The organism is Massilia sp. S19_KUP03_FR1, from assembly GCF_036688685.1.
Lineage (GTDB): Bacteria > Pseudomonadota > Gammaproteobacteria > Burkholderiales > Burkholderiaceae_D > JALYUM01.
In genome coordinates, this window is sequence record NZ_JAQQPS010000024.1 from 1 (window position 1) to 56821 (window position 56821).

Below are 56821 nucleotides of genomic sequence, written 5' to 3' on the forward strand. Positions count from 1 at the left end.
GATCACATAGCAGCGCCGCCCGCCGCCGTTGAAGAAGGCGGCCACCGCCGCCGGCAGGTGGGCGCGCAGCGGCGCCGCGCCGTCCGGCGCGCTCGCCAGTTCTACCGCGCCGCCGAATACCGCCGCGTACTGGGCCGGCTCTTCCAGCGCGACCGGGCGGTCCAGCGGACCCCGTTCGGCAAAACCGACCATCACCGGCACGTCCATCGGGGGCGCAGCCTGGCCTGCCGCGGGCGGCACGTCGACGATGCTGATTCCGGGCAGGCGGCGCACGCTCATTCCATCTCGAGGCGTTCGTAGGAGATGGTCAGCTCCTCCATCGCGACGTCGGTGCCCTTGGCGTTCAGGGGGCCCGACTGGTGCTTCATGATGCGCGCATTGATCAGGCGCCAGGTCTGGACCGTGGTCGTGCGGTTCTCGCTTTTGAGTTCGATCGTCACGTTGCGCAGGCCGCTGTTTTCGCCCTGGCGCACATCATCGAGCCATTTATACAGGTCGAGCGAGCCGATCACGCCGCGCTTCATGGTCACGTCGGTGGCCTTGTTCAGGCCGGCCGTCTTGATGACGTTGTTGAAGGCGTAATTGCCGGGGCGGTATTCGGTGATCGTCACTTCCATGCCGATGCCGCTGATTTCCTGGAAGCCCGCTTGCGGCGTATTGGTGACGCCGTCGCCCAGGTTGACCAGGAAATTAAACTGCACATACGGTCTTTCGCGCGGGGTTGCCATGTCGGTCTCCTTGCTGCCGGTTCAATGAGGGGTCAGGTCTTCGCGTCGGCGGTCCACTGGCCGATGCGGAAGATCACGAATTCGGCCGGTTTCAGCGGCGCGATGCCGATCAGGCAAACCAGGCGCCCGTTGTCGAGGTCGTTTTGGGTCATGGTCGAGCGGTCGCAGCGCACGAAGAACGCCTTTTCCGGCTTGTCGCCCAGCAGCGCGCCGCCGGCCCATTCATTGATCAGGAAGTCGCGGATGGTGGCGCGCACATTGGCCCACAGCGCTTCGCCGTTCGGCTCGAACACGGCCCACTGGGTGCCCTTGTCGATCGACCGTTCAACATAGGCGAAGTAGCGTCGTACATTGACGTATTTCCATTCCGGGTCGGAGCTGATGGTGCGCGCGCCCCAGAGCCGGAAGCCGCGCCCCTCGAAGAAGCGGAACACGTTGATGCCCTCGGGATTGAGCACCTCCTGCTGGGCCGAGCTGACCAGGGTCTCGAAGCCGATTGCGCCGCGTACCACCTCGTTGGCGGGCGCCTTGTAGACCGCGCGCTCGGTATCGTTGCGGGCGTAGATACCGCACACAAAGCCCGACGGCGGCAGGTTCAGGGACTGCCGCGTGACCGGGTCGAACACCGTCACCCAGGGGTAGTACAGGGCCGCATGCTTGCTGTCGAGCTTGGCTTTCAGTTTGCGCACCTCGGCGATGGTCAGGGACTCGGGTGCGTCGAGCACGGCGATGCGGTAGCGCATGCGCTCGGCGTGCGAAATCAGCAGATTGAGGATCGCGTTGACGTCGCTGGTGCGCGCGTCGTACTGCCAGGTCGAACCGGGCGCGGCGACGATGGAAATGTCTTCGATCGCTTCGAGTTGCTTCAGGCCGGTGGTGTAGTCCTGCTCCGGATCGGCCCGGCCCTCGTACTCGGCGCGCCCCGGTAGCAGGCCGTCGTTGCCGCCGGCCAGCCACGCGATGCCGTCGATGCCGCGTTCGAGCTTCTTGCGCAGCGCGCCGAGTTCGTCGGTGAAGTGGGCGTCTTCCCATTCGGCCGGCGTGAGCGCGAAGTCGATCCCGGGCAGGCCGTCGAGCGCTTTGAGCAGGTCGGTGCCGCTACCGATGTCGCCGGTCTGATCGTTGAGCAGCACGATCGGCAGGCCGGCGCTGGCCGCGCCATTCAGGCTGAACAGGTCGAAGATCGAATCGGGCACCCCGGCCGTCTTGTGGTCGGGCGCCAGCGGCAGTGCGCTCCAGGTGCCCAGGCTGCGCGCACCGTCGTCGCTGATCACATCGATCGACAAGGTCAGCGGCCGGATCGCGTCGCCCGAACCGGGGGTGGGGTCGAGATTGAAGTCTGCCAGCGTGAGTTTTGCTGCCGGGTCGGACGGCAGCGGCGGATTGCCTGGTCGAATGCCGCCGAGCACAAACAGCCAGCTGTCGTCGGGCTGGCGTCTGGCCACGTAGATGGGCAGCTGGTCCACCTTGCGCGGCCCCGGCAGTGCCGGCGGGACCGCCGGCGGCGGGGCGGGCGGGACCGCGCCACCGAACGCCGCTTTTGAACTGATCCACACCACTGCGCCGTCTGCCAACGCAGTCACGGTGGGAATAAACGTTTTCACCTTGGACGGGTCGGGCAGGGCGCCCAGCGCATTCGGGCCGAGCCGCAGGCCGAAGCGCACGCGCAGATTGCCGGCCGCGCCGGGGTAGCGCGCGATGACGCGCATGGCGTCGGGTGCAGCGCCCACCAGCGCGCGGCCGTGGCCGTCGGCATGCGGCGCAGCGCCAAACGGATCCTGCAGCTGGCTTGGGTAGCTGCCGCTGAGTGGACGAAACGCGCGGCTGAGATAGGCGCGCTTGCCGCCTTCCTCGAAAAAGCTGCGCACACCGTGCCACAGGAAGTTCGGACCGGTCAGGTCGCCAGTGGCGCCGAAGGCCAGTTGCGCGCCGTCGCCGAAACTGCGCTCGAACTCGGTCAGGCTGGTGATGATGTCGGACGCCTCGGTCACCGGGCCGAAGCGGCATGGCCCAATAAAACCGGTGGTGGTGGTGCTGACGCCTTCGATCGATTTCGAGCGGAAGGATACTTCTTCGATGAAGACCCCTGGAGCCAGGTATTCGGGCATCGCAATCTCCTTGCAGGTCAAAGCGGCGCGAGCCGCAGTTCCGAACGGTTGGAGGGCAGGCCCTCGGTATGCGGCACGACGGGTCGGCCGGGTTCGACACGCAGCGGCCCCAGCACGTTGGGCGCGCCAAGATTGGCCAGCGCGCGCACTTCGGCTTGCGCTTGCCACAGATGCAACAAGGGGGCGGCGCCGGCCGCTTCCAGGCCGACCGCTGCGTCATGAAAGACTTGCAGCGTCACCGAGGCGCCGGGTGTCGCGGACGGTGGGTCGCCCGGCGCCGCGCGGTCGGGCAGCGGAAAGGGCAGATGCAGCGCGAAGCGGCCGGCCGCGTCGCTCATGCCCTCGGTCTGGCGTCCCGCGGCGTCCGTGACGCGCAGGCGCGCCCAGGCGGCCGCCTTGCCATCGACGCCGATCAGCAGGCCGACCAGGGCGGCCGAACCGGTCGGCGCGGCCCGCTGCGGCGCCGACAGCAGGGTGATGCTGGCCAGTGCCGCGCCGTGGTGGTCGGGCAGCGGGGGCGAGTCGAGGCGCAGCGCGAGAAAGCGCTCGCCCTCGTCCTCAACCAGGATTTCGGCCTGCGCCGGCGGTGGCACGGCGTTCCATGGCGCGCGCAGGCCGGGCCAGTGCTGCACGCCCGATGGCGAGGCGGCCGCGCGCGCCAGTTCGATGCCGTCGCGCTTGCGGCGCAGCGTGCAGCGCAAGCCGTCCTGCACCGTCTGGCCCGACCAGGCATCGCGGCAGCGCAGGCCAAGGCCGGCCGCGAGCAGCACGGTTTCCAGCATCAGTTCGCGCATCACGCGTCTCCCGGGCGGCGCATGTCGAGCACGCGTTCGGTGACCAGCGCACCTTCGGTTTCGGTCTGGTCGGAGTCGATCAGCACCATGCGGGCGACATAGGTCATGCCGGCCTGGAAACCGGACTTGATGCGGTCCCAGAGCGCCAGGTAGTCGGCAGTCGGGAGCGGGTCCGCGATCAGCTCGACCGATTCCTCGGCCGCGAACACGGTCACGTCGCCCTTGGCATAGCGGTTGATGGTTTCGCCGGTCAGGGGCGCGAGTGTATTCATGAAGCCGAGCACCCAGCCGAGCATCTGGGCCTGCTTGTCGGCGCTCTTGGCGATCGGCAGCAACAGGAAGTACAGGTCGAGCGCCACCGAAGGCTTGTAGAGCTTGCCGTCGCGGGCGCGCCGTGGCGGCAACATGCGTGGCATGCCGCCGATGCCGACGCGCCACACGCACAGATAGAAACCTTCCTGGGGTGGCGTGGCGTTGATCAGCGCGTTGAGCGAGGCGAACGAGAAGGCCGTCTGCGGCTCCAGTTGCAGCGCCGCCAGCGGACAGGCCAGGCGCATCATTTCCAGCACGCTTTCGCCGAGTGCGCGGATGGCGTCATATTGGGCCATGGCAGGCAAGAATGGCGAGCGGGTGTGGATGGAAGCGTGCTGCAATGGACATCTGGTATCCCCGTCGTTGCGACTGTGCGGTTGCCAATGTTTATCTATGTGCAAGGAGTGTGCCAGGACGCGCGCCGGGCGGGGCGACGCGCAGCGGCCTGGCAGGTGGGCATTTTTGTCATACCGTGCAGGGCGCGGCCGGCGTGCCAGCGCCTTGACGGCAGCAGGACAAAATTATCCTGCCCGGTGCGGGGAAATGTCCTGGCGCGGTGGGCGCATCACGCGCGCGAGCGGAACTGGTCCGGGTCGATCCGGTGCTTCCGGATCAGCTCGAAGAAGGCACGGCGATCTTTTCCCGCCGCCTGGGCGGCGCGCGAAATGTTGCCTTCACAAACACCGAGCAGGTGCTGGATATAGTCGATTTCGAACGCGACCACCACGCGCGACTTGGCCGAGCAAAACGATTCCTCGGCAGCGCGTGCGGGCGCGGCACTGGTGGCCAGTTGCAGGTCGTCGGGCTGGACCATGCTGGTCTTGCCCATCAGGACCGCGCGCTCGATCACGTGGCGCAATTCCCGCACATTGCCTGGCCAGGCGTGCGCCAGCAACTGCCTCAGTGCCTGCGCTGCCAGGCCGCGCACGTCACGCCCGGCGCGGGCGCCGAAATGGTCGATGAAATGCAGGGCCAGCGTCTGGATGTCTGCGCGCCGCTCGCGCAGGGGCGGCAGGGTGACCGTCAGGACGCTGAGCCGGAACAGCAGGTCGCTGCGGAAGGCACCGCGTTCGGCCAGGGCCGGCAAGTCCTGGTTGCTGGCGGCGATCACGCGCACGTCCGCGCGCACCACCTTGTCGCTGCCGAGGGCGCGGTATTCGCGCTCCTGCAGAAAGCGCAGCAATTTCGATTGCGCGGACAGTGGCAGCGCATCGATCTCGTCGAGAAACAAGGTGCCGCCCTCGGCTTCGCGCACCAGGCCCGCGCGCGCAGCGTGGGCCTGGGTGTAGGCACCGCGTACATGGCCGAACAGTTCACTTTCGAGCAACTCGACCGGGATCGCGCCGCAATTGACGGCAACCCAGGGCCGCGCCGCGCGCGCCGACTGGCCATGCACGGCGCGGGCGTAGACCTCCTTGCCGGTGCCGGTCTCGCCCATGATCAGCAGCCCGGCATCGTAAGCGGCGATCTTCGGCAGCAGCGCGAGTACCTGCATGAAGGCGGGGCTCGCACCGAGCAGCTCCTTGTGCGCAGGCACGGCGGCCTCGGGCGCGGCAGCGCCGCCGGCCGGCGCCATCAGGCCCAGCGCGCGGCGCACGCGGATGATCAGCGACTGGCTGTCGAACGGCATGGTCACGAAATCGCAGGCGCCCGCGTTGAGTAAGCTGGACAATTGTTCTTGCGACAGGTCGCAGGCCAGCGGAATCACGTTGCATCCCGGATGGTCGCAGTGCATGCGGGCGATGTCGGCGGCGATGCGGGCGCAGTGCTGCGGGTCGACCACGGGAATGAGCACGTCGCAGCCGCTCTCGAGTGGAAGCGGGTCGGCCTGCAGTTCGACCCGCGCGGCGCCGATCGCGCCCAACACCTGGCAGGCCATCTTTGCCTGGGGCAGGTGCGCATGGTTGGCCGTCACGATGCATGAAAACAGGTTCATGTGGGTCCCATTTCTTGGTGCCACGAGCGAGAAGATTCGAAACGCTTCCTGATCCTGAAGAAATAGTACCACGACATTTTGGCTATAAAAGCAAGTAATCTGTATTGACAATCTTGCGCCCTGGCCGGACGCGAATCCGGGCATTTTTTTCCAGCCGACATGCCGATTCCGGAAGTTGTTTGTTATGATCCGTGAATAATCCGGTTTGGATGACATCATGACCCTGCACACGCAATTCGATCGCCGGTCCCCAGAGCGACGCAGCGATGGCGTAACATCGAAAATCCTGCACGCGGTGTTCGCGATGCGGCGCGGCTTCGGCAATGCCGCCGCGAAAAATCTGCTGTTACGTAACGGTCACGACGACGCTTTCATCGAACAGGTGCTGGCCATTCCCGAGGATCGGCGCGACCAGCGCCGCCGCACTGAAGCCGCCCCGGCCGAGCGCGCCGCAACGCCAGCCGAACCTGCCGCCGTGACGCTGGACGCGGCCGGCATGGCCGTATTGCACCGGCTGCGCTTTGAAGCGGACTCCGGCATGCACCGGATGACGATTCTCGACTGCCCCGCAGAATTGCAACGATTCGGCTTGATGCAGCAGGACCGTGACGGCACGCCGACGATCACGGCCAAGGGACGCCTGGCGCTCAAGCATTTTGCCTGCGTGCGCGCGCTCGACAGCCTGGCGCGCGGCACCGACGCCATTCCCATGAGCGAAGAGATCAGCGCCTGGCTGGAAGCGAATGCCTTTTTGCTGCGTCAAGGCAAGGCTTACGGCGTGACCGAACTCGGTAAAAGCTGGCTGGCGTTCAACGCCACGCTGGCCCAACGCCAGCCCTGAGGATAAGGCGGCCCGGCGCGTCTATTTTACTTCGACGCCTTTCCAGAAAGCCACATACCCGCGCACATTACTGGCCGCCGACGATGGGTCCGGATAAAACCACGCCGCGTCCTTGTTCAATTTCCCATCCACCTCGATGTCGTAGTAGCTCGCCGTGCCTTTCCAGGGGCACACCGTGTGCTTGTCTGATTTTTTGAAAAAATCAAGGTGCAGCGTCGACGGCGGAAAATAGTGGTTTCCTTCAACCACCACCGTGTCGTTCGAGTCGGCCAGCACTTCACCGTTCCAGATTGCTTTCATGTTTACTCCCTGGTTGCTGTCGTGGCCCGTTCAAGCGAACGGGTGTCACGTTCCATTCTAACCGTCGGTTTGCCGTGGCGCGCCACGCGATGTTTGCGGCCAAGGCGAGTTGCGGGTCAAAGGCGGCCCGAGGCGCGCGCCGAAAACAAGGGATAATGGCGGCTGTTAATCAAGCACTGAATTGGAATGCGCATGGAAATCAAGGTCAACTTTCTCGACAAGCTACGTCTGGAAGCCAAATTCGACGACTTTACGGTCATATCGGACCAGCCGATCCGCTATAAGGGCGACGGCTCGGCGCCCGGTCCGTTCGATTATTTTTTGGCCTCCTCGGCCCTGTGCGCCGCCTATTTCGTCAAGCTGTACTGCAATACCCGGAATATCCCGACCGACAACATCCGCCTTTCGCAGAACAATATCGTCGACCCGGAAAACCGCTACCAGCAGATTTTCAAGATCCAGGTGGAGCTCCCGGCCGATATTTCCGACAAGGACCGCCAGGGTATCCTGCGCTCGATCGACCGCTGTACCGTCAAAAAAGTGGTGCAGGCCGGCCCCGAATTCGTCATCGAAGAAGTGGCCAACCTGGATGAAGATGCGCAGGCGCTGCTGACCATGCAGCCGGCCGGCAGCGCGCCAACCTATATCGCCGGCAAGGACCTGCCGCTGGAGCAGACCATCGCGAACATGGCCGGCATGCTGGCCAGCTGGGGCGTGAAAATCGAGATCGCGTCGTGGCGCAATATCGTGCCGAACGTCTGGTCGCTGCATATCCGCGATGCCCATTCGCCCATGTGTTTTACGAACGGCAAGGGCGCGACCAAGGAAAGCGCGCTGGCGTCGGCCCTGGGCGAATATATCGAGCGCCTCAACAACAACCATTTTTATGCCGGCGCCTATTGGGGCAAGGATATTGCCAACGCGGCCTTCGTGCATTATCCCGAAGAACGCTGGTTCCAGCCCGGCCAGGACGATGCCGTGCCCGAGGGTCTGCTCGACGCCTGGTGCCTGGACGTGTACGACCCGGACGGTGAGCTGCGCGGCTCGAACCTGGTCGACACCAATTCCGGCAACGTGAAACGAGGCATCGTGGCCTTGCCTTACGTGCGCCATGCAGACGGGCAGACCGTGTATTTCCCGTCCAACCTGATTGAAAACCTGTACGCCAGCAATGGCATGAGCGCCGGCAATACGCTGGCCGAGGCGCAGGTGCAATGCCTGTCCGAGATTTTCGAACGGGCCGTCAAGCGCGAGATCCTCGAAGGTGAAATGGCGCTGCCCGATGTGCCCGCTGCGGTGCTGGCGAAATACCCCGGCATCGTGGCCGGCATCGAGGCCCTCGAAGCGCAGGGCTTTCCCGTGCTGGTCAAGGATGCCTCGCTGGGCGGAAAATACCCGGTCATGTGCGTGACCCTGATGAATCCGCGCACCGGCGGGGTGTTTGCCTCGTTCGGCGCGCATCCGAGCTTTGAAGTGGCGCTCGAGCGCAGCCTCACCGAATTGCTGCAGGGGCGCAGTTTCGAAGGTCTGAACGATTTGCCGCAGCCGACCTTTGCCAGTGAAGCCGTGACCGAGCCGTATAACTTCGTCGAGCACTTCATCGATTCGAGCGGCGTGGTGTCGTGGCGCTTTTTCAGCGCGCGCGCCGATGCCGAATTCGTCGAATGGGATTTCTCCGGCAAGGGCGAAAATTCGACTGCCGAGGAAGCGGCAACCCTGTTCGGCATGCTCGACGACATGGGCAAGCAAGTCTACACGGCCGTGTACGACCAGCTCGGCGCAGTCGCCTGCCGCATCCTGGTGCCCGGTTATTCGGAGGTGTACCCGATCGAAGACCTGGTCTGGGATAACACGAACAAATCGCTGCTGTTCCGCGAAGACATCCTGAACCTGCACCGGCTCGACAAAGCGGCGCTGAAGCAATTGCTGTGGCGCCTGGAAAACAACGAGCTGGACGAATACGGCGACATCGCCACGCTGATCGGCATCGAGTTCGACGACAACACCGACTGGGGCCAGCTGACCGTGCTCGAATTGCGCTTGCTGATCAATCTGGCCCTGCACCAGCTCGAAGAAGCACATGAGCTGGTCGGCGCCTTCCTGCAGTACAACGACAATGCGCTCGAACGCCGGCTGTTCTACCAGGCGCTGAACGTGGTGCTGGAGGTGACGCTGGGCAGCGACCTGGAACTGGCCGATTACGTGCACAATTTCCGCCGGATGTATGGCGACAGCCGGATGGACGCGGCGCTTGGGTCCGTGGACGGCAGCGTGCGCTTCTTCGGCTTGACGCCGACCAGCATGGGACTCGAGGGGCTCGAGCGCCATCACCGCCTGATCGACAGCTACAAGAAACTGCACACCGCGCGGGCCTACGCCGCGCGCACCTGACCGGCGTAGCTGGCGGCATCATGGCGCCGCCAGCGCATCGTCATCGGGGCCTTGCGCTACCACCCGCTTCCTGAGGCCATCGATGCCTGCGCCCGTTTAACCTCGGGTTAATACAAGCATTGCATACTTGATCACGCTGCGTCATCGCTTCGATGACGGGTCAACAGGAAAGCGGGATCGAGCATGATGAACTGGCGTAACAGCAGTACCCGGTATGGATGGCTGCCGACCGCATTGCACTGGCTGATGCTGCTGCTCCTGGTAGCGGTGTTTTGCACGATGGAACTGCGCGGTTATTTCCCCAAAGGCAGTGCCGGGCGCGCCGCGATGAAGAGCTGGCACTACACCCTGGGGATCTCGGTGCTGGTGCTGGCAGTGGTGCGCCTGGGAGTCAGTTTTGTTGGACCGCTGCCGGCCATTTCACCCGCGCCCGCCGGATGGCAACTGGCGGCAGCGCGCGCGATGAAATGGGCGCTGTACGGGTTCATGCTGGGCATGCCACTGCTGGGGTGGGCCACCCGCAGCGCCCAGGGCGCGGCGGTGGTCGTGTTCGGTGTGACATTGCCGTCACTGTTCGGCGCGAGCGAACAACTGGCCGAGGCGATCCAGGAACTGCACGAAGCCGGCGCCACCATAGGCTACGTCCTGATCGGCCTGCATGCGGCGGCCGCCCTGTATCACCATTACCTCGTGCGCGACGACACCTTGCGCCGCATGCTGCCCAAATAAGCATGCGCGCCGCTGGCGTCTTCAAACAGTTCGTTGACGAAGGCGCCATCGCGCTTTGCGTACCCGGCCGACGCAAACCTGGGCGCGCCGTGTGAGCACATCACACCGCCCGGAACTGCCCCGCGTCGTAAGCGGCGGCATAGGTGGCCCAGTCGTCCATGACCTGCGCGGCCATGCCGGCGGCCGCCTGCGCCACCTGGCGCTGCCATTTTGTCTTGCTGGCGAAGGCGATCAATGCATCGGCCGTCGCCGCGCCGCGCCAGCCGCCGGAGCGCAACTGGGCCCACGCGGTGCAGCGGCCCAGCATGTCGATGGCGCCATCGAATAAATCGTGCTGTTTGCCGAATTCGTCGAACGGCAGCTGGTCTTCGCTCGGCTGCAGGGCGCGCAGGACAAACGGCTGGCCCAGGTGCGTCAGCGGATGCAGCCAGGCCGCCGTAACGGCCTGCATGTGGTGCTGGACGCCGGCGATGCGCTCGGCGTCGCTGCCCCACACCGGTTGCAGCGCCGCGAACAGCGCGCCCAGCGGGGAGGGCGGGGCCCGTTTCAGGTCGATCAGGTAATTGCCGTCGGGCGAACCGTTTCCTTCGACCAGGACGACGTAGCGCGGCAGGCCCAGGCTGCCGGTGCCGGCGATGCGGCGCGCCACATCGAGGACACGAAAGAAATCCGGCTGCCCGATGCTGGCCGCAAAGCCGTCGATGGTGGCCGCGACCAGCGCGCGCTCGGCCTCGGGCACGGGCAGCGCCTTGCTGCCGTCGACCAGCAGGCGGCGCTGCTTTTTCGCTTCCACCGTGCGGCTGTCCAGGAAGGCCGGGCGCTTGCGGTCGCGCAGCTGCGCGAGCAATTGCTGCACCACGCCCTGCGCCGAGTCGCGCTCGATCCAGCCGGCCTTGCCATCGGCCAGGGTGGCCGCGTACGTCGCGATCAAGGCTTCCACCAGCGTGGCGACGCGTTGCTCCGACTGGCCAAGCTCGGTCAGGCCGACCCGCAGGCTGGCCGCGAGGCGCACCAGTTCCCAGCTGGCCGGCGCCAGGGCAGCGCCATCGAAGTCGTTCAGGTCGAAATACACCAGGCCGTTGTCGCCCCGGTAGCTGCCGAAGTTTTGCAGGTGCAGGTCGCCGCAGCACCAGACCGCGGGCGCGGCCACGTCGTAGCCGGATGCGGCCAGGCGATCGTAAAACAGGCCATTCGTGCCGCGCATGAAGGTGAAAGGGGCACTGCGCAGCGCGCGGTATTTGCGCTCCAGGAGTTCCGGATCGCGGCCGGCGTTGGCTTTCTGGATGCGCTTGATAATATTCATTGGATGGGCGGCTGTGTTGGACACGGCATCATAGCGCGATTGCGTGGCCCTATAATCGGCAGCACGACATCCACATGAAAGGACATCCGATGCAGATCACTTTTACAGGGCGCAAGGTACTGATCACGGGTCCGACCGCCGGGATCGGCTTTGCGACCGCCCAGGCATTTGTCGCGGCCGGCGCCGCCGTCGTCGTGAATGGCCGCAGCCATGCCGGTGTCGACGCGGCGCTGGCCAGACTGGGCGGCGCGCAACTGGTGGCCGCGCATTCCGCCGTCGATGTCCTGATCAACAACCTGGGCGTGTTCGGTCCGCAGGATTTTTTCGAGACGCCCGACAGCGAATGGGAACGTTTTTTTCAGACCAACGTGATGTCGGGCGTGCGCCTGGCCAAGGCCTACGCGCCAGGCATGGTGGCACAGGGCTGGGGCCGGATCGTGTTCGTTTCGTCCGAATTGGCCGTGAACAGTCTGGCCGACATGATCCACGATGGTTTTTCGAAAAGCTCACCGGCCAGAGCCTGGAACAGGTCGCGGCCGACTTCGTGACGACGCAGCGCGCCAGCTCCATCCTGCGCCGCGCCGCGCCGCGCCGCGCGGGTCGACGAGGTGGCCAACATGATCGTCTACGTTGCGGGTCGATGGCGGCGTGGTGGACACCATCTTCTGAGCGGGCCCGCAGGCCATCGCTCGCATGCAGGTGTTGTAGAATGTGCAAGATCAATGATAAAAGGAAGGCCTTGGCGCTGGTGTCGACATCCATGAATTTTTCCTTTTACGTTCGCATGGTGTATTTCGTTTGCCTGGCCGGCGCCAGCGTCAACCATGCCCGCGCGAATATTGCGCATGGCCTGCTGTGGGATTATGGTGGGGTACCCCTGGTCTCCAGCATTTTTTGGACCGCACTCACGTTTCTCGATCCACTCGCGGCCATCCTTCTGCTGGTGCGCCCGCGCTGGGGTGTTGGCATGACGGTGGCCATCATTGTGGTGGATGTACTGCACAATAGCTGGCTCAATGACTACCTCGATGTGCCGCCGTCTGCCGCTTATTACGCCCAGGTGGCGTTTCTGATATTGGTTGCATCCACCGCAAAAATTGCCTGGGCCAAGGGCACGCCGCAAGCGCAGCCTGGCACCTGAGCCGTGCCAGCGCACCAACCGGAGCAGCACATCGTTTCCAGCCTTCTTTTGCGTAGTCGATTGCAATGGTACGCGCGCAGCACCGCGCGCTTGCTGCTGCGCCGCTGGCAGGCATTGCTGCTCGCATGCGGCGTGCTGGCAGCGGCCAATTCCTCCATTCTCGGCAATGCCAGGGCGCTCGGCTATCCGCTGCTGGTCATGTTCGAACCAGGACATGGCGCGCTCTGGCGTGGTGCTTATCTGTTACTGCTGCTGGCAGTGGCCGCAGCCTGGGTGCTGATGCAGCGCGATCAGATCGAGGGCGGCGGCTTCATGCAGTTCGCCCGCACGTTGCCATTTTCCCGGCGTCATCTGCGCCGGGTCGATATCGTGGTACTGGTGCTGGCCGATACGCCGCTGTTGCTGGTCGTGTGCTGCGCCGGGGTGGCATCGTTGCAGCGCGGCAGCACCGGTGCGGAGCTGGTATTGCTGATCGACGTTGCATTGCTTGGCTTGCTGACCCAGTTGTGCGCGCTCGAGCGTCGGCTGGATGCGGCGCTGGCGCCGGCGCTGGCGGGCCTGGCGCTGGGCGCGGCCAGCACCAGCAGCCTGGCACTGCCGGCAGGTTTGCTGGCAGGCGCGCTCGCCAGCCTTTTGCTGGGCGCGGCGATCCCGCGCGCGCGCATGCGCTGGCAGCGCGCCGGCATCCTGACGCCGCTGGCGCGCGCTGGCGCATCGCTTGCGCAGCGCCTGCCTCCGGCCGGGATGCTGTCCGTGCGCATCTTGTGCCGCGCACTGCGCGCCGAGGCCGCCGGCAAAGCGATTGCAGCGGCAAGCATCGCCGCTGCAGCGCTTGGACTGATGCGGATTTTCGACTACGATGCCCGGGCGTTCCCGCTGGCCCTGCTGGCCCAGGGCGTGGTCGCCCTGTGCGTGAGCGGCTTGTATCGTGGCATGCACATCGTGCACACCAGCAGTGCCGCTTATTGCGCAGCCTTGCCGCTTAAAAAGCAATGGTGGCGCTGGTACGATATCGCCACCCTGCTTGGCTTTGCCCTGCCATTCCTTGCGCTGCTGGGCGGGGCGCCGGTGTTGCATGGCGCCGTCGCGCCGGCGCATGCCGCCGCCGGCGTGGCGTCGTTTGCACTGCTGCTGGTCATGCTGCGCACCGTGCAACTTGCCAGCGAACGCCAGGCCGTGGTGCTGGTCGCGATCGTGACCGGCTGCTGGATCGCCGCCACGATTGCTTGCTTGACTTAGGAGGAAGATCCTTGCTGTATTTTGACCAGGTATGCAAAGCGTATGGGGACAAACAGGTGCTCGACCGGGTCAGCGCGCGCCTGCCTTCCGGCGTGTTCGCGCTACGCGGCCCCAACGGTATCGGCAAGTCGACCTTGCTGGCGGTGCTGTCCGGTGCGGTCGAGGCCGACAGCGGTGCGATCTGGATCGACCAGCAGCCCTTGCACACCGCGCCCGCAGCGGCCAGGGCCCGCCTGGGATATGCGCCCGACGAGTGCCCCGTGTATCCCTTCATGACGGGGCGCGAGCTGCTGGCGTTGGTCGCATCGGCCAAGCGCTGCGCGCTGACGGCGCAGGTAACGGCAATCGTGGCGCGTTTCGGCCTTGAGCGCTATCTGGATACCCGTTGCGGCCAGATGTCGCTCGGCACCCAGAAAAAACTGATGCTGGCGGCGGCCTGGATCGGCACGCCTGCCGTATTGTTGTTCGATGAACCGTCGAATGGACTCGATATGGACGCCCGCGCAGTACTGATCGACCTGCTGGCGGCAGGGCGCGCCAGCACGGTGGCGCTGATCTCGACCCACGACCATGAATTTTCCGATGCGATCGGTGCGACCCGCATCGAACTGGCTGACCTGGGTGCAGCGCACACCCCATGACGCCCACGCGATCCAGCCAGCCTGTCATCACGTCGATGACCAGCGACAGGATGCGCACACCGTGGGCCACAGGGTCGCATCCCAACCTTTAGATTAGCCATAGCTTCACGTCGCTATCATGGTCACTTCTGCAATGTTGTTGTGGCCGGCGCACTGGGGTCGGCATGGACAAGGATGGTGACATGAAGTCGTTGCAACCTGGTTTGCTGTGCATGATGCTCGCCTGCGGACGTCTCTGCGCTGCGCAGTCCGCCGCAGTCCCCCCGCCAACAGACGCACCCATGCAGGTGGTCCATGTCGATGGCCTGCGCGATGCCGACGAGCATGCGTACCGGCGCCTGATCAAGGGCATGGACGCGTTTGAAAAATACCATGCCCTCGCGCCCGCTGCTAGCCTGCGCTACCGGCTCTATCCGCGCCTGCCCGGCGTCAAGGCGGACGGCACCACGCTGACGATTCAGGGCTACAAGGTCAAGTTGCCGGTCGCGCTCGGGAGCGATTTGACCTTTGCCTTGCCGCGCGATGCGCAGGCGCTCGACGACAACGCCCAGGTCAGCACGAACCGCAAGTCGCGTAGTTTTGCCTGGCACCCTGAGGTGCGCAGCCCGGGCCTACCCGCCAATGCACGCCGCCTGGGCGACTTGCGCCTGGAATGCGAGATCGACCGGGCTGCGAAGCTGTTCGTGGGCCTGAGGTTGCCCACGTATTATGTGGTGGACGCTGCCGTCGATATCTGCACTACCTTGCCCGGCGGCGTCTGGATCTACTATGCCGATCGCGCCGTGTTCAGTGTGACCCTGGTGCACGGCAACCGTCGCGAAGCCCTGTTTTCCCGTCTTATGTACGGCAATCCCGCCAAGTGGATCCAGACATTCTATGATTTTTATCCGGTGCTGACCGATCGCACCTACATGCTCAGGATCGCCGACACCAGCTGGCCGGACGACACCCTGGTCGAACTTGACTACATGGACGATGCCGCTGTCGCCGACGCCTCGGCCACCCAGGCCATGCAAACCAGCCAACCATCGGGGACACCGTGATGACGCGTTCGATGCTGTTTCGTTTTATTCGACTGGCCCTGTCCGGCAGTCTCATCTTCGGCATGAGCGCTTGCGCCTCGCTTGGCCGGGACCCAGCCAGACCGCTTACGCACGAGGGGGTGCGGAAGGTGCTGACCATCGGCAGCAGTACCAAGGCCGATGTCAGCAAGCTCATGGGCGAGGCCAAGGTCAATACCTTCGACAGTGGCTACGAGGTATGGGCCTACGACTACAAGGCGGACGTACCGATGTTCGTGGGATTTCTGCCGGTGGTGGGCACGATCGCCAGCGTGGTCGACGCAAGCACCCGCGACCGCGAGCTGGCAATCTTGTTTGACAAGGACGGCATTGTCAGAAAATACCAGCTGCGCGAAGCGCCATCGCAGGCGGAGCGCTTGCTGGCGCCACACTGAAGACAGGTGCAAGCATGGCAAGGTGGCGTCAGCGCGGCGCCATCGCCTGCCGGGTGACGACATCGATGTGATTGGCTATAACTTCAGCGGATGGACAAGGATGGTGACATGAAGTCGTTGAAACCTGGTTTGCTGTGCATGCTGGTCGCTTGCGGACGTCTCTGCGTTGCGCAGTCCGCCGCAATCCCTCCGCCAACAGACGCACCTATGCAAGTGGTGCATGTCGATGGCCTGCGCGATGTCGACGAGCATGCGTACCAGCGCCTGATCAAGGGCATGGACGCGTTTGAAAAATACCATGCCCTCGCGCCCGCTGCGAGCCTGCGCTACCGTCTCTATCCGCGCTTGCCCGGTGTCAAGGCGGACGGCACCACGCTGACGATTCAGGGTGACAAGGTCAAGCTGCCAGTCGCACTCGGGAGCGATTTGCGCTTCACCTTGCCGCGCGATGCGCAGGCGCTCGACGACAACGCCCAGGTCAGCACGAACCGCAAGGCGCGTAGTTTTGCCTGGCACCCGGACGTGCGCAGCCCGGGCCTGCCTGCCAATGCGCGCCGCCTGGGCGACTTGCGCCTGGAATGCGAAATCGACCGCGCCGCAAAGCTGTTCGTGGGCCTGAAGACGCCGCTGTATTACGTATTCGACGCTAGCGTCAATCTCTGCACCACCTTGCCCGGCGGCTTCTGGACCTACTATGGCGATCGCGCCGTGTTCAATGTGACCCTGGTGCACGGCAACCGTCGCGAAGCCCTGTTCTCCCGTCTTATGTACGGCAATCCCGCGAGGTTAATCCAGACGCACTATGATTTTTTCCCCGTGCTGACCGATCGAACCTATATGCTCAGGATCGCCGACAGCAGCTGGCCGGACGACACCCTCGTCGAACTTGACTACATGGATGATGCCGCTGTCGCCGATGCCTCGGCCACCCAGACCATGCAAGCGAGCCAACCCTCGGGGACACCGTGATGACGCGTTCGATGCGATTTCGCTGTCTTCGACTGGCCCTGGCCTGCAGTCTCATCGTCGGCATGGGCGCTTGCGCCTCGCTTGGCAGGGACGCAGCCAGGCCGCTCACGCACGAGGGCGTGCGCCAGGTGTTGGCCATCGGCAGCAGTACCAAGGCCGATGTCAGCAAGCGCATGGACGAGGCCAACATCAATACCTTCGACACTGGCGACGAGGTGTGGGCCTACGATTACAAGGCGGGCGTACCGCTATTCGTGGGATTTCTGCCGATGGCAGGTGCGATCGCCAGCGTGGTCGACGCAAGCACCCGCGGCCGCGAGCTGGCAATCCTGTTTGACAAGGACGGCATTGTCAGAAAATACCGGTTGCGCGAAGCGCCATCGCTGGCGCAACACTGAAGGCAGGTGCAGCATGGCAAGCTGGCGCCAGCGCGGCGCCTCACGCCACGTAAAACAGCACGGTAATATAGTGGCAGATACTGCCGCCCAGAACGAACAAATGCCAGATCCCGTGCCCATGGCGCACCTTGTGGTCGGTCGCATAAAACGCGATGCCCACCGTATAGAACAGGCCACCCGCCGCCAGCCAGGCGAAGCCGTGCCAGCCCAGTGCGGCAATCAGGGGCACGATGCCGACCACCGCCAGCCAGCCCATCAACACGTAGATGACCAGCGACAGGATGCGCGCGCCGCGGGCGTACCAGATCTCCTGCACGATGCCGAACAGGGCCAGAGACCACACCACGCCGAACAGCGACCAGCCCCAGGCCCCGCGCAGCGTGACGAGCGTAAACGGCGTGTAGCTGCCGGCAATGAGCAGGTAAATGGCGCAATGGTCCATCTTGCGCAGCACGTCCTTGGCCGTGCCGCGCACGCTGTGGTAGAGGCTCGATGTGGTGTACAGCGTCAGTAACATGGCCGCGTAGATGCTGAAGCTGACTATTTTCCATGGGTCGCCAGCGCGCTCGGCCACGGCGATCAGCAGCACCCCGCTGACCGCGGCCAGGGCCGCGCCCACCAGATGGGTGATGCTGTTGAAACGCTCGCCGTAATACATGTCGCACCGTTTCTCGAAAAATGCCTCCAGGTCAGGCGTATCCCGTCACGGTAACAGAATTGTCTGCGCGCGTGAGGATCAGACCCGGTTGTTCGAACTGCGCACCCGCAGCGCGCCGGCCAGTGCGAAACCGGCCAACAAGAGCGCCAGCGAAGCCGGTTCCGGCACCTGCGCGGCGCTGTCGAAGGTGAGGTCGTCCATCACGTACGACGCTTGTGCGCTGCTCAATACAACCAGCGTGTCAATCGCGCTGTTCCAGCCGGCATCCAGGAACGCGGGTGCGCTTGACAGTTGCAGCATCGACGAGCTGGCGACCAGCTGGCCGGCCAAGTACAAGTCGAAGCGCACGCTGTTGTCGGCGTCGCCGGCGAACCAGGCGCCGTCGAACACGGTCGGCGCCAGGAAGCGGATGGTGCTGGCAATCGGCCCGCCGTCGATCCAGTCGGTGGTCACGCGGCCGGTGCCGGAATGGGCGGTGAACGGCGCCTGCTCGCTGGTGAAGACGGACAGGCCGGCACCGGACCAGTCCAGGCCACCGTAGTTGCCGGGCACAAGCGCGTAACTGTCGGGGCCGACGAGATCGTCGAAATGGAGGACGGTGGCCGAGGCGAAGGGTGCGCACAGAGCGAAGGCGAGGCTGGCGCCGACCTTGCGGATAAGCGGATGCATAGGATTCCTTTTAGATGAATGATCAGATCAGGCCCAGGGCCGGGTCGCTGATGGTGTGGCGCCCGGTTTCGACGCGGCCGGCGAAGCGGCGCAGGTAGTCGGGCTGGCTCGATACCGTGGCGCTCAAGTCGTACCAATAGGCATTGCCGGCCAGCGGGATGCGCACCGTCAGCTCACTGCGCGGCGCCAGCGTATGGAGCTGCTTGAGGGGCGCATAGGCGTTGGCCAGCAGGTTGAAGGTGCAGGGCGCCGCGCCCAGGTTCAGCAGGCGCAGCACCAGTTCACCGGTGCCGGCGTCGCAGCGCACGTGCACGTCCGGACGGGGCTGGCCGGCCGCGACCGCGCGCAGGGCACTGCCCGTGAAATGACGGTGGTAGCCGTTCGGCCCCAGCACCCACAGGTCGTACCCGCCGCCGACTGCCGGCGCCCAGCTGTCGACCAGCGATTTGCCCGCTTCGACGGTGTAGCGGCGTGGTACGGCGGCCAGGTCCTTGCGGTCGTACACGTGGAACACGGCGCCCTGGCGGCCGGTATTCGAGAAGGTCAGCGCCACCCGCACAGCAGCCATGGTGGCGCCGGGCTGGACGTCGCAGGTGGTTGCCAGTTCATACGGCAGAGCGCGCGACGGGCGCGTGCCGACCGCCTGCACGGGCAGTTGCGGCGTTGCGGGTGGCACAATTTGCGCCAGCGCTTGCTGTGCGGCGCGCAGCGCGTCGGCCTGGCTTTTGCTGGTGCGGCCGGCCAGCACCGGCAAGGCCTCGGTGTTCGGCGTGACGAAATTGAACGCGCTGGTCAGGTCGCCGCAGACGGCGCGCCGGAACGGGCTGATATTCGGTTCCCTGACACCGAAGCGCGCTTCCAGGAAGCGCAGCACCGAGGTGTGGTCGAACACCTGCGAGTTGACCCAGCCGCCGCGGCTCCACGGCGAAATCACAAACAGCGGCACGCGCGGGCCGGGCCCGTACACGCGCCCGTCCGCAGCCGGCTGGCGGGTGCTGCCCGCCGGGCGGCCGTGGGTGTAGTACTCGGCGCCCAGATCGGCCTGCGCCAGCGTGGTCTGGCCGGCGTAGCCGCCCTTGCCGTCGGGCGAAGGCGCGCTGGGCGAGGGTACGTGATCAAAGTAGCCGTCGTTTTCGTCGTAGTTGACGATCAGAACGGTCTTGCTCCAGACCTCGGGGTTGGCCGTCAGTGCATCGAGGATCTGCTGGACGAACCACGCGCCCTGCACCGGGCTGGACGGGTCGGGATGTTCGCAGTAGATCGACGGCGCGTTGATCCACGACACCTGCGCCAGCTTGCCCTCGCGGATGTCGCGCCTGAAGGCGTCCAGGTACTGTTCGGGCTGGGTGCCGGGCAGGGTGTTGGCGATGCCCTTGTAGAGCGGGTTGTTGGCGTTGTCGCTGGCCGCGTCATACGCGTGGTAGGGCACGGCCTGGCCGGTGCTGGTATAGGGCCGGCCGGGCGAACCGCCACTGGAGACGGGGTAGCCGGACGCGATATTCGCGCGCCGGAACTGGCGGAACGCGCCCAGCATGTTGTCGCCCCATTCGTCGGGCATGTTCTGGTAGCTGATCCAGCGCACGCCGGCCGCCTCGAGCCGCTCGGCATAGGTGGTCCAGGTGTAGCCGGTATTCACGCCAGCGGCGGTGCCGTCGATGGCGTCCCACTCGTTGGTGACGAAAGCGGTGCCTGTGGGCACCGCGCCGTTGGTGCCGGTCAGGAAGAACGAACGGTTGGCGTCGGTGCCGGTGTGCATCGCGCAGTGATACGCGTCGCACACCGTGAAGGCATTTGCCAGCGCGAAGTGAAACGGAATTTCGTTCTGCTTGAAGTAGCCCATCGAGATGCTGGTCTTGTAGCGCGGCCACTGGTGCATGCGGCCGTTGTCCCAGGCATTCTGGCTGTCGTTCCAGTCATGCGGCGTGCCGTTGGCGCGCTGCGCGTTGCCCACGCTGGCGTCGAGGTGGAAGGGCATCATCAGGTTCCCGTTGGCCATGCGCTGCTGCCAGACATTGCGCCCGTCCGGCAGCGGGATCGGGAAGCGGTCGCCGAAGCCGCGCACGCCGGGGAGGGTGCCGAAATAATGGTCGAACGCGCGGTTCTCCTGCATCAGGATGACCACATGTTCGACGTCCTTGATGGTGCCGGTCGCGTTGTTGGCCGGGATCGCCAGGGCGCGCTGTATGGATGGCGGAAAGCTTGCAAACGTGGCGGCGGCGATGCCCGTACGGGCGCTGCTGCGCAGGAAACTGCGGCGTGAAGTCATGACGTTTTTCCGAAGACGTTGGGGGACGCGCACAGGCAACGCGCGTTGCTTGATGGTTGTCTTGCCGATACGACTGCTGACGTCGCCAATGTAAGGCGCGTGCATGACGGCAAGATGACAGAGGACCATGGACGACCTTGCCCACGCGTCTCTTTCCCGGTGGTGATTGCGGAACAAGCTGTTTTATAATTACAAGTTCGCAACTTTTTTCCATTCCTTCACGAAGCCAGAGCTGGCTGTTGGCGCAGATAGACATCACCCTATGACACACATGAAAACAACGATGATTTTTCGCAAAGCTGCGCTTTTCAGCACGGTCGTATCCCTGTTACTGGTCTGCACGGTTGTCCAGGCTGAAACAAGCACGGCACCGGCACTTGCACCGGATATCGCCAGGGATTTCGTTCGTGCCCACACGCTGCTCGATGTGGGCGGCGGCAGAAAGATGCATTTGTATTGCCGTGGCGAAGGGGCGCTAACGGTGATGTTTGACGCGGGTCTGAGCGATTGGTCCAGCATCTGGGCGCTGGTTCAGCCGCGCATTGCAAGCCGCACGCGCGCCTGCACTTATGACCGTGCCGGGATGGGGTATAGCGATCCGTCGAATCGACCAAGTACACCGTTCAACATCGTTGAAGATTTGCGTCATTTGATCAAAGCGGCAGGCATTCCGGGCCCGGTCTTCCTGGTAGGGCATTCGCTGGGTGGCTTCAATATGAAGCTGTTTGCCGCCAGCTATCCCGCCGAAGTGGCAGGCCTGGTCCTGGTTGACCCAACGGAAGAGTTGGAAGAGGCGCGGGCGCGCCAGCTGGTGACGGCGAAATTCGGCGCCGCAACATTTAAAAAAATGTATTCGGAAGAAAATGGCGTTTCAGCCTGGCTCGCGCATTTCCAGCAATGCACGGACGCGGCCAGAAAGCAGGATCTGGATCCGCTCTCGGATCTGTATAAACAGTGCACCGATCCTGTCCATCCGCCCCTGGGATCCCTGATCGCCCAACACCGCGCAACGGTACAGGTGCGCTATGCCTACCAGGCCGCCCAGGCTTCAGAAGCGCGCAATTGCGTGATCGCGCCCAACCCGGATCTCGATGCGCAATACGCCAGGATATTTGGCAAGAAAAACGCGCTTGGCAATCTACCGTTGATCGTGTTGAGTCACAGCATTAAGGACAAGACATCGCCCTTTCCGGACGAGGATCAGGTTGTCTTGCTGGCCTTGCATGAGCAGACCACGGCGTCGTCTACGCGCGGACGACATCGTGTGGTGCCGGACACGCGTCACAACATCGAAGTCGATGATCCCCAATCCATCGTGCTGGCAATTAATGATGTTCTGGACATGCTTGGCGTAGCGCCATAACGTACAGAAATAGCACCGTAAGGTGCGTGCGCTGTGGATCAGACTGTATGAGACCTGGATAGCGGTTGGTGACCGTCTGATTCCGGTCACGGCACCCCGGTCCATCGCATCCCGGTCGATTTCATTCGCCGACATCCCGATGCCACTGTCGGGATGCAACACCAGGACGCACGAGAAGCCGGGATGCGAGCCGTCCTCTAAGATCACATGCGTCGCATGGCGATCCGTTCGCGTACCAGTGTTTCAAACGGCAGGCCTTGCACGGGTTCCAGGATCTAGCCGGCCAGATGCGCCGCGCCGCGTCGAAGCCGGCGCGCGTCGACGCGGCGACCAGCACGCGCAGCCGGTCGGGACACGACACCGCGCTTGGAAAATCAGGCGCAGCCTCGGGGCTGTTCGGCAGCAAGCCGGAGACGTGGCCAGAGGGGGTGACAACAGCAAGGCGGTTGTCCGCCGACGTGATCGGCGTGATGTTTGTATCGCATCCATTGAGCAGCCCTGCGTGACGTGGTGGTGGACTGGGCAATGTACCAAATTGACCATAACGAAAATCAATATTGCGATCGTCGGCAGGCTGGTGTGCCAGACGGTCGCAAACCAGCATTGGATTCCCCCGCATGTTCTTGCAACATTGCAGCCATCGTCTGGTAACACCAGCGCTATCGATCAAGACGCGACTGACCTGGAGCCGCGATGGACTGCAGCTCAACGGGAGCTAATCGGGTACCAGGAGATCAAAGACGTCTTGCCGGTTGGCAACCAGGCGCAAGGTCGCCGCTTCGCATTCCACCAGTTCCATTTTTTGCCGCAGCAACGCCATGCCGTGTTCCAGTTCAATCACCCGTAAGCTTTCCAGGTCCATGCCGATCTGGTGCACACCAGTTGCCGGTAGCGTCACCTGGTCGGGGCGGTATGGTATGCCGTTATGGCGATTACCCAACAGCACCATGCCTTGCACCCGGCCGCGCACCGTCATCGGGAAAGCCAGCTCGCACGGCAGAATTGCCCGCTCGGCGAGGTCGGCGACGCGATGGCTGTGGCGCAAATCGATCGCGACATCGTGGTCGACGCCGACGCTGGCGGGCGCATCCGCCAGCGTGGAGTACGTCATTGCATAGTTGCCGCTGGCGTCGACTGCATAGATCGCCACGCCAATGGCACCAGAAAACGCCGTCACGGCCTGGACGAATTTTTCCTGCAAGGCTGCGGTTTCCGAGATATGGGCCGCAATGTCGAGAAACCGACGCAAGTTCTCCGCCGCCTGATAAGCGATCATGCAAGGGTGTACCTGCGTCGGCCGCCAGAATTATTTTTGCGTTTCCTGGCTGGCTGCAAAGCGACCGCGACGATCGTGATGTGCACACCGCGCAAGGCCAACGCCCGCGTCCCAAGCAGGCTCGGTTCCGTGTTGTTGCACCCGGAGGAGACTGGGTCGGCTTCAAGATCCGACAGATGCAATGCCGCTCAGGAACCGTTCAAAGCCCGCTTGGAAAAGGCATGTGTGAGCGCCGTTCATTCACCCACGCCTCGGATGAGGACTTGATCTTCGGCAGCGCAGCGACGATGGCCGGATCCGTGCTAAGGCTCAATTTCGAGAGCTTGCCCCATGCCCGTAGCTGCGGCTCGTCGCCCACGAACACCAGTACGAATGGCGACTGGACGACGGTATCGATCACGTTCACGACGCATTCACCGGGCTTTCTGCAATAAGTACTGCTGGTGCTGCGCCCGGGTTCGGACAATTCGTAATGACGAAACAAATAGCGGGTGCCTTGCACCTCCACATTTTCTGACCGCCACATCTTGCTGTCATCAAAAATCTTGTCAGTCGCGCTGACCGAGATCCCCTTTTCCAGTCGCGCAACCTGGACGCGGCCGATCGAGGTGCCGGCGGCGCAACCGGCGAGGCTGAGCGCCAGTGCAATCATGGCAAATGACGTGTTGTAGCGCATGGGTGCTTGTCGATACCTTGGTGAGTTCAGCTCGCATCTGACCAGGACGGTCGCTCGACGGCGCTGCTTTTTGCCATTCGAAATTGATTGCCTGAGTGAATCTTTTTAGCAGGGTAGGGTGAAATCGTGCGGATAGCAAGCCGCCAGGACCGTCTGTTGGGAAAGTGGCACAGTGCGCAGCCAGGGGATGGCTGAGGATCGGTCCCTGTGGTGTCAGGCCTTTGTCAGCACCGCCCCGCCTGGCGATGCTGCGCAAGCGCCGTATCGGGAAATGGCTGCCGCATCACTCGAGAGCGGCAGACCATGCTTTGCGATCATGAAGAGGACAAGTTCAATCCGGTCATCTTGACAACAACGAAGGTGAACAGCCCGATGGCCAGGGCCGCCAGCACGGCCACTGCAGCTACCTTGGCGCCTGCGCGCAGCACGGCGCGCCGCCCGTTCAGTTTCTTGCCCTGGTCGTAGTGCCACTTGATGGCGAAGAACATGCCCGTGCCAAGCACAAGCGCCTTGAACGCCACGAAGATTACGGGGATCCATTCCATCATTTTGCGTATTTCCAATCCATTACTTGAGACTACCCATCGTGAGGATCACTACCTCAACATGCTGCTTGAGCAGCTTCATTTTTGTTCTGACCATCGCCCTGCCATCTGTTTCAAGCTGTCACGCATGCTTGGCGCGTGTTGCTGCAGGTTCTGATGCATACTACTTTAAAGCAATCTCCATACATTGAGACAAAATGTCCCAGTTGAAAACCATACAAGATGATCCTGTGCCTGTCTGGTTGCCGCGCCTGGTCGGCAACAAAGGGCCACGTTTCCTGCAAATTGCGGACGCCTTGCAGGCTGCGCTGGTGGACGGATCGCTGGCGCCGGGTGACCGTCTGCCGCCGCAGCGCCAGTTGGCAGCGCAGCTGGGCGTCGACCTGACCACGGTCACGCGCGCCTACGACGAAGCCAGGCGGCGCAACTTGCTGGAGGGCCGCGGCGCGCGCGGCACATATGTCGCGGCCCCGAAAGTCGTGTTGAATCCCATCCTCGACCTGAGCATGAATACCCCGCCACCGCCAGATGGGGTGGACTTCGACGACCTGTTGAAACAAGGTCTGTCGCAAGTACTGATGAGGGCAGACAATGCCTTGCTGATGACCTACCACCTGGCCGGGGGCAGCGAGGCCGACCGCAAGGCGGGCGCCAGATGGCTCGCGCCCATGTTTGGTAATCTGGATGCCCGCCAGATCGTGGTCTGCCCGGGTGCGCAAGCGGCGATCGCCGCATTGATCCTTGCGCTGACGCAGCCTGGCGATGTAATCCTGGTCGAGCCCATGAGTTATCCCGGCTTGCTCACTGCAGCGGCCCAATTCGGCCGCCACGTCATTGCCGTGGACGCGGACCAGCACGGGATGGTGCCGGAGATGCTAGAAGCCGCTTGCCGCCAGCACAAGCGGGCGCTGGTCTATCTGAATCCGACATTACAGAACCCGACCGCCATCACCATGCCGGAACACCGGCGCAAGGAACTGGCCGGCATCGCGCAGCGCTGCAAGGTCGGCATCATCGAGGACGATCCCTACTGGCTCCTGGCCGATGCAGCGCCACCGCCTGTGGCCAGTTTCGCGCCGCAGCAGGTATATTACATTTCCACCCTGTCGAAATGCCTGACGCCCGGGTTGCGGGTCGCGTTCGTGCTGCTGCGTGATGCGCAGCTGCGCGAGCGTTTCCTGGTCGCGCTGCGATCGTTTGCACTGATGGTCGCGCCCCTGACCGCCGCGCTGGCCACCCAGTGGATCGTCGACGGTTCGGCGCAGGGCTTGATGGAAGGCATACGCACGGAGGCGCGCCTGCGCCACCGCATGGCGCGCACTATTCTGGCGGGGCGCTACAGCGGCGCGGGAGATGGCCTGCATGTCTGGCTCGCCTTGCCGTCGTATTGGCACGCCACAGAGCTGGCCCGGGTTGCCGGGGGCGAGGGCATCGCCGTCACGTCGGCGCAGGCATTCGCCACCGGCAGCGCATCCGTGAATGCCATCCGCATCTCTTTGGGCAACATCAAGGACCGGGCGCGCTTGCAGGTGGGTCTGCAACGGCTGTCTCATGTGCTGGCGCAGCGACCGGAGTCGTTCAGCGCAGCGGTGGTGTGACTGGCCAGAATCCGCTCTGCTTCATGGCTTGATTGGCGCGAAATCCAGCGCATTAGCCCCACGGCATTTCGCCTTTGGCGACTTTGGCGCCAATCTGCAATGCAATGCCCATCCCCAAATCCGGATAAAGCGTCGTCATGGCGGCGATCAGTTCGGCACTATTGGCAGTCTTCGCCAACGCCTCGTCGAATGCGAGCAGGTAATCACGGGTAAATTTCACGGCCGAGATATCGGTGGCGGCCGCGGGCGTCATGTGGCCAGGAATAACGCTGATCGGTTTACGTGCCGCCATGGCATCCAGATTCTTGATCCAGCTCGCACGCGCGGCCACCGTCGCTGTGTCGGCTGTCCACACGTGGGTGCCGGAGAACACCAGCACGCCGCCCAGCACCATTTTCAGCGAAGGCGACCACAGATAGCGACGATTCGCCATGCCAGTCGCATCCACGATGTCGATGGTGTGATTTTCTAGATGCAAGCTGGGGCCATCGAACGCTTCCGGGATGACGATGTCAGCCAGCGTTTGCGGACCGTTTTCTTTCAGCTGCGGCCCCCAGGTCGCCAGCTTTTTGTCAACGCTGGCCTTGATCGCGGCGATGGTCGCTGAGGCGGCGACAATCCGCGCTTGCGGGAACGCCGCCTTGAGCGGGCGCAGTCCAAAGTAATAATCCGGATCGCTTTGGCTGATGTAGATCATGGTCAGTTTTTTGCCGGTTTTTTTGATGGCGGCGATCAGCGTTTGCGCATCTGCAAAAGTGAATCCAGCGTCAATCAGTATGGCCTCCGTGGCGCCACTGATCAGCACGGGCGCGCGGAAGAAGCCATTTTCACCGGCAGGGAAATGGGCCTGACGCAGGCCAGCGTTAGCAGCAAGGGCAAACTTGCTGCCCATCATGGCCGTGGTCACGCCAGTCGCGGCGGCGGTTTTCAACAGGTCGCGTCTTGTCATCATGTTCTTCTCACTTTCAATCGGATTAAAAATTGCACTACCGGGTACATGGCTGCGTCGCGCAAGCGCGCCGCAACTGCGCTGATAACGCGTTCGGCTCGGCGTAGCGCCCCGGCGACCGTCGTATTCATCAAACATGCCATGCCGGAGTCAACATGGCGTCGATCTTAACGCCATTTAATTGAACTTTAAATACATACGTGATATACAAGCCGTATGCTAAATCCATACAATCAAAATGAGGTAGGCCTCGGTGAGTTGAGTAATCTGCGGCGCCTGGCGTATTTCGCCGCCGTGGTCGAAACGGGATCGTTCACCGCCGCCGCCGAGCGCCTTGGCATCACCAAGGCCGTGGTGAGCCAGCAGGTGGCGCGATTGGAGCAGGAATTTCGTACCTCCCTGCTGGTGCGCACCACGCGCAAAGTGCAGCCCACCGAGGTCGGGCAGGCGTTTTATTTGCGCTGTGCGCGCATCCTCGGTGAAGCGGAAGCGGCGTTCGGTGAACTCGCTGACGCGGTCGCGGATCCGGTTGGCACGCTCAGGCTGACTGCGCCGTTTGATTACGGCATCAATGTCGTCGTGCCAGCCATCGCATCCTTTACCAAGCGCTACACTGACTGCAAGGTCGATGCGGTGTTTAGTGATCAAACACTGGACCTGATGTCAGGCAGCATCGAACTGGCGATTCGTGTTGGATGGTTGGCGGACAGTAATTTGCAGTCGCGCCAAATCGGCACGTTTCGTCAATTGCTCGTAGCGCCGCCAGGGTTGCGCTCCCAGCTTGAAAAATTGACCAGCCCGGCGCAGCTGGCCGATCTGCCATTCGTCGCCAATACTGCCTTGCGAGAGCCGTTGCGATGGGAGTTCACACGTCACGAGACGGAGCGTTCAAGCTTGACCGGGCAGGCCGCCATTTTTCTCGACACCACCCTGGCGGTACGCGAAGCTGTCCGGCAAGGCGCCGGGCTATCGGTGCTGCCTGATTACGCACTCGCCGACGATCTGGCAAGCGGACGTTTGCTGCATGTGTTGCCGCAATGGCAGTTACCAGCAGGCGGCATCCATGTCGTTTTCCCATCTGCGCGCTTTCGCCCGGTCAAGGTGCGCGCCTTCGTGGACGTGTTGGCGAGTCATGAAAAAGCGCGTTATGCGAATGCCGCAACAACTTAAAACATCACCGTAGCAACAGCACCGTCTCTGCTTCTTGCGCCAGCGCGCAGGTGCACCGCCGCTCCTGGATTAACGCTACATCCGGATGAAGTTGTGGGTGGACAACGGTCCGAACGGCAAGGAGGTGAGCGGTCCGCCAACATCGAGTGCACCGAGGTCGACCGCGATAAAACCGGCCGCTTCCATGATCGCGCGCACCTCGGCCTTGGCCGCGGCGTCGTCACCGGCGTAGAACAAGACCCGCTTGCCACCGGCCACATCCGGCTCGTTGAGCACATTCACGTCGTTGTGGTTAAAGGCTTTCACGACGCGCGCGCCCGGCACGTACTGGCCGATGATCTGGCTCGAGTGCTTTCCACCGAGGTCGACAGCCTTGATGCCGTACGCTGCCAGCGGGTTGCTCGCGTCCTGCGCATCCGGTGACGTGGCCGGGTCGAAGAACGCCACCGGGTTGGTGCCGTCAATCACGATGCGACCGTCCCACGCCGGCAGGCTGCCCAGCACTTTTTCCGCGTCGACCCAGCGCACCGCGACCAGCACGATGTCGGCGCTGGCCGCCTCTTCGACGGAGCCTGCCTTGATCGTGGGACGCAACTCGTTGACCAGGTCGGCCAGCGAGGCCGGTCCGCGGCTGTTCGAGATGGTGGCCGAGAGGCCTGCTTTGGCGAGAAGGCGGGCGAAGCTGGCGCCCAGCGCGCCAGAACCAATGATGCCGATAGTCATGATGTTTCCATTAGGATGAGGTGGATGGCTTGTCTGCCTGGGGCCATTCCAGGATCTTGTCGTTTCTAGTGTTAGTAACAGTGGACTATAATCAGTTTCAATTATTACTTGAAGGTAAAGCCATGGAGACGCTGGCCAATCTGGAATCCTTCGTCCGCAGCGCCGAGAGCGGCAGCTTTTCTGCGGCCGCGCGCCGACTCGGCCTGACACCGGCGGCGGTTAGTCGGAATGTGGCGTTTCTTGAGCGCAACTTGGGCGTGCGATTGTTTGCGCGCAGCACCCGTGGCCTGACGCTCACGGAAGCGGGTGAACGGTTTCGAGGCTCTGTACAGAGCGGTCTCGACGGGATCCAGGAGGCCATTGCCGACATCAAGGTCAATGCCGGGCAGCCGGCCGGCGTATTGAAGCTGAGCGCAGCCCCCGGCTTTGGCATGGATTTTTTGTTGCCGCTGATGCCGGCGTTCCTGGCGCGTTATCCGGGCGTGACGCCCGATTGGGTGTTTGACAGCCGCCCGCTGGAGCTGATCGCAGGCGGCTTCGATGCGGCGTTCGGCGCGGGCTTCGAGCTGCCACCGGGTGTGGTAGCGCGCGAACTGGCACGCGTGCACTTGATCGCGGTCGCCGCGCCGGCGCTGTTACAAGGCCAGCTTCGCCCCAGAGATCCGGCCGGACTTGCCGCATTCCCCAGTGTGGTGATGCGCTCACCCATGACGGGGCGCGTGCGCACCCAAGTTATGCGCAACAAGGCTGGCGCCGAAATGACGGCGAAGCAGCGGGCGGTGATGCTGGTGAACGATCCGGATGCGCTCAGCCGCGCGGTGGTGCTCGGCCTTGGGGTCGGCTTGATACCGGTGTCGCACGCCGCCCCCCATCTTGAAAGCGGCGCGCTGGTCCGCATGTTGCCCGCCTGGTATGGCGATGTCGGCGCGATCTCCCTCTATTTCACCAGTCAGAAACTGTTGCCGGCGAAGACGCGCGCGTTTGTCGATTTTGTCGTCGAGGCGTTCCGCTTGCAGCAGCTGCCGCACTTGCTGGCCGACCAATAGGGGGGACCTGCATCAGGCCTGCAAATACCATGGATGTGGAAAAAAATTGAAAATAGTCCTGATTGGATACGGCAGCATCGGCCAGGCGCTCACGCCGATGCTGCTTCGCCACTTCCCGCAACTGGAATCGATTCGCGCCTTCGCCGCCGACGATCGTGGTCTTGCCGTGGCGCAGCAATACGGGGTGCTGTTCGCGCTGCATGCACTCACTGCCGATAATTTCCGGCGGGTTCTCGCGGCGAGCCTTGCCCCCGGTGATTTGCTGATTAACGTTTCGGTCAACGTTGCATCGCTCGCCTTAATTGCATGGTGCCGCAAGAATCTGGTGCTGTACCTCGATACCTGCCTGGAACCCTGGGCGGGCGGTTACGAGTATGCGCAGATCACCAACTACGCGCTGCGCGAGCAGGCAATGCGCTTGCGCGGCAAGGGACCGGTGACGGCGTTGGTGGCCAACGGTGCGAACCCCGGCCTGATCACGCATTTTGTGAAAATGGGCCTGGAAGAACTTGCGCTGATCAAAGGCGTCAAGTTCTGCGGGAATCACGCGCAGCTGGCGCTGGACCTTGGCGTGAGCACGGTGCAGATTGCCGAATGCGATACGCAGGACGATCAGCGGCCCCACCCGCGCAACACCTTTGTCAATACCTGGTCGGTGGACGGTTTCATCGCGGAGCTTTGTCACCAACCGGTCGAAATGGGGTGGGGCTCCCACGAAGGGCCGCGCAATGATGTACGAGGCTTTGACAGGTCATGCAGTGTGACCATGCCGGGGCGGACCGGATTGGATACAAGGGTGCGCTCCTGGGTGCCTTCGGTCGGTGAGCAGGCGGCGCATCTCGTGACGCACCACGAGGCACACTCCATTGCAGACATGCTGACCGTGCGCGAGCACGGCCTGGTCCGGTACCGTCCCACCGTGTACTACGCCTACCGGCCGTGCGAGCAAGCCAGGGAGATGATCGACCGTTTGCGCAGAAAAGTCGCGTGCGTGCGCGCGGTCGAGAAAACCGTCATGCAACATCCTGTGACGGGACAGGACGAACTTGGCGCGCTGCTGATTCACAATACCGGCGCTTACTGGTATGGTTCTACCCTTACTGCTCAGCAAGCCAAAGCACTGGCGCCTTGCAACAACGCCACCTCGATGCAGGTCGTCGCGACGATCGTCGCATCGATCAAGTGGATGTTGCTGCACCCGCATGAGGGCGTGATCGAGCCGGAGGATGTCGATCACAATTTTGTCCTCCATGATGCTTTGCCCTGCCTCGGCCACGTAGGCGGCGTCGAAACTGGCTGGCGACCCGCGGATGTAGATCGCCCCCAGCTTCAGGACTACTTGATCCATTCAACATGAAAAAATCGAAAGCTGTACCGCTCCTTCTGCTTGGCTCGACTGCTCTGCTGGCGGGATGCACGCGCAATCCCGCTGACCGGCAGCAAGTCCAGGAGGTGCGTCAGGACGCCTACTCGACGGTCGAAGCCTGCGACCGTGACTGGGTCGACGATGCGTGCGTGCGTAGCGGCGGCGGCTACCTTGGACCGCGCTATTTTTATAGCCATGAGAACCGCACGCCTTACGTTATCGACAGTCAGGGCCGCACCCGCGCCATGCCCGGCCACTACGGCGCCTACAACGGCTACGGCAGCGGCGCTGCCGCTGCTCCGGCAAATTCGCCGGAGCGCACCACCATCGTCACCGCGCAGCGCGCTGCATCGATTTCGCGCGGCGGCTTCGGTGGCGGTCGTAGCAGTGGCTCGTTCGGAGGCTAGATGCAACGCATTCGTGTAGACGAGCGTGCCAACAAGGCGCTGCGCCTCGAAGCGCGCGGTCTGTCCTTCCACGCATGGGACAACTATTGGAAAGAAACAGCGGCATACAGGTTCACCGCCCTCCAGGTGGACCGCATCGAGGCGGCGACCAACGAGTTGCTGCACATGCTGGAAGAGGCCGGTGAGTATCTCGTGAACAATCAGCAGCTCGGCCTGCTTGGCATCCCGCCGCAGTTCCACGACGCTGTCACGGCGTCGTGGCGCAACGAGGCGCCCACGCTGTACGGTCGGTTCGACTTCGCCTTCGACGGTGAGGGCTGCCCGAAGATGTTGGAGTTCAACGCTGATACACCGACATCGCTGCTCGAGAGCGCCGTGTCGCAATGGGACTGGTTACAAGACGTGATGCCGCACGCCGACCAGTACAATTGTTTGCACGACAAGCTGGTGAAGCAGTGGCACATCATCATGACGAAGGGTCGTCCGACCGGTGCGCTGCCGCGGCGTATCCACTTCGCATCGGTCTCGGACAACGAGGAAGACTGGATCTGCGTCCACTACCTCATGGACACGGCAGTCCAGGCGGGTTTCGACGTGCAGCACGTCTTCACCGAGGCGCTGGGCTTCAACCATGACACGGGCTACTTCGTCGATGGGGAGGATGCGCAGATTGACGTCCTGTTCAAGCTTTACCCTCTGGAATGGATGATGCGTGAAGACTTTGGCGTGCACCTGCTGCACACCAACACGCAAATCGTCGAGCCTCTGTGGAAAGCCATGTTCTCAACCAAGGCGATATTGCCGGTCCTGTGGCAGCTGTATCCGGACCACCGGCTGCTGCTGCCGGCCTACTTCGAGCACGACGTCCTGCCCGCTGACTTTACCTCCTACGCGCGCAAGCCGCTCTTCTCCCGGGAGGGCGCCAACATCACCCTGATCCGGGACAGCAAGGCGATCGCGCAAGGGCAGGAGCAAGCATACGGCGCGGAAGGTCATGTGTTGCAGTTGCTCACCGAGCTGAAGGCCCACGATGGCTTCTTTCCCGTCATCGGCGCCTGGGTGGTCGGCGCTGAGGCAGCGGGCATGTGTGTGCGCGAGGATACCAACCGCATCACGACCAATATGAGTCACTTCGTTCCACACTTCTTCGAATAAAAGGCAAACCCATGTCCGGCTACACGATCGATCCAGGCTTCATCAACTTCATCGGCTATTTGTTCACGGCGGTCGTCCTGCTCGCAGCCTTCATGTTCATTTACTCGGTCACGACGCCGTACAACGAGTTCCGCGAGGTCCGGGACGGTAACGTTGCTGCGTCGGTGGCTTTCTCCGGCGCGATCCTGGGCTTCATTTTTCCGCTGATGGCTGCCATCTTTTACACCCACAATCTGTTTGAGATGGCGAAGTGGGCAGCGATCACCGGCATCGTGCAGATGGTACTGTTCCAGGTCCTGCACAAGATCAATGGGTGCGGTAACTGCATTCGTGAACGCAAGGTCGCTCCGGCGATCCTGTTGGCGACGATGTCGATTGCCGTCGGCATGCTCAACGCCATTTGCATCAGTTACTAAGATGCCTGGTTCAACCCCTTCACGACGGCGCCGAACGAACGCCAGTGAAGTGGTCCGAGGTCTGCGTCAGCCGCGCGCCGCCTGTCGGTAGTGTGGCGCTACCATGCAGTATTCCACCAACCATCGCTCAGCATGCAACGACGCACCTTCCTTTACGCACTCACGCTGGCCGCCGCCAGCGCACCGATGCTGGCGGCGCGCGCGGCCGCCGATCCGGCACTGCTGGCGCAACTGCGCCGCGGCGGCAATGTCATCCTGATGCGCCATGCCGCCACCACGCCCGGCACTGGCGACCCGGACGGCTTCGTGCTGAACCAGTGCGGCACCCAGCGCAACCTGTCCGAGGCCGGGCGCCGCGATGCCGTGCGCATCGGGGCCGAGTTTGTCCGGCTCGGCATCCCGGTCGCCGACGTGCTGTCGAGCCGCTGGTGCCGCTGCCTGGACACGGCGCAACTGGCGTTCGGGCGGGTCACGCCGGCACCGTTGCTGGACTCAATGTTTGTCGATGATGCCGAAACAAAAGCGCGCAAGCTGCGCGCCGCGCAAGCGTGGCTGACCACGTTCAAGGGCGCCGGCAACATCGTGCTGGTGACCCACGACGTGAATATCCGGGCGCTGGCGGGGCCCTATGTCGAGCAGGGCGCAATGGTGGTGGCGACCGTGGGCGATGCCGGCGCGTTGCGGGTGGCCGGTGTGTGGCTGCCCTGAGGGCGCCACTCTTCGTGGGCGGCGGGCACGACTGGCGCGTGCGCGTTAGAATGGCGCCCCCAGCATTGGCTGGGCGACCATTTCCAGGAAACCCCCTCTCATGACCGATGTCTCCACGCCCGCAGCGGCCACCAAAAAAATTCGCGTCGGTATCGTCGGCGCCGGTACCTGGGCCGAATACGGCCACTTACCCGCGCTCGCCTTGCTACCTGAATTCGAACTGACGGCGGTCTACAGCCGCAGTGCCGAAAAAGCCCACGCGGTGGCAGCGCGCCATGGCATCGCCTATCCGGTCACCTCGCTGCAGGCACTGGTAGAACACCCGGAGGTGGACCTGGTGCTGGTGCTGACGCAGGCGCCCCAGCATGAAGCGGGCATCCGCGCGGCCATTGCTGCCGGCAAGGACGTGTATTCCGAATGGCCGCTGACAACCAGCACGGCCGTGTCGGCCGAACTGGCGGCGCTGGCCAGCCAGGCCGGCGTGCGCCACGTGGTGGGTCTGCAGCGGCGCCTGGCGCCGAGCTATCGCTACATGTCCGACCTGCTGGCCGAGGGCTATATCGGCGACCTGCGCTCGGTGCGCATGCACGTCAGCGTCGACGCGTTCGGCGCGCGCCGCATGCCGTATCTGGCCTACACCGTCCCGCCCGAAAATTTCTCCGACCTGCTGCCGATTTTCGGCGGCCATTTTCTCGACATCCTGTTCAAACACTTCGGCTTTCCGCGCACCATGAGCGCCCTGACCGCCAACCAGATCAAGCAGGTGACCGTGGTCGATACCGGCGAGGTGCTGGCGCACACCAATCCCGACCAGGTGCTGCTGCACGGTACCTTCGCCAACGGCGCGGTGCTGACGGTCCAGCTGGAAGCGGGCAAGCGCAACAACTTCGGCGTGCAGATCGACCTGACCGGCACCGAAGGCGACCTGCGCATCACCAATGCCACCAGCTTCGGGCCGTCGGACAACCTGCTCGAAGGTGCGCGCGGCGATGGGCAAGCCTTGCAGGTGTTGCCGGTGCCGGCCCATTACAACTGGCTGCCCGATGCCACTTTGAGCGGCAGTGTGGCCGAACTGGCCCACCTGTACGCGGCCTACGCCCGCGATGTGCGCGACGGTTCGCAGCTGGCGCCGACCTTCGCCGACGCCGTCAACATGCACACAGTGATCGACCAGATCATCGCCTCCGACCTTGCTGGCGCGCGCGTCACGCTCGCCGCTTGAACCTGCTGCGGCCGGCGTCCCGTGCTGGGCGCCGCGCCCACCCGATATGACCCCTGAAACCTTGTTGTCGCCCGCTGTCCGGGCGCGCGCGGCGGCGCCGTTGCCGCTGTCCTCCCTGCTGGCCCTGACCATGGCCAGCTTCGTCGTGATTCTGACCGAAGTCCTGCCGGCCGGGCTCTTGCCGCAACTGGCCGCCAGCTTGCACAGCTCGCAGTCCGTCATGGGGCAATTGATCGGCATGTATGCGCTCGGGTCGTTGCTGGCCGCCATTCCGCTGGCCGTGGCGACGCAAGGCGTGGGCCGGCGCACGCTGTTGTTGGCGGCGCTGGCCGGCTTTGTGGTGGCCAACACCGTCACGGCGTTCGCCACCAGCCTGCCGCTCATCTTCGGCGCGCGCTTCATTGGCGGCGTGGCCGCCGGCCTGGCCTGGTCGATGCTGGTGGGCTACGCGGCGCGGATGGTGCCGCCGCACCAGAAGGGCCGGGCGATCGCGATTGCCATGGCCGGCACGCCGCTGGCGCTGACGGTCGGCATTCCGGCTGGCACCTATGCCGGCAATCTGCTGGGCTGGCGCATCGCGTTCGGCATCCTCAGCGCGCTGGCCGCGCTGCTGATGGTGTGGATCGCTGTCAAGCTGCCGGCCATGCGCGCCGTGCCAGGCCAGCAACGCCAGCGTGTGAGCAGCGTATTGCTGCTGCCGGGCGTGCGGACGGTGCTGGGCGTGCTGCTGCTGTATGTGCTTGCGCACAATATTCTGTACACCTACATTGCGCCGCTGGCTGCACTGGCGCAGCTGGCGCAGCGGGTCGATTTTCTGCTCGCGCTGTTCGGCGGCTGCGCGCTGGCCAGCCTGTTGCTGGTCGGGGTGCTGGTGGACCGTTGGCTGGCCCGGCTCGTCACGGCCAGCATCGTCCTGTTCCTGGCCGCGTGTGCGCTGCTGGCGCTGTGGCCCGCCGCGCGCGCTGCCGTGTATGTGGCAGTGGCCCTCTGGGGCCTGGCGTTTGGCGGCGTGGCGACCCTGTTCGTGACGGCACTGTCGAACGCGGCGGGGGAGGCGCAGGACGTGGCCCAGTCGATGATGACGACCGTGTGGAATCTGGCGATCTTTGCCGGCAGTGTCGCCGGCGGCATGTTGCTGGGACAGTTCGGCGCTAGTGCGTTCGCGTACGCGGCCAGCGCGGCGCTGGGACTGACGCTGCTGATCGTGGTGCAGACCCGGCGCCGGTCATGGTGGCGCGGCGCGGCGGCGCGCTGATGTTGCATGCTCTCCACAAGGCAATGCGAGGTGTTGCAATCGAGCGTGGCGTTACACACGGTTACCATAAAATAAACGTGCAGCGGCGTTGCTTCTATTACCGCTAGTAATGGTCATTTCGTTACGCTTGCGCCCCGCTTGCGTGCATTCCAGGCCCCGGCCTGGCTCCAGAATTGCCTTCGCGTCAAGGCAATAAGACAAGATGCAAAAATGTTTGTGACTGGCAGTCGCGTTGCTGCGGAATTGGTCCAGCAATAATATGAATGCGTTATCCACCGCACCAGGTGACGAACGCTTCGATGATCGATGGCGCCAAGCAGCTGGGCATTTTGAATGCATCCAATGACAACATCACGCCATAGTTTGAAATCCATCCAGGCAAAACGCGCAGAAGCACTCGCACTTTTCGTGTTCCTGGGTTTGTTCGTTGTAATGATGGGCGTGTCGCTGTATTTCTCCGTGCTGGGCAAGTAACTCGCTTTTGAGCGCACCGGACCGCATCAAGCGCCGGCCGCGGGTGCGGCGCCGAGTACTTTAAGCACTTCGTAACAGGCGCCCATGGTGTGGTAATCGGTTTTGCCGGCCGGGCTTTTTTCGTCGCTCAACTTGCGGTTATCGCCGCCCAGGATCCTGAACCAGGCGCCGTAGCGGTGGTCGACAAAATGCGTCCAGCTATACGCCCATAAGCGCGCGTACCAGTCCCAGTAGGCCCAATCGCCAGTGCGAACCGCCAGCACGGCCGCTGCGGCGATACTTTCGGCTTGCACCCAGAAGTATTTGTCGTCGTCGCAGACATGACTATCCGGTCCGAAGCCGTAACACAGGCCGCCGTGCGCATGGTCCCAGGCGCGCGTGACGGCGCCATCGAACAGCGCCTGCGCGCGCGGCAGCAGCCAGTCGGGCGCGCCGCGCAAGTGGGCGCCGTGGCGTTCGAGATTGAGCAGCAGCTTGGCCCATTCGGTGAAATGGCCGGGCTGGAAGCTCCACGGACGGAACAGGTTTTTGGGATCGTCGCGGTTGTAGTTCCAGTCGATCGACCAGTCGGCGTGGTAGTGCTCCCAGATCAGCCCATCAGCCAACGCCGCCTGGCGCACCGTGATGTTGTGCGCCAGCTGTTCGGCGCGGTGCAGAAAATGCGGCGCGCCGGTCGCTTCGTAAGCGGCGAGCAAGGCTTCGCAGCAGTGCATATTGGCGTTCTGGCCGCGATACGGATCGCGCGTCGACCAGTCGGCGCTGGCCTGGTCCGCATACAGGCCGAACGCCGCATCCCAGAAGCGCGCTTCCATCAGCGCATAGGTTTCATCGATCCAGGCGCGCGCGTCAAGCATGCCGGCGGCAAAGGCATGGGCATACGCCAGCAACACGAAGGCCAGCCCGTAGCAGTGGTTGGTGGGGTCGAGGGACAGGGCGCGGCCATCCACCCAGCGCACTTCCCACGCATACGCACCGCTGGCAGGATTGCGGTGCGCGCTGCGCAGGAAGGCGACGCCGTGGCGGACGGCCTGTAAATAAGCCGGGTCCTTGAAATGGCGGTAAGCCTGCGCGTAGTTGAAAATGAAGCGCGTGCTGCTGACCAGGTGGCGGCTGGTCGCGTCGTACACCGTGCCGTCATCCTTGAAATAGTGATAAAACCCGCCGCTCGGGTCGATGCAGCGGGGGTGGTAGAACGCGAGCGTGTCCTTAACGTGGCCAAGCAGCGTGTCGGGATCGCGAAAATCAGGCATGGGCTGGTTCGGGTAATTCATCGGGCTCCTTGGCGCCGGTCATGACGGCGACCGTGTCGGACATGCTGATGTGCCTGGGGTCGACCACCGCCACCCGCTTGCCCAGGCGCTGGATGTGAATCCGGTCGGCGATCTCGAAGACGTGCGGCATGTTGTGGCTGATGAGGATGACCGACAGGCCGCGCTCGCGCACGCGGCGAATCAGTTCAAGCACCATATTGCCTTCCTTGACGCCGAGCGCCGCGGTCGGTTCGTCGAGGATCACCACGTGGCGCGCAAATGCCGTGCTGCGCGCCACTGCCACGCCCTGGCGCTGGCCGCCGGACAGCGTGCCCACCGCCTGCTTCATGGAACGGATGCCGATCTTCAGATCGCGCATATGGCCCTCGGCCTCGACCAGCATGCGGCGCTTGTCGATCAGGCGCAGCCAGCGGCCCAATACGCCCGGACGCAGGATTTCGCGGCCCAGGTAGAGGTTTTCCGCGATGGTCATCGCTGGCGCCACAGCCAGGTCCTGGTAGACGGTTTCGATGCCATGGCGGCGCGCGTCGATCGGGGACTTGAAGCGGACCGACTGGCCGTCCAGGCGCAGTTCGCCGGCATCGGGAATCAGGGCGCCCGAGAGTGCCTTGATCAGCGACGATTTGCCGGCGCCGTTGTCACCGATCACGGCCAGGATTTCGCCTGCGCGCAGGTCGAAGTCGGTGCCATCGAGGGCAGTGACGCTGCCGTAGCGTTTGACCAGGCCACGGGCCTGGAAGATGGTGGTGTTTTCAGACGTGCTCATGTCAACCTTTCTTGTGCGCCAGCTGGTCGGTGGCAACCGCGAGGATCACCAGTACGCCCGTGACGAGGATTTGCACGACCGAGGGCACGCCCATCAGCGTCAGGCCATTGCGGAACACGCCGACAATCAGCACGCCCACCAGCGTGCCGGCGATGGAGCCGCGCCCGCCGAACAGGCTGGTGCCGCCCAACACCACCGCCGTGATGCTGTCGAGGTTATCGGTCTGGCCGGCATTCGGATCGCCCACCCCCATACGCGCCACTGACAGCAGCGCCGCAATGCCGTAAAACATTCCCGCCACCATGTACACCGTCAGCAGCACGCGCGCCGTGGGAATGCCGGTCAGGCGCGCCGCTTCCGGGTTGTTGCCAACCGCGTACAGATGGCGTCCCGGCGCCGTCTCGCGCAGGAACAGGAAGGTGAGCACATACAGGGCCAGCATCAGGACGGTGCCGTAGGTGATGCTGGTCTGGCCCAGGCGGAAGGTATTGCCGAAAAACGTCAGTGCCTCCGGCAGGCCGGTGACGGTCTGCGCCTCCGAATAAATCTGCGTGATGGCGAACACAATGTTCATCGTGCCCAGCGTGACGATGAACGGCGGCAGTTTGATGGCCGTGACCAGCGCGCCGTTGACATAGCCGATCAGCACGCACACAGCCACCCCGCACAACACGGCCAGCCCCGGGTGCATGCCATGGTCGACGGCGAGCTTGGTGATGACCACCGAGCCCAGCGCCATGGCCATGCCGCACGACAGGTCGATGCCGGCGGTCAGGATGATGAGGGTCTGACCGATGGCGATCACGCCGACCACCATCACCTGCTGCAGGATCAGCGAAAAGTTCTGGCCGCTCAAAAAGCGGTCGGACTGCGTGGCGAAGAACAGGCAGGCAGCCAGCAACGCCGCCAGCGAGCCGAGCACGTTCATGGGCGGCAGCATTTCTTTGAGTCGCTGTTGCGGCGTTTGCCGTTCAGTGGCGGCGCCACTGTCGGCCTGCGCCGCGTCATGGGTTGACGCGGCTTTCTGGTTTGCTTGCATGCGGTTCCTTTGGCAGATAACGTGACAGTGATGCGCTGTTTCCTTACGTGGTTACTTGCTTGCTGCCTACTTGCCCCAGCAGCCGCTCGTGCCGAAGGCAGCGTCGCGGCTGGCGACGCCGGTTTGCGGCCGCTCGGAGATCAAGGTGACGCCGGTGTCGACATAGCCACTGGCCTTCTTGCCGGTTTTGGCATACGCCACGCCGGCCTCCACGCCCAGGCCCGCCATTTTCAAAGGATACTGCTGCGCGGTGGCGGCAATCACGCCGGCCTTCAGGTCGCGCACGCCCGCGCAGCCGCCGTCGATCGAGACGATCATCACGCCTTTCTCTTTGCCGGCAGCCTTCAGCGCTTTGTATGCGCCGGCCGCAGCCGGTTCATTGATGGTGTAGACCAGGTTGATGTCGGGATTTTTTTGCAGGCAGTTTTCCATGGCTGTCTGGCCCTTGCCCTGGTCGCCGTAGCTGTCGGCCGCGCACACCACATTCGGGCCGGTGGACTGGCCCACCGTCTGGGCGGTGATGCCCGGCACGCCCATGCCGGCCAAAAAGCCATTGTGGCGGGCGATGCCGACCGGGTGGCCAGGGAACAGGTCGAGTGTGGCGATTTTGACCGGCTTGCCGGCGAAGGCGACTTTGGCGTATTGACCGATCAGCTGGCCGGCCTTGAAGTTATCGGTGGCGAACAGGGCATCGGTGGCGTTGGCCGGTTCGGCCGGGCTGTCGAGCGCGATCACCATCACGCCCTGGTCGCGCGCTTTCTTGATGGCCGGGACGATGGCTTTCGAATCGTTGGGTGTGATCAGGATGGCTTTGGCACCGGCCGAGACCATGTTCTCGATGGCCGTGACCTGGCCCGCATTGTCGCCGTCGGCCTTGCCGGCGGCCGTCAACAGTTTTGCGCCTTGCTTCTGGGCGGCCTGCTGCGCGCCTTCCTTCATTTTGACGAAGAAGGGATTGGTTTCGGTTTTGGTAATCAGGCCAATGATGGGTTCGGCGGCGTTGGCAAGGGTTGCGCTTACTGCGACGGATGCGACCAGTCCCACTGCGATGCAATGCTTTGCGTTCATTCTGTCTCCTCATATTTTTTATAAAACGCGGGCAGTGTTTGCGCCGCGCTACCTAAAATATAAGCTTATCGGTTTGATAAAACAATGGTTATCTGGTTCAGGCTGGCTCGCCTGTGCATTGACGCAGCCCGGATCGAACCGTTAATCTCTACAGAATTTGACGATGCTTTGCGCGAGAGGTTCCATGGAGACGCTTGATATCGAACACGCAGTGACCCGGCTGGTTGCCAGCCTGGTGCCTGGCCAGCGCACCATGCTGGGCCTGGCGGGCGCGCCCGGCGCCGGCAAATCCACCGTGGCGGCGCAGCTGCTGGCTGCGCTGCCCGGGCGCGCCGTGGTGGTGCCGATGGACGGCTTTCACCTGGCCAACGCGGAACTGGCGCGCCTGGGGTATGCCGACCGCAAGGGCGCACCGCACACCTTCGACAGCGCCGGCTATGTGGCGCTGCTGGCGCGCCTGCGGCGGCGCGCGGCGGGGGAAGTGGTGTATGCGCCGGCATTCCGGCGCGAGATCGAGGAGCCCGTGGCGGGCGCGATTGCAGTGCCGCCGGAAATCGAGCTGGTGATCACGGAAGGGAATTATCTGCTGCTCGGTGACGGGCACTGGGCCGGTGTGCGGGCGCAGCTCGATGCGGTGTGGTACATCGACATCGACGACGCACTGCGCCGTGACCGCCTGGTGGCGCGCCATGTCCATTACGGGCGCACGCCGGACCAGGCGCGCGCGTGGGTCATGCGCAGCGACGAGGCGAATGCGGTGCTGGTGGCGGCCACGCGTGCGCGCGCCGACGTGGTGCTGACCTGACGATACGCCAGGTCAGCACCAGGTTCACTACCACATGATCACGCGCTGTTCCGGCGCCAGATACATCGGATCGCCCGGCTTGATGTCGAAGGCCTTGTAAAAACCGGGCTGGTTCATGACGGTGCCCTTGGCGCGGAATTCGCCGGGCGAATGCGGGTCGCTCTTGATCTGGGCGATGGCCGCTTCCGGGCGCAACTTGGCGCGCCATTTCATTGCGAAGCCGATGTACAGGCGCTGCTCGCCGCTCAGGCCGTCGAGTACCGGCGACGGCTTGCCGTGCAAGGACCGCTCATAGGCACGATAGGTCAGCGACAGGCCGGAGTTGTCGCCGATGTTTTCGCCCAGCGTCAGCTCGCCGTTGATGTAGTAGCCGGGCACCGGGCTGTAGGCGCCGTATTGCTTGACCAGGCCGGCGGCCAGCGCCTTGAACGCGCTGCGGTCGGCGTCGGTCCACCAGTTGCGCAGGCGGCCTTTGGCGTCGTACTGGCTGCCGGAATCGTCGAATGCGTGGCTGATCTCGTGGCCGAAGGTGATCCCGAGCAGGCCGTAATTGACGGCGTCTTCCGCTTTCAGATTGAAGAACGGCGGTTGCAGGATCGCGGCCGGAATCGTGATGGCATTGAGCGACGGGTTGTAGCTGGCGTTCACGGTTTGCGCCGTCATCGACCATTCGTCGCGGTCGACTGGCTTGCCCAGCTTGTCGAGGTTGCGCTGGCGGCTCCAGAGGCGCGCCGCGCGCACGTTGGCGACCAGGTCGCGCGGCGACGTCGTCAGCGCGCTGTAGTCTTTCCACTTGTTCGGGTAGGCGATATTCGGCTTGAGCGCGGCAAGTTTGCGCTGCGCTTCCAGTTTGGTCTGCGGGCCCATCCATTCGAGCTTGTCGATGCCGTCCTTGAACGAGGCGACGAAATTGTCGAACATGGCCATCACGCGCGGCTTGGTCTCCGGCGCCAGGTAGGTTTTGACGTACAGCTTGCCGACCGCGTCGCTGACGGCGCCGTCGGTGAAGCGCAGGGCGAGTTGCCATTCCGGTTCGCTTTGCGGCGTGCCGCGCAGGACCGTGCCGTCGAAGGCGAAACTTTCCTTCACGGTCGCGCTGTCGAGGTACTCGGCGTAGCTGTCGATGACGCGCCACGCCAGATAACTCTTCCATGCTTCGACCGGGACATTGGCCACGGTCTCGGAAAAACCCGTCAGGAAGCTCGGCTGGCGCACCACCGCCGAGGACACTTTCGGCGCCATACCGGCGGCCGTGAAGTAGGCTTGCCAGTCGAAGGCGGGCGCCAGCGCGGCGAACTGGTCGAAGGCCACGCGGTTGTAAGATTTGACCGGATCGCGCATCTGCACGCGCGTCCATTGGGCCTGGGCCAGGCGCGTTTCGACATCGAGGACCTGGGCCGCGTGGCTGGCCGCGTCCTGGTCGCCGCTCATGGTCAGCATGGTGGCGATATGCGTCAGATATTTCGCGCGCACGGCTTTCAGCTTGGCGTCGTCATCCTTGAGGTAGTAGTCGCGGTCGGGCAAACCCAGGCCGGACTGGTTGACATAGACGGTGTAGTGCTCGGGATCCTGCGCATCGGGCGACACGCCGGCCGAGAAGGGCGTCGCAATGCCGCTGCGCTGCAGGGTGGCGAACAGCGCCGGCAGGTCCTTCTTGTCGGTCAGCGCGGCAACGCGCGCGAGCTCGGCGCGCAGGGGCTTGAAGCCGGCGCCGTCGCGCGCTTTCTGGTCCATGAAGCTGGTGTACAGGTCGGCGATCTTGTGCGTCTCACTGCCGGCCTTGCCGGGATGCTTCAGCGTCGCCTCGATCACCTTGCGCAGTTGTCCCTGCGCGGTTTCGCGCAATTCGATATAGGTACCCCAGGTCGATTTGTCGGCCGGAATGGCGGTGTTGCGGGTCCAGACGCCGTTCACGTAGCCATAAAAATCGTCTTGCGGACGGATGGCGGGATCGAGTGTTTTCAGGTCGATGCCGGACACCGGAGCAGGCGTCTGGGCGTACAGCGATGGGGCGGAACAGAGGAGCAGGGCACAACAGGCGGCATTGACGAGCGAACGGTTCACGAAACATCCTTTGATGGTGGATTGCACACTGGCGGGCAGGCGATGGATGGGCATGCGCCGCAAAATTATACGCGCGCCGGCGGGAGCGCGCAGGTGCTTTTATCCTGGCCCATTTCGTCAATACGTTGGCATTGCGGCCGTGGCGCGCGTTCCCGGTCAGCCGTGCATCGCCCGGCTGTCCTGCGGTGCCTGCTCGCGCGCCAGCAAGCCGTAGTCGCGCACGACGGCTGCAATGCGCAGGCGGTAATCGGCGAAGATGGCGTCGCGGCCTTGTGCTTGCGCCGCACGATGCTCTTCGGTATTGCGCCAGCATTGCACCGCTGCTTCGTCGCGCCAGAACGACAGCGACAGGATCTTGTCCGGCTGATGCAGGCTTTGAAAGCGCTCGATCGAGATGAAACCATCGACGTCGGTCAGCATCGGGGCCAGGCGCGCCGCCATGGCCAGGTAGTCTGGTCTGGCGTGGGCATGTGGTACGACTTCAAAAATGACGGCAATCATGGCTGTTCCTTCGACGAGCGCGTGAAAAACTGTGGCAGGCGGGCATTGGCGGAGGCCCGCCAGGTCCAGCCGAGCAGGCCCGGATCGAGCACCAGCGGCACTGACAGGAGGTGTTGCACAGCGCTCGTCGCAATGCGCATGGCGAGCGCCTGGCCCGGACAGGCATGGCGCCCATGCCCGAAGCCGATCGGACAATGCGCAGGGCGCTCCAGCATGAGAACGTCCGGTTCCGGAAAGGCTTGCGCATCACGACCGGCGGCCGCCAGTAGCAGCAGGATGCTGGCGCCAGGTTGCAGCGCCACGCCTGCCACGCTGGTCGCCTGCGCCACGAAGCGGCGCGTGTTTTGTACCGGCGGATCGAAGCGTGCGACTTCCTGCACCAGCGCCGCAGCAAGGTGCGGATCGGCGCGCAGGCGGGCTTGCAAATGCGGCTGCTTCAGCAAGGCGACGATGCTGTTGCCAATCAGGCCGGCAGTTGCTTCGTGGGTTTGCGACAGCAAGCCGATCAGGTTGGCCAGAATCGCATCCTGGTCGACCCAGCCCATGCGCGCAGCCTGACGATGAAGATCTGCCAGCAAGCCGCCTGGCGCCAGTTGGCCGCATCGGGCAGACAAGGCTTGCGCGGCCGTGCTGGCATCGGCCAGCTGCGCCGCCGTCGACAGGGGCGACAGGCAGCGCACGAAATCGGCCATCGACGCCGCCATGTGCGGCAGTTCGGCATGGCGCACACCGAGCAGGTCGGCCACGACCCAGGTCGGCAGGTCGAAGATCCAGCTGGTCAGCGCTGCCCCGTGGTGCAGCGCCTGGCGCGCGCTGAGCATGCGTGCAAACTGGTGCGTACTGGTGGCAACGGCGTCCAGATCCAGTGCGCCCAGCGCCTGTCCGATTGCCTGCTTCGGAGCGGCATGCGCGGGGCCCTCGTTCATCCGGATCAGCCGGGCAAAGATGGCGCCGGCGCTGCTGCCGGCAATGCTTGCGGGTACGGGCTCCTGCGCCGGTCGTACCTGGCACAGCGGATGATCCAGCACCTCCCGTATCACATTTGCCCGGCTGGCAATCCACAGGCCCAGGCCAGCATCGAACTGCAGCGGTGGGCCGGCCAGCAGGCGGCGGTAATAGGGATAAGGATCGTGGTGGCTGGCGGCGGCGATGGCGTTCGATGGCGGCATGGGATGGTGGCGTTGATGAAAAATGCATTGTAAGAATGGATCGCATTGAACAATTCGCTTACTATCAAACTGTGGATGCACAGCCTGTGCGAACCGAGAGAGGGAGAGAGAGAACGATGCCCGAGGATTTTGCCGATACCCGCCTGGCCAGCGTGGCTGCCGCCATTGCGGAGCCGGCGCGCGCGCGCATGTTGTGCTGTTTGATGGATGGCCACGCGCGCACCAGCACGGAACTGGCGGTGGTGGGCGGGGTGAGTCCATCGACGGCCAGCGTGCATCTGGCCCGGCTCAGGGAGCAGCATCTGGTGCAGGTACTGGCGCAAGGCAAGCATCGGTACTACCAGCTGGCAGGCACCGACGTTGCCGCCGCGCTGGAGGCGCTGATGCGCGTGGCCGGCCTCCCGCGCCCGGTGTTTGTGCCCACGACGCCGGAGCGCTTGCGCCGTGCGCGCACCTGCTACGACCATATGGCGGGTACGCTTGCCGTGGGCATGCACGACTATATGGCGCAGCACCAATGGCTGGCGCCGCTCGCGCAAGACAGCGGCGATTACCAACTGAGTACGGAAGGCGCGGCGGCGTTGGAGAAACTTGGACTGGACGTGGAACAGGCGGGCAGGGCACGGCGCCGCTTCGCCTGCCCCTGCCTCGACTGGAGCGAACGGCGCCCCCACCTGGGCGGCGCGCTCGGCGCAGCCTTGCTGGCGCTATTGCTCCGGCAAGGCTGGGTCGAACGCGATCTGGACAGCCGGGCGCTCGGCATCACACGCGAAGGCCAGCGTCGTTTCAAGCGCGTTTTTAATCTTGACGCCTGAAGGGCAGACGTCGCTTCGTCTTAGACCTTCAGCGGCGTCACCTGCCAAATGGCGCTGGCATATTCGGCAATTGTCCGGTCCGACGAAAACACCCCCATCCCCGCCACATTCAGGATGGCCTTCCTGGTCCATGCATCCGGCTGCCGGTACAATGCATCGACCTGATCCTGCATGGCGACATAGCTGACGTAATCGGCCAGCAGCAAATAATGATCGCCCCAGTCGAGCAGCGCATCGCAAATGCCGTGGTAGCGCGCCGCATCGCCCGGCGAGAATGCCCCCGCGCGCAGCGTGTCCAGCACCGCCTTGAGCTCGGCGGTTTCCTCGTAGATGGCGCGCGGCTGATACCCGGCGGCGCGCACGGCGGCCACTTCCCCGGTCGTGTTCCCGAAGATAAAAATATTTTCCGCACCGACGCTTTCGCGCATCTCGACATTGGCGCCGTCGAGCGTGCCGATCGTCAGCGCACCGTTCAGCGCCAGCTTCATGTTGCCGGTGCCCGAGGCTTCGGTGCCGGCCGTCGAAATCTGCTCGGATAAATCGGCTGCCGGCATGATGATTTCCGCCAGGCTGACGTTGTAATTCGGCAGGAAGACGACTTTCAGGCGGTCGCCCACGCGCACATCGTTGTTGATGGTGCTGGCGACGTCGTTGATCAAGTGGATAATCTGCTTGGCCATGTGGTACGCCGACGCTGCCTTGCCGGCAAACACCACCGTGCGCGGCACCCAGTCCGCCTCGGGATTGGCCAGGATGCGGTTGTAACGGGTAATCACGTGCAGCACATTGAGCAGCTGGCGCTTGTATTCATGGATGCGCTTGACCTGCACATCGAACAGCGATTGCGGGTTGAGCGTGAGGCCCATGTTCGCCTGCACCCAGTCGGCCAGGCGCTGCTTGTTGACCAGCTTGGCGGCCCGGAATGCTTCCGCAAACGCATGGTCATCGGCCAGCGGTTTAAGACGGGCGAGCTGGTCGAGGTGGGAGCGCCAGGTCGCACCGATACGCGCATCGATCAGGCTGGACAAGGACGGGTTGGCCTGCGCCAGCCAGCGCCGCGGCGTGATGCCGTTGGTCATATTCGTAAAACGGTCCGGGAATACCTTGAAGAAATCGGCGAAGATCGACTTGGTCATCAGGTCCGAGTGCAGCGCCGACACGCCATTGATCTTGTGGCTGGCGACCACGGCGAGATACGCCATGCGCACGCGGCGGCCGCCGTTTTCGTCGATGATCGAGACGCGCCGCATCAGGTCGAAATCCGGGCCGAAACGGTTGCCGATATCGGTGATGAAGGCGGTATTGATGTCGTAGATGATCTGCAAATGGCGCGGCAGCACCGCGTCGAACATGCCCACCGGCCAGGTTTCCAGCGCTTCCTGCATCAGCGTGTGATTCGTGTACGAAAACACCTGTTGCGTGATCGGCCAGGCTTGCGCGAACGGCAGGTGATGCTCGTCGATCAGGATGCGCATCAATTCAGGAATGGCCAGCACCGGGTGCGTGTCGTTCAGGTGGATGGCGACGTGCGCCGGCAATTGTTCGACATCGCTGTGGGTCGCAAAAAAGCGGCCGACCAGGTCCTGCAGACTGGCCGAACAGAAAAAATATTCCTGGCGCAGGCGCAGCTCGCGGCCGGCAGAGGATGAATCGTCGGGGTATAGCACCCGCGTGATGTTCTCGGCCAGGTTCTTGCTGGCCGCCGCTGCCACGTAATCGCCGCCATTAAACGCCGGCAAATCGAGCGGGTCGGTGGCCTTCGCCGACCACAGGCGCAGCGTGTTGGTCGCCTGCGTGGCGTAGCCGGGAATGATCATGTCGTAGGCCGTCGCCATCACGTCCTGGGTCTCGATCCAGTCGGTGCGCGCGTGGGTCTGCTCGACGCGCCCGCCGAAACGCACGCGGTAGGCGATGTCGGGACGCGGGAATTCCCAGGGATTGCCGTCCGCCAGCCAGTAATCGGGCGCTTCGACCTGGCGGCCGTCGACGATCTGCTGCCTGAACATGCCGTAGTCGTAGCGGATGCCGTAGCCGTAACCGGCAATCCCGAGGGTCGCCATCGAATCGAGGAAGCAGGCGGCGAGCCGGCCCAGGCCGCCGTTGCCCAGCGCCGCATCGTGTTCCAGGTCGGGCAGCGCCGCGCTGTCGACGCCAAGTTCAGTCAGCGCCTGGGCCACGTCGTTCTGGATGTCGAGTGCCAGCAGGGCGTTGGTGTACGCGCGCCCGATCAGAAATTCGATCGACAGGTAATACACGTTCTTGACCTGCGTGCCTTGCGCCGCCTGTTCGGTGGCCAGCGCACGGTCGACAAGGCGGTCGCGCACGGCCAGCGCCGTGGCCTGCAGCCAGTCTTTGGGCTGGGCCGTGGCGGGCTGCTTGCCCACCGTGTACAACAGTTTGTCGGTAATTGAACGCTTGAGATTGGCGATATGGTCCGGGTTGGTATTCATTCGTGGTGGCGTTCAATAAGTGGGTCGGCGGGTCAAGCTGCAATCTGCTGGTACAAGGCGCCATATTGGGCTGCGGCGGCATCCCAGCCGAACTGTTGCTGCATGGCATATGCCTGGACATCTTCCCATTCACTTCGGCGTTTGTACAGCGCAAAGGCGCGGCGCACGGCGGCGTCGATGCCGGCGGCATCAAAATTGTCGAACACAAAACCGCTGGCCACCTGTTCGTCGAGGTGTTCGAGCGACGCGTCGACCACCGTATCGGCCAGCCCGCCCACGCGCCGCACCAGCGGCAAGGTGCCGTATTTCAGCCCGTACAACTGGGTCAGCCCGCACGGCTCGAAGCGCGACGGCACCATGATGACGTCGGCCCCCGCGATCAGGCGATGCGCCAGTTGTTCGTCGTAGCCCAGGTGGACGGCGACCGAGGCCGGGTGCGCGGCGGCGGCCGCGCTCAGTTGCGCCTCGAATGCGCTGTCGCCTGCGCCCAACACCATCAGCTGGCCGCCGCGCGCCACGATGCCGGGCAGGGCATCGAGCACCAGGTGCAGACCCTTCTGTTCGGTCAGCCGGCTGACGATGCAAAACAGCGGCGCACGGTCCTGGACCGCCAGCCCGGCTTCCTGTTGCAGTGCTGTCTTGCCCTGGTGTTTGCCGGCCATATTGTGCAGGCTGTAGGGGTGCGCGATGAAGGGGTCGAGGGTGGGATTCCATACGGTGTCGTCGACGCCGTTCAGGATGCCGGCCAGATCGCCCGCGCGCTGGCGCAGCAGGCCATCGAAGCCGCAGCCCTGTTCACTACCCTGGATTTCACGGGCATAGGTGGGGCTCACCGTGGTCAGCTTGTCCGCGTAATACAGACCGGCTTTCAGGAACGACACCATGCCGTAAAACTCGAGGCCGTCTGCTGCGTAAAAATGGCTCGGCAGGTGCAGTTCGCCGAACACCTGCGCCGGGAAATTGCCCTGGTACGCCAGGTTGTGGACTGTCTGCACCGTACCTGCGATGCGCTTGCCTGCCGCTTGCTCCGCCGCCTTCACATAGGCCGGCGCCAGGCCCGCGTGCCAGTCGTGCGCGTGCACGATGGCGGCGCGCCACGCCGGGTCCAGCCCCTGCGCCAGTTGCGCGGCGACCCAGCCCAGCAGGGCGAAGCGGCGGTAATTGTCGGGGTAGGCGGTGTGACCGGCATCAGCGTACGGATTGCCGGGCCGGTCATACAGGCCGGGCGCATCGATGACGTACACGGGCAGGGTGGTGCCGGGCAACACGCCGCGATACAGGCGAAACGCGCCGCTCTCGGCCACCAATACCTGGTCGAGCATGCCATTGCGCAGGGCCGGGAAGCCGGGCACCAGCACGCGCACATCGAGGCCGGCGCGCAGCTGCGCCACCGGCAGGGCGCCGGCCACGTCGGCCAGGCCGCCGGTTTTCAGCAGGGGATAAATTTCACTACAAACGTGGAGTACGCGCATCATGGGGTGTCAATTCGCTTTCAAAGTCTGGCCAGCATTTCGCGCGTCACGAGCACCACGCCGTTGGCGCTGCGGTGGAAGCGCTGCGCATCGAGTTCAGCGTCTTCGCCGATGATGGTCCCCGCCGGGATCTTGCAGCCGCGGTCGACCACCACCTTCGTCAGGCGGCAGTTTTCGCCGATCTCGCAGCGCGGCAGGATTACGGCCTGGTCGATGTGGCAAAACGAGTGGATGCGCACGTTCGAAAACAGCACCGACAGTGCCACGTGCGAACCGGAGACGATGCAGCCGCCCGACACCAGCACATTCACCGCCATGCCATGGTGGCCGGCACTATCATGCACGAATTTCGCCGGCGGCAGCTGTTCCTGGTGGGTCCAGATGGGCCAGTCGGCGTCGTAGATATTCAGTTCCGGCGAAATCGACGCCAGGTCGAGGTTGGCCGACCAGAACGCGTCGACGGTGCCGACGTCGCGCCAGTAGGCCGCGGCGCCATGGTCCGACGGGATGCACGACATGGAAAACGGATGGGCCACGGCGCGGCCCTCGGCGACCACGCGCGGAATGATGTCCTTGCCAAAATCGTGGCTCGACTCGGGGTTGGCAACGTCGGCTTCGAGCAATTCGAACAGGTAATCGGTATTGAAGATATAAATGCCCATGCTGGCCAGGGTGACGTCCGGCTTGCCCGGCATGGTCGGCGGATTGGCGGGCTTTTCGACGAAGGCGGTGACGTGGCGGTTGTCGTCGACGGCCATCACGCCGAACGCCGAGGCTTCTTCTTTCGGCACCTCGATGCAGCCGACGGTACAACCTGCACCGGTGGCGACGTGGTCGCGCAGCATGATCGAATAATCCATTTTATAGATATGGTCGCCGGCCAGGATGACGACATACGATGGCCGGTACGAGCGCAGGATATCGATGTTCTGGTAGATCGCATCGGCTGTGCCGCGGTACCAGTGCTCTTCGTTGGTGCGCTGCTGGGCCGGCAGCAGGTCGATGAATTCGCGCGTGTCGCCGCGCAAAAAACTCCAGCCGCGCTGCAGGTGGCGCAGCAGCGAGTGTGATTTGTATTGCGTCAGCACGCCGACGCGGCGGAAGCCCGAGTTGATGCAGTTCGACAGCACGAAATCGATGATGCGAAATTTGCCGCCGAAGTAGACTGCCGGCTTGGCGCGGCGATCGGTCAGGTCCTCCAGTCGCGAACCGCGCCCGCCGGCCAGCACCAGGGCGATGGCGCGCTCCGGCAAGCGGTGGGACAGGATGGCTTTGTCAGTTCCGGTGTACATGGTGTTGTCTCCTTTGTTATTGGTTCGTGGAAGGGGTCAGCAGCGCCACCGAGTGGGCCGGCACCGCCAGACTGCCGTGCAGCGCGTGCGCGGGCAGGGCGCCGCCGGCGCTGTCGAACAGCTGCTGCCAGGCTCCGTCGGGCAGGGTGAAATCGAGCGGTTGCGCCTGCACATTGAACAGCAGCAGGCAGGGTACAAGGGCCGGGTCGGGGTGGAGAATAATCGCAATCGCGTCGCACGCACCCCACGCCGCCGCGTCGAGCGGCGTGCCGTCCGGTTTGCGCCAATGAACCATGTCCTCGTCGTACCAGCCGGCGTGGCGCAAGGCCGGGAAGCGCCGCCGCAGCGCAATGAGTGTGCGCGTGGTGGCGAGCAGCGCCTGGTCGGCGTGCTCCCAGTCGAGCCAGCTGATGGCGTTGTCCTGGCAATACGCATTGTTGTTGCCGCGCTGGGAGTGGCCAATGTCGTCGCCGGCCAGCAGCATCGGCGTGCCCTGCGAAAACAGCAGCGTGGCCAGCAGAACGCGTTGCAGGCGCGCGCGCAATTGCAGCACGGCGGCGTCGTCGGTCGGGCCTTCGATACCGCCATTCCAGCTGCGGTTGTCGCCGTGGCCGTCGCGGTTGTCTTCGCCGTTGGCGTGGTTGTGCTTGTCGTTGTAGCTGACCAGGTCGCGCAGCGTAAAGCCGTCGTGCGCGGTGATGAAATTGACGCTGGCCGTGGGGCGGCGGCCAGCGCGCTGGAAGGTGGCGCTGGAGCCGGCGAAGCGTTGCGCAAAGGCGCCCAGCGCTTCGCCACGCTGCAACCAGAACCCGCGCATCGTGTCGCGGTACTGGTCGTTCCACTCCAGCCAGCCCAGAGGAAACTGGCCGAGCTGGTAGCCGCCCGGGCCAATATCCCACGGCTCGGCGATCAGTTTTACGCGCGCCAGCACCGGGTCTTGCCGCACTGCGGCGAGGAACGCGGCGCTGCCGGAAAAGCCCTGGGCAGTGCGTGCCAGTTCCGGCGCCAGGTCGAAGCGGAAGCCATCCACGTGCATCTCCTGCACCCAGTAGCGCAGCGAATCCATCACCAGTTGCAGCACGCGCGGCTCGGCCAGGTTCAGGCTGTTGCCGCAGCCGGTCCAGTTTTCATACAAGGCGGGATGGTCAGGCTGCAGGTGGTAATACAGTTGGTTGTCGATGCCGCGCAGGCTGAGGGTGGGGCCCAGCTCGTCGGTCTCGGCGCTGTGGTTGTAGACCACGTCCAGCACCACCTCCAGGCCGCGTCCATGCAGAGCCTTGACCATGTCGCGGAACTCGGCGATCGGCGTCGAGCCGGGCTGGCCGGACCAGTAGCGGGGTTCGGGCGCGAAGAAGCCGATGCTCGAATAGCCCCAGTAATTGCTCAGGCCCAGCTGCTGCAGGCGCACCTCGTCGGCGCGGAAGTGGACCGGCATCAGGCTGACGGTGGTGATGCCGAGTTCTTGCAGATAATCGAGGACGGCGGGGTGGGCCATCCCGGCATACGTGCCTTGCAGCGCTGGCGGCACAGCGGGGTGCCGCTTGGTAAAACCCTTAACGTGCAGCTCGTACAGGATGGTCTCGCCGGCAGCTACGCGCGGCGGCGTGTCGATGCCCCAGTCGTAGGGTTCGTGCACGACTTGCGCCTTGAGTGCGATGGCGGCATTGTCGTGCGCATCGACGAAGCCGTCCTGGCCGCCGTAGCTACCGACCACCGTGCGGGCGTAGGGATCGAGCAGCACCTTGTTGGCATTGAAACGCTGGCCCCGTTGCGGCGCCCAGGGTCCGTCGACGCGGTAACCGTACACCTGGCCGGGCGCGGCGCCTTCCAGATAGCCGTGCCAGACCCCGTCCGCGCACGCCGGCAGCGCCACGCGCGCCAGCTCTTGCGTGCCGGCGCCATCGAACAGGCACAGCTCGACCGCGTGCGCGTGCGGCGCGACCAGGGCGAAGTTGACGCCGCAGCCGTCCCAGTGCGCACCGAGGGGATACGGCTGCCCGGCTGCGATGGCCATCATGCCGCCAGCACCAGCATGACGGTTGCCAGCGGTGGCACGGTCAGGGCAAGCGAATCGGCATGGCCGTGCGACGGTGTCGCCTCGGTTTCCAGATCACCGTTGTGCACGCCGCTGCCGCCATAGATCACGGCATCGGTGTTGATGATTTCGCGGTAGCGTCCCGGCGCGACGCCAATGCGGTAGCCGTGGCGCGGCAGCGGCGTGAAGTTGCACACCACGATGACGGTGGCGCCGTCAGCGGCCTTGCGTACGAACGAGAGCACGGCATTCTGCCTGTCTTCGCGCGCGATCCATGCGAAGGCGCGCGCCTCGAAATCGAACTGGTGCAGGGCCGGGTAGTGCTGCTGGACCGCGTTCAGATCGCGCACCAGGCGCTGGACGCCCGCGTGCGCCGGGTCAGCGAGCAGGTGCCAGTCGAGGCTGCGCTCGACATTCCACTCGCGTTCCTGGCCGAATTCGCAGCCCATGAACAGCAGCTTCTTGCCCGGATGGCCCCACATGAAGCCGTAGTAGGCGCGCAGGTTGGCGAAGCGCTGCCAGGCGTCGCCAGGCATGCGTGCGAGGATGGACCCTTTACCGTGCACCACCTCGTCGTGCGACAGCGGCAACATGAAATTTTCGCTGAAGGCGTAGGCCAGTCCGAACGTCAGCTTGTCATGGTGGTGGCTGCGGTGGAGCGGGTCTTCCTGCATGTAGCGCAGCGTGTCGTTCATCCAGCCCAGGTTCCATTTGTAATGGAAACCCAGGCCGCCCATGTACAGCGGGCGCGATACCTGCGGGAAGCTGGTCGATTCTTCGGCGATCATGATGGCTTCAGGACGCTCGGCGCACACCACTTCATTGAGCTTGCGCAGAAAGGCGATCGCTTCCAGGTTTTCGCGGCCGCCATGCTGGTTCGGGATCCATTCGCCTTCCTTGCGGCTGTAATCGCGGTACAGCATGGAGGCCACCGCGTCGACCCGCAAACCGTCGATGCCGTAGCGCTCGATCCAGTACAGGGCATTGCCGACCAGGTAATTCAGTACTTCGCGGCGGCCGTAGTTGAAGATCAGCGTGTTCCAGTCCTGGTGAAAGCCTTCGCGCGGATCGGCGTGCTCGTACAAATGCGTGCCGTCGAACTGGGCCAGGCCATGCGCATCGGCGGGGAAATGGCCGGGCACCCAGTCGAGCAGCACGCCGATGCCGTGGGCGTGCGCACTGTCGACAAAATAACGGAAATCGTCCGGACTGCCGAAACGCGCCGTCGGCGCATACAGGCCAATGGGCTGGTAACCCCAGGAGCCGTCGAACGGGTGCTCGCTCACGGGCAGCAATTCGATGTGCGTGAAGCCGAGCGCCTTGACATACGGGATCAGCTGCGCGGCCAGTTCGCGGTAGTTCAGCCAGCGGTCGCCCTGTTCCGGCACGCGCCGCCAGGAACCCAGGTGCACTTCGTAGATGCTGATCGGCGCATCCAGGCCGTTCGCATGCCGGCGTGCATCGAGGCCCGGCGCCACCGGCGGCAAGGCGGCGACGACCGAGGCGGTAGCGGGCCGCAGCTCGGCCCGGAAGGCGTAGGGATCAGCCTTGCGCAGCAGGTCGCCGGCTTGCGTTTTGATTTCGAATTTGTACAGGTCGCCCGCCGCGACGCCCGGCAGGAAAATCTCCCAGATGCCGGCCGCACTGCGCTTCCTCATCGCGTGGCGCCGTCCGTCCCACTGGTTAAAACTGCCGACCACCGAGACGCGGCGCGCATGCGGCGCCCACACGGCAAAATTGACGCCAGCCACGCCCTCATGCTCGATCAGGTGGGCGCCCAGTTTTTCGTAGGGGCGGTAATGCGTGCCTTCGGCCAGCAGCCACAGATCGGTGTCGCCCAGGACTGGGCCGAAGCGGTAGGGGTCGTCTATATCGTGCGTGTGGCTGCCCCAGTCGACCCGCAGGCGGTATGGCACCGGCTGCGCGATGGTCCCGGCGAACAGGTCGCTGCCGTATTGACGCGTGAGGGTAAGCACGCCCGCTTCTGTGACCACTTGCACGCCGACCGCGCCGGGCAGCAAGGCCCGCACGATCCATCCGCCCTTGTCGGCATGAATGCCAAGCATGGAAAACGGCTCTCCATGGTCACCCTGTATCAGTGCCGCAATGCTGCTTTCGTCAACTATCATCGATATCATCAAACTGTGTCAGGCGGATGGATCACGTGTGTCTTTAGCTTTTATTAATATTACATGGTCTTGCGCACTCAGGCGGGGCGCGCACGGATATTTTCCGATGCAAGCGGTCGCACTTCGGCCTGCCTGCATTTACCGAACCGTCGGCGTGCAGGTGAAGCTGGCTGGTCATAGTGCTTCGCGGTTACAATGGAATTGATCGAAGTTGTGACCGCGCTGCCAGCCTTAGCGCAACGGCCAGCTCAAAACAGCATGGTCCAGAATCACCTTCAGGTGCATTAAATGATAAAACAGGCGTATGAATCCATGAGCGAACCGCGGTTTGGATCAAGCAAGTTTGGTTTCGGCTTCACGCCGACAAGCGTAGCTGGCTGGGCTTGTGTGATCCTGTTCGTGCCAGTCTTTACTACCGTCGAGGTCCTGTTTTCTTGAAAGTCCCAAGCTTGCCATCACGAAGCGAGGTCAAAGCCTCGCTGTGTTCCGTCCCCAGCCTGTTTAGCGTTATTCTTTTAATTGCATTGGCAGCGATTTTTTTTCCGGCAAGCGACGATCCGGAGCTGCGCGACTATCCGTGCCAGCCACTTGACGCAGATTCGACTGGCTCCGCTTATTTGCTACCGTATCAACGCGGAACACGGCATCGGGTCAATCAGGCGAATTGTTCGGGCCGCGGTCATTCCCGCTTCTGGAATCACGGCTACGATTTCAAGA

General features: G+C 63.8%; 51 protein-coding genes and 2 pseudogenes (1 of these 53 cut by a window edge). 25 read left to right on the forward strand and 28 right to left on the reverse strand.

Annotated elements, in window-relative coordinates; translation table 11 throughout:
* The 6 genes and pseudogenes from V6M87_RS22410 to V6M87_RS22435 all read right to left on the reverse strand — a co-directional run.
* Positions 1-240: pseudogene (locus V6M87_RS22410) on the reverse strand (hypothetical protein); the annotation flags it as partial.
* Positions 241-275: 35 nt separating this feature from the next.
* Positions 276-728: a phage tail protein gene (locus V6M87_RS22415; protein ID WP_332878891.1), complete on the reverse strand. Its 453-nt coding sequence runs from the start codon at positions 726-728 to the stop codon at positions 276-278.
* Positions 729-760: 32 nt separating this feature from the next.
* Positions 761-2836 carry a phage tail sheath family protein gene (locus V6M87_RS22420; protein WP_332878892.1) on the reverse strand — a complete coding sequence of 692 codons (2076 nt, stop codon included), beginning with the start codon at positions 2834-2836 and terminating at the stop codon, positions 761-763.
* 17 nt (positions 2837-2853) lie between these two features.
* Positions 2854-3630 (reverse strand): hypothetical protein, encoded by a 777-nt coding sequence (locus V6M87_RS22425; RefSeq protein ID WP_332878893.1) that lies wholly within the window; start codon positions 3628-3630, stop codon positions 2854-2856.
* Complete coding sequence (locus tag V6M87_RS22430) at positions 3630-4283, reverse strand: Pvc16 family protein (protein ID WP_332878894.1); 654 nt, start codon at positions 4281-4283, stop codon at positions 3630-3632. Before V6M87_RS22430 ends, V6M87_RS22425 begins: the two co-directional genes overlap by 1 nt.
* A gap of 224 nt (positions 4284-4507) precedes the next feature.
* The gene (locus V6M87_RS22435) at positions 4508-5878 is read right to left on the reverse strand and encodes a sigma-54 dependent transcriptional regulator (protein ID WP_332878895.1); all 1371 of its coding nucleotides are present in this window, start codon (positions 5876-5878) and stop codon (positions 4508-4510) included.
* Positions 5879-6095: 217 nt separating this feature from the next.
* Here V6M87_RS22435 and V6M87_RS22440 point away from each other — a divergent pair, with 217 nt between their 5' ends.
* Positions 6096-6719 carry a hypothetical protein gene (locus tag V6M87_RS22440; RefSeq protein WP_332878896.1) on the forward strand — a complete coding sequence of 208 codons (624 nt, stop codon included), beginning with the start codon at positions 6096-6098 and terminating at the stop codon, positions 6717-6719.
* 21 nt (positions 6720-6740) lie between these two features.
* On the opposite strand, the gene V6M87_RS22445 is transcribed toward V6M87_RS22440, so the two are convergent.
* The gene (locus V6M87_RS22445; RefSeq protein WP_332878897.1) at positions 6741-7019 is read right to left on the reverse strand and encodes a DUF427 domain-containing protein; all 279 of its coding nucleotides are present in this window, start codon (positions 7017-7019) and stop codon (positions 6741-6743) included.
* A gap of 192 nt (positions 7020-7211) precedes the next feature.
* On the opposite strand from V6M87_RS22445, the gene V6M87_RS22450 reads away from it, so the two are divergent.
* Both V6M87_RS22450 and V6M87_RS22455 read left to right on the forward strand, forming a co-directional pair.
* Positions 7212-9410 carry an OsmC domain/YcaO domain-containing protein gene (locus V6M87_RS22450; protein ID WP_332878898.1) on the forward strand — a complete coding sequence of 733 codons (2199 nt, stop codon included), beginning with the start codon at positions 7212-7214 and terminating at the stop codon, positions 9408-9410.
* Between the two features lie 183 nt (positions 9411-9593).
* The gene (locus tag V6M87_RS22455; protein ID WP_332878899.1) at positions 9594-10139 is read left to right on the forward strand and encodes a cytochrome b; all 546 of its coding nucleotides are present in this window, start codon (positions 9594-9596) and stop codon (positions 10137-10139) included.
* Positions 10140-10239: 100 nt separating this feature from the next.
* Here V6M87_RS22455 and V6M87_RS22460 read toward each other — a convergent pair whose 3' ends face one another.
* The gene (locus tag V6M87_RS22460) at positions 10240-11442 is read right to left on the reverse strand and encodes a DUF2252 domain-containing protein (RefSeq protein WP_332878900.1); all 1203 of its coding nucleotides are present in this window, start codon (positions 11440-11442) and stop codon (positions 10240-10242) included.
* An 89-nt stretch (positions 11443-11531) separates the two neighbouring features.
* Between V6M87_RS22460 and V6M87_RS22465 the strand changes: the two are divergent.
* The 8 genes and pseudogenes from V6M87_RS22465 (at position 11532) to V6M87_RS22500 (ending at position 17286) form a co-directional block, all read left to right on the forward strand.
* Positions 11532-12111, forward strand: a pseudogene (locus tag V6M87_RS22465) (SDR family NAD(P)-dependent oxidoreductase).
* 70 nt (positions 12112-12181) lie between these two features.
* Positions 12182-12583 carry a hypothetical protein gene (locus V6M87_RS22470; RefSeq protein ID WP_332878902.1) on the forward strand — a complete coding sequence of 134 codons (402 nt, stop codon included), beginning with the start codon at positions 12182-12184 and terminating at the stop codon, positions 12581-12583.
* Between the two features lie 48 nt (positions 12584-12631).
* On the forward strand, positions 12632-13822 hold the full coding sequence (locus V6M87_RS22475) for a hypothetical protein (protein ID WP_332878903.1): 1191 nt from the start codon (positions 12632-12634) through the stop codon (positions 13820-13822).
* An 11-nt stretch (positions 13823-13833) separates the two neighbouring features.
* Complete coding sequence (locus V6M87_RS22480; protein WP_332878904.1) at positions 13834-14463, forward strand: ABC transporter ATP-binding protein; 630 nt, start codon at positions 13834-13836, stop codon at positions 14461-14463.
* Positions 14464-14744: 281 nt separating this feature from the next.
* Positions 14745-15506: a hypothetical protein gene (locus V6M87_RS22485; protein ID WP_332878905.1), complete on the forward strand. Its 762-nt coding sequence runs from the start codon at positions 14745-14747 to the stop codon at positions 15504-15506.
* Positions 15506-15919: a hypothetical protein gene (locus tag V6M87_RS22490; RefSeq protein WP_332878906.1), complete on the forward strand. Its 414-nt coding sequence runs from the start codon at positions 15506-15508 to the stop codon at positions 15917-15919. Before V6M87_RS22485 ends, V6M87_RS22490 begins: the two co-directional genes overlap by 1 nt.
* A 207-nt stretch (positions 15920-16126) precedes the next feature.
* A complete protein-coding gene (locus tag V6M87_RS22495; RefSeq protein ID WP_332878907.1) occupies positions 16127-16888 on the forward strand; it encodes a hypothetical protein in 762 nt (253 codons plus the stop codon).
* Complete coding sequence (locus tag V6M87_RS22500; RefSeq protein ID WP_332878908.1) at positions 16888-17286, forward strand: hypothetical protein; 399 nt, start codon at positions 16888-16890, stop codon at positions 17284-17286. The genes V6M87_RS22495 and V6M87_RS22500 overlap by 1 nt, the downstream gene beginning before the upstream one ends.
* Positions 17287-17326: 40 nt before the next feature.
* Here the strand turns inward: V6M87_RS22500 and trhA are convergent, their stop codons facing one another.
* From trhA to V6M87_RS22515, 3 genes are all read right to left on the reverse strand, one after another.
* Positions 17327-17944: a PAQR family membrane homeostasis protein TrhA gene (gene trhA, locus V6M87_RS22505; RefSeq protein WP_332878909.1), complete on the reverse strand. Its 618-nt coding sequence runs from the start codon at positions 17942-17944 to the stop codon at positions 17327-17329.
* A 78-nt stretch (positions 17945-18022) separates the two neighbouring features.
* Positions 18023-18613, reverse strand: a complete 591-nt coding sequence (locus tag V6M87_RS22510; protein ID WP_332878910.1) for a PEP-CTERM sorting domain-containing protein — start codon at positions 18611-18613, stop codon at positions 18023-18025.
* Between the two features lie 22 nt (positions 18614-18635).
* Entirely contained in the window at positions 18636-20879 is a 2244-nt protein-coding gene (locus tag V6M87_RS22515) for a phosphocholine-specific phospholipase C (RefSeq protein WP_332878911.1), read from the reverse strand.
* A gap of 271 nt (positions 20880-21150) precedes the next feature.
* Between V6M87_RS22515 and V6M87_RS22520 the strand changes: the two genes are divergently transcribed.
* Entirely contained in the window at positions 21151-22242 is a 1092-nt protein-coding gene (locus V6M87_RS22520) for an alpha/beta fold hydrolase (RefSeq protein WP_332878912.1), read from the forward strand.
* 715 nt (positions 22243-22957) lie between these two features.
* Here V6M87_RS22520 and V6M87_RS22525 read toward each other — a convergent pair.
* The 3 genes from V6M87_RS22525 to V6M87_RS22535 form a co-directional block, all read right to left on the reverse strand.
* On the reverse strand, positions 22958-23518 hold the full coding sequence (locus tag V6M87_RS22525) for a hypothetical protein (RefSeq protein WP_332878913.1): 561 nt from the start codon (positions 23516-23518) through the stop codon (positions 22958-22960).
* A gap of 199 nt (positions 23519-23717) precedes the next feature.
* Positions 23718-24194, reverse strand: a complete 477-nt coding sequence (locus tag V6M87_RS22530) for a hypothetical protein (RefSeq protein WP_332878914.1) — start codon at positions 24192-24194, stop codon at positions 23718-23720.
* A gap of 314 nt (positions 24195-24508) precedes the next feature.
* Positions 24509-24742: a hypothetical protein gene (locus V6M87_RS22535; protein WP_332878915.1), complete on the reverse strand. Its 234-nt coding sequence runs from the start codon at positions 24740-24742 to the stop codon at positions 24509-24511.
* A 194-nt stretch (positions 24743-24936) separates the two neighbouring features.
* Between V6M87_RS22535 and V6M87_RS22540 the strand changes: the two genes are divergently transcribed.
* On the forward strand, positions 24937-26337 hold the full coding sequence (locus V6M87_RS22540) for an aminotransferase-like domain-containing protein (protein WP_332878916.1): 1401 nt from the start codon (positions 24937-24939) through the stop codon (positions 26335-26337).
* A gap of 52 nt (positions 26338-26389) precedes the next feature.
* On the opposite strand, the gene V6M87_RS22545 is transcribed toward V6M87_RS22540, so the two are convergent.
* Positions 26390-27289, reverse strand: coding sequence for an MBL fold metallo-hydrolase (locus V6M87_RS22545; protein ID WP_332878961.1), 900 nt, complete (start codon positions 27287-27289; stop codon positions 26390-26392).
* A 213-nt stretch (positions 27290-27502) separates the two neighbouring features.
* Between V6M87_RS22545 and V6M87_RS22550 the strand changes: the two genes are divergently transcribed.
* The gene (locus V6M87_RS22550) at positions 27503-28456 is read left to right on the forward strand and encodes a LysR family transcriptional regulator (RefSeq protein WP_332878917.1); all 954 of its coding nucleotides are present in this window, start codon (positions 27503-27505) and stop codon (positions 28454-28456) included.
* 75 nt (positions 28457-28531) lie between these two features.
* Here the strand turns inward: V6M87_RS22550 and V6M87_RS22555 are convergent, their stop codons facing one another.
* Positions 28532-29179, reverse strand: coding sequence for an NADPH-dependent F420 reductase (locus V6M87_RS22555; RefSeq protein WP_332878918.1), 648 nt, complete (start codon positions 29177-29179; stop codon positions 28532-28534).
* A 122-nt stretch (positions 29180-29301) separates the two neighbouring features.
* Between V6M87_RS22555 and V6M87_RS22560 the strand changes: the two genes are divergently transcribed.
* The 8 genes from V6M87_RS22560 (at position 29302) to V6M87_RS22595 (ending at position 36754) form a co-directional block, all read left to right on the forward strand.
* Positions 29302-30225 carry a LysR family transcriptional regulator gene (locus V6M87_RS22560; RefSeq protein ID WP_332878919.1) on the forward strand — a complete coding sequence of 308 codons (924 nt, stop codon included), beginning with the start codon at positions 29302-29304 and terminating at the stop codon, positions 30223-30225.
* A 46-nt stretch (positions 30226-30271) separates the two neighbouring features.
* On the forward strand, positions 30272-31582 hold the full coding sequence (locus tag V6M87_RS22565) for a saccharopine dehydrogenase NADP-binding domain-containing protein (RefSeq protein WP_332878920.1): 1311 nt from the start codon (positions 30272-30274) through the stop codon (positions 31580-31582).
* Positions 31579-31998, forward strand: a complete 420-nt coding sequence (locus tag V6M87_RS22570; RefSeq protein ID WP_332878921.1) for a hypothetical protein — start codon at positions 31579-31581, stop codon at positions 31996-31998. The genes V6M87_RS22565 and V6M87_RS22570 overlap by 4 nt, the downstream gene beginning before the upstream one ends.
* Positions 31999-33153 (forward strand): glutathionylspermidine synthase family protein, encoded by a 1155-nt coding sequence (locus V6M87_RS22575; protein WP_332878922.1) that lies wholly within the window; start codon positions 31999-32001, stop codon positions 33151-33153. It abuts the gene before it with no gap.
* Positions 33154-33164: 11 nt separating this feature from the next.
* Positions 33165-33569 (forward strand): DUF350 domain-containing protein, encoded by a 405-nt coding sequence (locus tag V6M87_RS22580; RefSeq protein WP_332878923.1) that lies wholly within the window; start codon positions 33165-33167, stop codon positions 33567-33569.
* A gap of 132 nt (positions 33570-33701) precedes the next feature.
* Positions 33702-34277 carry a histidine phosphatase family protein gene (locus tag V6M87_RS22585; protein ID WP_332878924.1) on the forward strand — a complete coding sequence of 192 codons (576 nt, stop codon included), beginning with the start codon at positions 33702-33704 and terminating at the stop codon, positions 34275-34277.
* Positions 34278-34377: 100 nt separating this feature from the next.
* Positions 34378-35499: a Gfo/Idh/MocA family protein gene (locus V6M87_RS22590; RefSeq protein ID WP_332878925.1), complete on the forward strand. Its 1122-nt coding sequence runs from the start codon at positions 34378-34380 to the stop codon at positions 35497-35499.
* A 46-nt stretch (positions 35500-35545) separates the two neighbouring features.
* A complete protein-coding gene (locus V6M87_RS22595; protein ID WP_332878926.1) occupies positions 35546-36754 on the forward strand; it encodes an MFS transporter in 1209 nt (402 codons plus the stop codon).
* A 500-nt stretch (positions 36755-37254) separates the two neighbouring features.
* Here the strand turns inward: V6M87_RS22595 and V6M87_RS22600 are convergent, their stop codons facing one another.
* From V6M87_RS22600 to V6M87_RS22615, 4 genes are all read right to left on the reverse strand, one after another.
* A complete protein-coding gene (locus V6M87_RS22600; RefSeq protein ID WP_332878927.1) occupies positions 37255-38478 on the reverse strand; it encodes an AGE family epimerase/isomerase in 1224 nt (407 codons plus the stop codon).
* Positions 38471-39265 carry an ATP-binding cassette domain-containing protein gene (locus V6M87_RS22605; protein WP_332878928.1) on the reverse strand — a complete coding sequence of 265 codons (795 nt, stop codon included), beginning with the start codon at positions 39263-39265 and terminating at the stop codon, positions 38471-38473. The genes V6M87_RS22600 and V6M87_RS22605 overlap by 8 nt, the downstream gene beginning before the upstream one ends.
* A gap of 1 nt (position 39266) precedes the next feature.
* The gene (locus V6M87_RS22610; RefSeq protein WP_332878962.1) at positions 39267-40205 is read right to left on the reverse strand and encodes an ABC transporter permease; all 939 of its coding nucleotides are present in this window, start codon (positions 40203-40205) and stop codon (positions 39267-39269) included.
* A gap of 165 nt (positions 40206-40370) precedes the next feature.
* The gene (locus V6M87_RS22615) at positions 40371-41372 is read right to left on the reverse strand and encodes a sugar ABC transporter substrate-binding protein (RefSeq protein WP_332878929.1); all 1002 of its coding nucleotides are present in this window, start codon (positions 41370-41372) and stop codon (positions 40371-40373) included.
* Positions 41373-41556: 184 nt separating this feature from the next.
* On the opposite strand from V6M87_RS22615, the gene V6M87_RS22620 reads away from it, so the two are divergent.
* Positions 41557-42177, forward strand: coding sequence for a nucleoside/nucleotide kinase family protein (locus tag V6M87_RS22620; protein WP_332878930.1), 621 nt, complete (start codon positions 41557-41559; stop codon positions 42175-42177).
* Between the two features lie 27 nt (positions 42178-42204).
* Here V6M87_RS22620 and V6M87_RS22625 read toward each other — a convergent pair whose 3' ends face one another.
* From V6M87_RS22625 to V6M87_RS22635, 3 genes are all read right to left on the reverse strand, one after another.
* On the reverse strand, positions 42205-44241 hold the full coding sequence (locus V6M87_RS22625) for a M13 family metallopeptidase (protein WP_332878931.1): 2037 nt from the start codon (positions 44239-44241) through the stop codon (positions 42205-42207).
* A gap of 156 nt (positions 44242-44397) precedes the next feature.
* Positions 44398-44742 carry an antibiotic biosynthesis monooxygenase family protein gene (locus V6M87_RS22630; protein WP_332878932.1) on the reverse strand — a complete coding sequence of 115 codons (345 nt, stop codon included), beginning with the start codon at positions 44740-44742 and terminating at the stop codon, positions 44398-44400.
* Positions 44739-45911: a cytochrome P450 gene (locus tag V6M87_RS22635; RefSeq protein WP_332878933.1), complete on the reverse strand. Its 1173-nt coding sequence runs from the start codon at positions 45909-45911 to the stop codon at positions 44739-44741. The genes V6M87_RS22630 and V6M87_RS22635 overlap by 4 nt, the downstream gene beginning before the upstream one ends.
* Positions 45912-46027: 116 nt before the next feature.
* Between V6M87_RS22635 and V6M87_RS22640 the strand changes: the two genes are divergently transcribed.
* Positions 46028-46726 (forward strand): ArsR/SmtB family transcription factor, encoded by a 699-nt coding sequence (locus tag V6M87_RS22640; RefSeq protein ID WP_332878934.1) that lies wholly within the window; start codon positions 46028-46030, stop codon positions 46724-46726.
* Positions 46727-46746: 20 nt separating this feature from the next.
* Here the strand turns inward: V6M87_RS22640 and V6M87_RS22645 are convergent, their stop codons facing one another.
* The 5 genes from V6M87_RS22645 to glgB are packed head-to-tail and all read right to left on the reverse strand — an operon-like array spanning position 46747 to position 56113.
* Positions 46747-49176 carry a glycogen/starch/alpha-glucan phosphorylase gene (locus V6M87_RS22645; protein WP_332878935.1) on the reverse strand — a complete coding sequence of 810 codons (2430 nt, stop codon included), beginning with the start codon at positions 49174-49176 and terminating at the stop codon, positions 46747-46749.
* Between the two features lie 32 nt (positions 49177-49208).
* Positions 49209-50648, reverse strand: coding sequence for a glycogen synthase GlgA (gene glgA / locus V6M87_RS22650; RefSeq protein WP_332878963.1), 1440 nt, complete (start codon positions 50646-50648; stop codon positions 49209-49211).
* Between the two features lie 20 nt (positions 50649-50668).
* Complete coding sequence (gene glgC / locus V6M87_RS22655; protein WP_332878936.1) at positions 50669-51940, reverse strand: glucose-1-phosphate adenylyltransferase; 1272 nt, start codon at positions 51938-51940, stop codon at positions 50669-50671.
* Between the two features lie 16 nt (positions 51941-51956).
* On the reverse strand, positions 51957-53957 hold the full coding sequence (gene glgX / locus V6M87_RS22660; RefSeq protein WP_332878937.1) for a glycogen debranching protein GlgX: 2001 nt from the start codon (positions 53955-53957) through the stop codon (positions 51957-51959).
* Positions 53954-56113: a 1,4-alpha-glucan branching protein GlgB gene (gene glgB / locus V6M87_RS22665; protein WP_332878938.1), complete on the reverse strand. Its 2160-nt coding sequence runs from the start codon at positions 56111-56113 to the stop codon at positions 53954-53956. The genes glgX and glgB overlap by 4 nt, the downstream gene beginning before the upstream one ends.
* 425 nt (positions 56114-56538) lie before the next feature.
* On the opposite strand from glgB, the gene V6M87_RS22670 reads away from it, so the two are divergent.
* A protein-coding gene (locus V6M87_RS22670; RefSeq protein WP_332878939.1) for a M23 family metallopeptidase crosses the window boundary here: on the forward strand, positions 56539-56821 show its 5' portion. The gene runs 383 nt beyond the window's last position; the window shows 283 of its 666 coding nt (coding positions 1-283); the start codon lies at positions 56539-56541; its stop codon lies beyond the right edge, outside the window.

Excerpts from the sequence above, each read along its gene's own strand:
- V6M87_RS22415 (WP_332878891.1), bottom strand. The coding sequence starts at position 728 with ATGGCAACCCCGCGCGAAAGACCGTATGTGCAGTTTAATTTCCTGGTC.
- V6M87_RS22420 (WP_332878892.1), bottom strand. The coding sequence starts at position 2,836 with ATGCCCGAATACCTGGCTCCAGGGGTCTTCATCGAAGAAGTATCCTTC.
- V6M87_RS22425 (WP_332878893.1), bottom strand. The coding sequence starts at position 3,630 with ATGCGCGAACTGATGCTGGAAACCGTGCTGCTCGCGGCCGGCCTTGGC.
- V6M87_RS22435 (WP_332878895.1), bottom strand. The coding sequence starts at position 5,878 with ATGAACCTGTTTTCATGCATCGTGACGGCCAACCATGCGCACCTGCCC.
- V6M87_RS22440 (WP_332878896.1), top strand. The coding sequence starts at position 6,096 with ATGACCCTGCACACGCAATTCGATCGCCGGTCCCCAGAGCGACGCAGC.
- V6M87_RS22445 (WP_332878897.1), bottom strand. The coding sequence starts at position 7,019 with ATGAAAGCAATCTGGAACGGTGAAGTGCTGGCCGACTCGAACGACACG.
- V6M87_RS22450 (WP_332878898.1), top strand. The coding sequence starts at position 7,212 with ATGGAAATCAAGGTCAACTTTCTCGACAAGCTACGTCTGGAAGCCAAA.
- V6M87_RS22455 (WP_332878899.1), top strand. The coding sequence starts at position 9,594 with ATGATGAACTGGCGTAACAGCAGTACCCGGTATGGATGGCTGCCGACC.
- V6M87_RS22460 (WP_332878900.1), bottom strand. The coding sequence starts at position 11,442 with ATGAATATTATCAAGCGCATCCAGAAAGCCAACGCCGGCCGCGATCCG.
- V6M87_RS22485 (WP_332878905.1), top strand. The coding sequence starts at position 14,745 with ATGCAGGTGGTCCATGTCGATGGCCTGCGCGATGCCGACGAGCATGCG.
- V6M87_RS22490 (WP_332878906.1), top strand. The coding sequence starts at position 15,506 with ATGACGCGTTCGATGCTGTTTCGTTTTATTCGACTGGCCCTGTCCGGC.
- V6M87_RS22495 (WP_332878907.1), top strand. The coding sequence starts at position 16,127 with ATGCAAGTGGTGCATGTCGATGGCCTGCGCGATGTCGACGAGCATGCG.
- V6M87_RS22500 (WP_332878908.1), top strand. The coding sequence starts at position 16,888 with ATGACGCGTTCGATGCGATTTCGCTGTCTTCGACTGGCCCTGGCCTGC.
- trhA (WP_332878909.1), bottom strand. The coding sequence starts at position 17,944 with ATGTATTACGGCGAGCGTTTCAACAGCATCACCCATCTGGTGGGCGCG.
- V6M87_RS22510 (WP_332878910.1), bottom strand. The coding sequence starts at position 18,613 with ATGCATCCGCTTATCCGCAAGGTCGGCGCCAGCCTCGCCTTCGCTCTG.
- V6M87_RS22515 (WP_332878911.1), bottom strand. The coding sequence starts at position 20,879 with ATGACTTCACGCCGCAGTTTCCTGCGCAGCAGCGCCCGTACGGGCATC.
- V6M87_RS22520 (WP_332878912.1), top strand. The coding sequence starts at position 21,151 with ATGAAAACAACGATGATTTTTCGCAAAGCTGCGCTTTTCAGCACGGTC.
- V6M87_RS22525 (WP_332878913.1), bottom strand. The coding sequence starts at position 23,518 with ATGATCGCTTATCAGGCGGCGGAGAACTTGCGTCGGTTTCTCGACATT.
- V6M87_RS22530 (WP_332878914.1), bottom strand. The coding sequence starts at position 24,194 with ATGCGCTACAACACGTCATTTGCCATGATTGCACTGGCGCTCAGCCTC.
- V6M87_RS22535 (WP_332878915.1), bottom strand. The coding sequence starts at position 24,742 with ATGATGGAATGGATCCCCGTAATCTTCGTGGCGTTCAAGGCGCTTGTG.
- V6M87_RS22540 (WP_332878916.1), top strand. The coding sequence starts at position 24,937 with ATGTCCCAGTTGAAAACCATACAAGATGATCCTGTGCCTGTCTGGTTG.
- V6M87_RS22545 (WP_332878961.1), bottom strand. The coding sequence starts at position 27,289 with ATGATGACAAGACGCGACCTGTTGAAAACCGCCGCCGCGACTGGCGTG.
- V6M87_RS22550 (WP_332878917.1), top strand. The coding sequence starts at position 27,503 with ATGCTAAATCCATACAATCAAAATGAGGTAGGCCTCGGTGAGTTGAGT.
- V6M87_RS22555 (WP_332878918.1), bottom strand. The coding sequence starts at position 29,179 with ATGACTATCGGCATCATTGGTTCTGGCGCGCTGGGCGCCAGCTTCGCC.
- V6M87_RS22560 (WP_332878919.1), top strand. The coding sequence starts at position 29,302 with ATGGAGACGCTGGCCAATCTGGAATCCTTCGTCCGCAGCGCCGAGAGC.
- V6M87_RS22570 (WP_332878921.1), top strand. The coding sequence starts at position 31,579 with ATGAAAAAATCGAAAGCTGTACCGCTCCTTCTGCTTGGCTCGACTGCT.
- V6M87_RS22575 (WP_332878922.1), top strand. The coding sequence starts at position 31,999 with ATGCAACGCATTCGTGTAGACGAGCGTGCCAACAAGGCGCTGCGCCTC.
- V6M87_RS22580 (WP_332878923.1), top strand. The coding sequence starts at position 33,165 with ATGTCCGGCTACACGATCGATCCAGGCTTCATCAACTTCATCGGCTAT.
- V6M87_RS22585 (WP_332878924.1), top strand. The coding sequence starts at position 33,702 with ATGCAACGACGCACCTTCCTTTACGCACTCACGCTGGCCGCCGCCAGC.
- V6M87_RS22590 (WP_332878925.1), top strand. The coding sequence starts at position 34,378 with ATGACCGATGTCTCCACGCCCGCAGCGGCCACCAAAAAAATTCGCGTC.
- V6M87_RS22595 (WP_332878926.1), top strand. The coding sequence starts at position 35,546 with ATGACCCCTGAAACCTTGTTGTCGCCCGCTGTCCGGGCGCGCGCGGCG.
- V6M87_RS22600 (WP_332878927.1), bottom strand. The coding sequence starts at position 38,478 with ATGCCTGATTTTCGCGATCCCGACACGCTGCTTGGCCACGTTAAGGAC.
- V6M87_RS22605 (WP_332878928.1), bottom strand. The coding sequence starts at position 39,265 with ATGAGCACGTCTGAAAACACCACCATCTTCCAGGCCCGTGGCCTGGTC.
- V6M87_RS22610 (WP_332878962.1), bottom strand. The coding sequence starts at position 40,205 with ATGCTGCCGCCCATGAACGTGCTCGGCTCGCTGGCGGCGTTGCTGGCT.
- V6M87_RS22615 (WP_332878929.1), bottom strand. The coding sequence starts at position 41,372 with ATGAACGCAAAGCATTGCATCGCAGTGGGACTGGTCGCATCCGTCGCA.
- V6M87_RS22620 (WP_332878930.1), top strand. The coding sequence starts at position 41,557 with ATGGAGACGCTTGATATCGAACACGCAGTGACCCGGCTGGTTGCCAGC.
- V6M87_RS22630 (WP_332878932.1), bottom strand. The coding sequence starts at position 44,742 with ATGATTGCCGTCATTTTTGAAGTCGTACCACATGCCCACGCCAGACCA.
- V6M87_RS22635 (WP_332878933.1), bottom strand. The coding sequence starts at position 45,911 with ATGCCGCCATCGAACGCCATCGCCGCCGCCAGCCACCACGATCCTTAT.
- V6M87_RS22640 (WP_332878934.1), top strand. The coding sequence starts at position 46,028 with ATGCCCGAGGATTTTGCCGATACCCGCCTGGCCAGCGTGGCTGCCGCC.
- V6M87_RS22645 (WP_332878935.1), bottom strand. The coding sequence starts at position 49,176 with ATGAATACCAACCCGGACCATATCGCCAATCTCAAGCGTTCAATTACC.
- glgA (WP_332878963.1), bottom strand. The coding sequence starts at position 50,648 with ATGCGCGTACTCCACGTTTGTAGTGAAATTTATCCCCTGCTGAAAACC.
- glgC (WP_332878936.1), bottom strand. The coding sequence starts at position 51,940 with ATGTACACCGGAACTGACAAAGCCATCCTGTCCCACCGCTTGCCGGAG.
- glgX (WP_332878937.1), bottom strand. The coding sequence starts at position 53,957 with ATGATGGCCATCGCAGCCGGGCAGCCGTATCCCCTCGGTGCGCACTGG.
- glgB (WP_332878938.1), bottom strand. The coding sequence starts at position 56,113 with ATGATATCGATGATAGTTGACGAAAGCAGCATTGCGGCACTGATACAG.